Raw genomic sequence first — 57,438 nt, forward strand, 5'->3', positions numbered from 1 at the left:
AGGTCGCACTAAATTACTAAACGAGCGTCCGAACGGCCGCCCGTCTTCCCGACCTCTCATCGAGGTCAGTTCTTTGACAATGGCCAGACGGCGAAGCTGGGCGTGGCAACCATACAGCACGAACTCCGATAGCCGTCTGGCCATCCGGGGTCCCCGCCAGCGACGAGCGCAGCGAGCGAGCTTAAGGGCGGGGCAAAAACACCCAGGGCCGAAAAGGCAGCGTGGCAATGAATAAGCGCAACCATCTCTTCGTCATCCTAGGGCGGAGCAGGCCGAAGGCCGATGCGGAGACCCTAGGATCCATGCCATGACGGAGCGGCAGCGCGGTACGGTGCAGGACATCCCTCGTTCTGTTCCGCCGAACAACTCCCAAGCGTTACGGCATGGATCCTCGGGTCGCGCCTTTCGCTGCGCTCAGGCTTGCCCGAGGATGACGAAAGGAAAAAAGCGGGGCAAAGACACTCAGACGGCAATGCCGGGCGTGGCGATGAATACGTGCGAGGCCAAGGTGGAAGACCCGTCAGGGGCCGCTGCCGCTGTCGAGCAGAATCCTTTTTGCATTCCACAAGGGAAGGCGTATTTTTCTGTTACCGCGCTGGGGAGTGCGGAGGAGGAAGCCATGACAATACAAGGTGCATCACCGGACCTTTACAATGAAGACCTCGCGCCCGCGACAGTCCGAAACTGGGGGCCGTTTTCCATCTTCAACGTATGGACGTCGGACGTCCACAGCCTTTGGGGCTACTATCTGGCCGCCAGCCTGTTTCTGTTTTGCGGCGGCTTCGTCAATTTCATCGTCGCCATCGGCATCGGCTCGCTCATCATCTACGTGCTGATGAACATGGTCGGCTACGCGGGCGTCAAGACCGGCGTGCCCTACCCCGTTTTGGCGCGCGCTTCCTTCGGCATATGGGGGGCCAATTTGCCGGCGCTGGTACGCGCGGTCGTCGCCTGCTTCTGGTACGGCGCGCAGACCGCGCTCGCTTCCAGCGCTCTGGTCGCATTGCTGATCCGCACCGACTGGTTCTTGCAGTTCCACCAGAACACCCATTTCCTCGGCCACTCCGGGCTGGAAGTCATCTGCTTCCTCATCATGTGGGGGCTGCAGCTCCTGATCATCCAGCGCGGCATGGAAACGGTCCGGAAATTCCAGGATTGGGCCGGCCCCGCCGTCTGGATCATGATGCTGATCCTGGCCATCTATCTATGCGTAAAGGCCGGAACCTTCGCCATCACCAGCGATATTCCCATGGACGTGCTGCTGGAGAAAACCAAGGATGCGGGCGTGCCCGGCTTGCCCGGCTCATGGACCTCGCTGTTTGCGGTCGCCGCCATCTGGGTCACCTACTTCTCGGCGCTCTACCTGAACTTCTGCGACTTTTCCCGCTACGGCAAAAACAAGGATGCCGTTCGTATCGGCAATCTGTGGGGCCTGCCGATCAACCTCGTGCTGTTCTCGCTGGTCGCGGGCATCACCACCATCGCCGCCTATGACGTCTATGGCGAGGTGCTGATCCATCCCGAACACATCTCTGCCAAGTTCGACAGTTGGTTCCTGGCAACGCTTGCGGCGTTGACCTTCGCGGTGGCGACTCTGGGCATCAACGTGGTGGCCAACTTCGTCTCGCCGGCCTTCGACTTCTCCAACGTCTTTCCGCGCCATATCAGCTTCAAGAAGGGCGGCTATATCGCGGCGCTGATCGCGCTTGGGCTCTATCCCTTCGCGCCATGGGAAAGCGGTGCCGCCGTCTTCGTCAGCGCCATCGGAGCGACGATGGGCCCGATCTTCGGCGTGATGATGGTGGACTATTACCTGATCCGCAAAGGCGAAGTGGATGTCGAAGCGCTCTACCGTGAAGACGGCGAGTTCCGCTTCCAGAACGGCTGGCACGTCAACGCCCTGATCGCAGCGGGGATAGGCGCGATGTTCTCGTCGATCCTGCCGTCCTTCACCGACTGGCTGCCGTCCTGGTGGGGCGTCTATGGCTGGTTCTTCGGCGTCGCCATCGCCGGCGTCATCTACTACGTGCTGCGCTCGGCAGCTGTCGGGTCCGGTGTCAAAGTGGCCAAGGCCTAGCAGGCTGCTTTCCAACCGAGGCGGCTGACCGCAAGTCGGCCGCCTCGGCGGACCCCAACCAAAAGAATTACGGCCTGCATTCTCACCCACCAGAAATGCTCCGCTGCCCGCTGATTGGCGGGCTTGGCTTGCTCAAGCACTCTGTGGGATTCTGCACTGTTGCGGCGTTCGTCTTATACTCCAGGGGGAGAGAGATGCGATTTGTACGTGCAGCTTTTACGGCAATTCTTCTCGGCACATATGCGACGCTGGCCCAGGCGGTTCCGCCGTCGAGCTTCAAGGACTGTGAGAACTGCCCGGAAATGATAGCCCTTCCGTCTGGGAAATTCCTGATGGGGGCAAGCGAGAAAGAAGTTCGTGCCGTTAAATACGTAGATGCGTCACTTCCGCAGCACCAAGTCGACATTGCCTACCCCTTCGCGATCGGGCGCACAGAGGTAACTGTCGAAGAGTTCGGCGCCTATGTGAAGGAAACCGGTGCCCAGGTTGGCGGCAATTGCGGAATACGCTTGGCCGAGCAGGGCGACTTCGCATTCAAATATGTGGGAACGCTTCACCCCAACAGCGGCAAGGATGTCGAAAGCCCATACGTCATGTTTATTACGGACGGCTCCTATATCCAGCCCGGCCTGCCTGTCGGCGCCAAACAGCCAGCCGTGTGCATCTCGAGACATGAAATGAGCGGTTATCTGGATTGGCTTAGCCGGAAGACAGGCAAACATTACCGATTCCCGACGGAAGCGGAGTGGGAATATGCCTACCGCGCCAACACAAAAACCATCTCCTTTTGGGGAGACGGCTTTAAAAAGACCTGCGAATACGCCAATTTCGGCGACCGCAAATCCGGCTACCAGGCAGGCATGGCGGCACCCTGCGCGGAAAAGATCCGTCCGCTCTGGAGTGCCGATGCTGGCAGCTACAAGGCCAACCCCTGGGGCCTCTACGATATGGCGGGCAATGTCCAGGAATTGGTCGAGGACTGCACGCACGAAAACTACAACGGCGCCCCTTCGGACGGTTCGCCATGGACCGAGGAAGGCTGCCTGACATTCGTCACGCGCGGTGGCGACTACGAGTTGACGCAATACAACATGCGCGCCTCGGATCGCCTGTTCATGGGGCATGTCGAAGGCCCTGGAAACGACGATCTCATTTGGCCAAAGGAACAATCCCTGGATATCCGCGAAAACCTGGTCGGCTTTCGCGTCGCCGTATCCATGGACGATACTGCTTGGGATCGGAAGTGACCCTCGGCGCGCGACCCGGACTCAGACCAGGCGGCTCTGCTCCACCGCAGCCTCGATGAACGAAGCAAACAGCGGGTGCGGATCGAGCGGCCGGCTCTTCAGTTCGGGATGGTACTGGACGCCGATGAACCACGGATGATCCGCATACTCGACCGTCTCCGGCAGCACGCCGTCCGGCGACATGCCGGCAAACACCAGCCCGCAATCCTCAAGCCGCTGCTTGTAGTCGATATTGACCTCGTAGCGGTGGCGATGGCGTTCCGAAATCTCGGTCGTGCCATAGATGGCCGCGATCTTGGAACCCGCCGCAAGCCGGGCGTCGTAGGCGCCAAGGCGCATGGTGCCACCGAGATCCTCGGTTTCCCTGCGTTTTTCCAGCATGTTGCCCTTCAGCCATTCGGTCATCAGGCCGACGACCGGCTCCTTGGTCGGACCGAACTCGCTCGATGAGGCATGTTCGACACCGGCCAGCGAGCGCGCCGCCTCGATGCAGGCCATCTGCATGCCGAAGCAGATGCCGAAATACGGCACCTTGCGCTCCCGGGCGAACTTCGCCGCCATGATCTTGCCTTCCGAGCCGCGTTCGCCGAAGCCGCCCGGCACGAGGATGCCGTGCACCTTCTCCAGCCACGGCGACGGATCTTCCTTCTCGAAGATCTCGCTTTCGATCCAGTCCAGCTTGACCTTGACGCGGTTGGCCAGCCCGCCATGGGACAGTGCCTCGATCAGCGATTTATAGGCGTCCTTGAGGCCGGTGTATTTGCCGACGATGGCGATGGTGACTTCGCCTTCTGGATTGTGGATGCGCTCCGCCACGCCCTGCCAGGGTTCCATGCGCGGCTTCGGCGCCGGGTCGATGCCGAAGGCGGCCAGCACTTCGGAGTCGAGGCCTTCCTTGTGGTAGGCCATCGGCACGTCATAGATGTGCCCGACATCCAGCGCTTGGATGACAGCCGATTCGCGCACGTTGCAAAACAGCGACAGCTTGCGGCGTTCCTCCTTCGGGATCGGCCGATCGGCGCGCACAAGCAGGATGTCCGGCGCAATGCCGATGCCGCGCAGTTCCTTGACCGAATGCTGCGTCGGCTTGGTCTTCAACTCGCCGGCGGTCGGAATATAGGGCATCAGGGTCAGATGCACGTAGACCGCGTTGTTGCGCGGCAGGTCGTTGCCGAGTTGGCGGATGGCCTCGAGGAACGGCATCGCTTCGATGTCGCCTGCGGTGCCGCCGATCTCGCACAGCACGAAGTCGAAATCGTCATTGCCGTCGGTGATGAAATTCTTGATCTCGTCGGTGACGTGCGGAATGACCTGTACCGTCGCGCCGAGATAATCGCCGCGGCGTTCCTTCTCGATGATGTTCTTGTAGATGCGGCCGGTGGTTATGTTGTCCTGGCTGTTCGCGGAACGGCCGGTGAAGCGTTCGTAGTGGCCGAGGTCGAGGTCCGTCTCGGCCCCGTCGTCGGTCACGAACACCTCGCCGTGCTGATACGGCGACATCGTTCCGGGATCCACGTTGAGATACGGATCGAGCTTCTTGAGGCGTACGTGATACCCACGAGCCTGCAACAGCGCTCCTAAAGCTGCCGATGCAATGCCTTTTCCAAGTGAGGAGACCACGCCGCCGGTGATGAAAACATATCGCGCCATGGGAACCATCGCTTAGCGCGGCCGGATTGATTCCGCCAGAGGAAAAACCGCCGCGCGAGGTTTTTCCCGGCCAAGACTGCATTCAAAACAAAAGGGCCGGCTGGCTGCCGGCCCTCGAGCCATGAATTGTCAGGCGTCAGAGAACGACGACCTGAGTACCCATTTTCACGCGCCGGTAAAGGTCCATTACGTGATCGTTGATCATTCGGAAGCAACCATTCGAAGCGCTCGTCCCGATCGTCTGCGGCTGGTTGGTGCCGTGGATTCGCAGATGCGTATCCTTTTTGCCTTCATAAAGGTAGATGGCACGGGCGCCGAGCGGATTTTCGGGCCCTCCTGCCATGCCGTCCTTGTACTGGCCATATTTTCTGGGCTCCCGCTCCTGCATCTCCTTGGTAGGAATCCAGCGCGGCCACTCCTGCTTGTCACCGACAGTCGTCGATCCCTTGAACTGCAGCCCATCGCGGCCAACCGCGATCGCGTAGCGGCGGGCGGTGAAGGCGGACTCCACAAGGTAAAGCCGGCGCTCATTGGTATCGATGACGATGGTGCCCGGCTTGTAACCGGTGAAGCTCACTTCCTGCGGCTCAAACTCCGACTTGACCTTGAACTGCTTCTTGGCCTGCTGCTTGCGCAACACCGAATCCAGGGCGCGCGTCTCGGGGAGCATAGACATCGATGAGGTCGTGCCGCCAAACAGGCCGGCAAAGAGACCGCCACCGCTGCGTTCCTGCTTCTGCCCAGGCTTTGGCTCGCTGCGCAATTCGCCATTGTTGCCGTTGAGCGCAACATTCATCGCCTCGGCTGGTATCGCCTCTTCGGCGTCCTGGATCGGTTCGGCGGGCTGAACGGCCTTGAGCTGCTTCGCAGGCTTGGCCTCGGAAACCTTGGTCGCGGCCTTCTGGCCCTTGCTGTCGAGGAACGCCTGCCGCGAAGCCTCGGCCTTTGCCTTGGCAGCGTCGCGCAATGCCTGCTTCTTCGCCTCGACGGCCTTGACGCGCGCAGCAGCCTGGTCCGCCTTGATCTGGGCTTCAAGTTCCTTGATGCGGGCCAGATCTTCGTCTGTCGGTTTCTTTTTCTTCTTCAGCGCCCGCAACTCGGCAGTCGGGCTTTTGGCAGCGACATTGACGACATCGGTCGTCGCTACGGTCGGCGCTGCGGCGGTGGAAGCTGGGGTGGCGGCAAAGGCGGGAGCGCTTACGCAAAGCGCGGCGCACAGGCCAGCTAAAATGAAGCTGCGAAGCTGCATGGCGAAAATCCGATCAGAAAAGCTTGTTGCCCACGGCCCTGCTCGGTATCCCGCAGGCACCGAATTCGCCGCAGGCCACCTATAGTCGAAGCACCGAGACGTTCTCAAGCGGCAGGGGGCAGCCAGCCTTGGCGAATCTTCGCTGGAACGCGCATTTGCTGGGACTGTGTTCAAAGAACAACAGTTGCCGCAAACCTAATAAAGGGAAGTCGGTTTAGTTGTTCGGGACCTGCGGCGTCATCGGCTGAGCCGCGCCTTCCGGCGCAGGTGTCGTTGCCGAATCAGTTGCCGGTGCGGTCGCTGCACCATTCGCCGGAGCCGTCGGGGCCGCATCACTCGAGGACGGCGGAGCCACCGGGGCAGTCGTGCCCGGAAGCTGATCGAGAACGCCCTTGCCCGGAACGCTGCTTTCCGTTGCCGGAGCGCGGTCGAGGATATCGGTCGGCTTGTCGCCATAGCGGGCCAGGATCGAAAGGGCCAACGACGTCGCAAAGAAGGCCGCCGCCAGGATCGCCGTCGCCCGCGTCAAGGCATTTGCCGCGCCACGCGCCGTCATGAAACCGGAGCCACCGCCAATATCGAGTCCGCCACCTTCGGAGCGCTGCACAAGCACAACGCCGACAAGGGCGAGCACGATCATCAGATGGACGACAATAAGTACGGTTTCCATAATCTACCTTGGCAATGCCTGACAGCCGGGAGGAAGGCTATCGTCTGGAGGCGGCTCAATACAATGCTTTGACGGCATTTCCAAGCCCGCGCCCGCAATATGGTGGCTCACATCTGCTTTGCAACCAGCGGCGGTCCGATGGCGCGGCCCGGCTCACATTTCGTTATAGGCTTCCGCTATGCCAAGAAAGTCCGATGCCTTCAGGCTGGCGCCGCCAACCAGGGCTCCGTCGACATTCTCGACGCCCAAAAGCTCGACGGCGTTCGAGGGCTTGACCGAACCGCCATAGAGAATGCGTACGCCACTGGCGACCGTACCCAGCCTGTCGGCCAGCCTTGCACGGATATGCGCGTGCGCCTTGGCGACATCGGAGGCGGTTGGCGTGAGCCCTGTGCCGATCGCCCACACGGGCTCGTAGGCCACGATGGTGTTGGCCGCAGTGGCGCTCACCGGTACCGACCCTTCGATCTGACGCGAAAGCACATCGAGCGTAGCGCCGGCCTGTCGCTCGGCATGGGTTTCGCCAATGCAGATGACAGCCACAAGTCCGGCGCGCCAGACAGCCGCCGCCTTGGCATGAACCATGGCGTCGTCCTCGCCATGATCGGTGCGCCGCTCGGAGTGGCCGACGATCACGTGGCTTGCGCCCGCGTCCCTCAGCATCTCGGCGGAGATGTCGCCGGTATGGGCGCCATTCTCTTTCGCGTGGCAATCTTCCGCGCCGGTATGAACAGGTGTCCGGGACAGGATTTCGGCAGCACGCGTCAAAAGCGTCGCAGGCACGCAGACCAGAGCTTCCGTCTGCGCATCAAGGCCGCTCATGAAGCCGTTGCCGATCATCCTCAGTTCGTTGAGCGAGGCGCTTGTGCCGTTCATTTTCCAGTTGCCGGCGACAAGCGGGCGAATTCCTGGCGTCATGGCGTTTCATTCTCCGACGGGATCCGTGATGCGCACACTCAGTACCAAAATCAAACCACAAAGCAATCGACACTGGCGGCGAAGGACGCTATTGCCCTTCCCTTAGCTGAAACCGGACGTGATCATGCTCAGTAGCTTAAGAAATGCGGCGAACACCTGGGTCTCCAAGGCTCTACTTCTCGTATTGGTGCTGAGCTTCGCTGTTTGGGGTATCTCGGGCCAGATATCCGGCGTCATCGGCGGGCATGAATCCGTCGTCACCGTTGGCGGCACGACAGTTTCGGTCAACGACTATCGCCTCGCCTATGACCGGCAGCTCAACCTTCTGTCGCAGCAGTTCGGCCAGCGGCTGACGCAAGAACAGGTCAACGCCTTCGGTCTCGGCAACCAGGTGCTGGCACAGCTTGTCTCCGGTGCCCTCCTCGACGAACAGGCGCGCAAGATGGGTCTTGGCATTTCCAAGGACCGGCTGGCGGCGCTGACCCGCGAGGATCCGGCGTTCCAAGGAGCCGGCGGCCAGTTCGACCGCCAGACCTTCGATTATGTGCTGCGCCAGATCGGCATGCGGCCCGACGACTATCTCTTGAACCGGTCGCAAGTGGCCAAGCGCCAACAGATCGTGGAGGCTGTCTCGGACGGTCTCAAGACGCCGGACGCCTTCCTCAAGGCTGTCGCGCTTTATCAGGGCGAAGACCGCACGGTCGACTATATGGTGCTGCCCAAGTCGCTGGTCGAACCGGTGGAAGCCCCTTCCGACACCACGCTTTCGGCCTATTTCGAAGAAAACAAGCAGGCCTACGCCGCTCCGGAATACCGCAAGTTCTCCTATGTGCGGCTCGAACCGGAAGACATCCTGGATACGACATCCGTGACCGACCAGCAGGTCGAGGAGGACTACAAGAAGAACAGCGAGCGCTACACGACGCCGGAAACGCGCAAGATCGAACAGCTCGTGTTCAAGTCCGAGGACGCAGCCCGGGCAGCACATGATTCCCTCAACACCGGCGCCACCTTCGACAGGATCGCGGCAGCCGAGGGCAAGACCGAGGCGGACATGCTGCTTGGTACGCTCTCAAAGGATAAGATCGCCGACCAGGCGGTAGCGGACGCGGCCTTCGCGCTCGACGTCAACAAGGTCAGCCAGGTCGTCAAGGGAGCCTTCGGTCCCGTCCTGTTGCGCGTCACCGAAATCAATCCGGAAGTGGTGAAGCCGCTCGCCGAAGTGTCGGACCAGATCCGCAAGGATATCGCGCTCGGCGAAGCCAGCCGCGTCCTCCTGGACGTGCATGACTCTTACGAGGATTCGCGTGCCGGCGGCGACAGCATGCAAGAAGCCGCGGCCAAGCAGAAGCTGAAGGTCGTGACGGTCGAAGCGATCGACCGCGCCGGCCAGACGCCTGACGGTACGGTCGTCAAGGACCTGCCGGAATCGGCCAGCCTGATCAAAGCCGTCTACGAGGCGGAAACCGGCGTCGAAAACGAAAGCCTGACCACGGCGGACAACGGCTACCTGTTCTATGAGGTCAACGGCATCACCCAGGCCCGCGACCGCACGCTGGACGAAGTGCGCGAGAAGGTCGTGGCCGACTGGACGGCGGCGGAGACCACCAAGCGGCTCAGCGCCAAGGCGGCCGAGCTTGAGCAGCGCCTCAAGGCCGGCACGGATCTCGATGCCATCGCAAGCGAAATGTCCCTTGAAAAGCAGACCAAGCGCGGCCTCAAGCGGGCCGCCGACGATGCCGATTTCGGCAGGGCGGGCGCCGCGACGATGTTCGGCGTCGGTGAAGGCGGCGTTGGCGCCATCCCCTCGCCGACCGGCGACGGGCAAATCCTGTTCAAGGTCGTGGAAGTGTTCGAGCCGGCGGGCGCCGATGCAAGTTCGGTGGCCGAAGAAACCCGCAAATCGTTTGCTGCCGGCATGAGCGATGATCTGCTCGACCAACTCGTCGCCCAGTTGCAGACGCAATACAGCGTCGAAGTCGATCAGGTCGCGATCTCGCAGGCGCTTGCCAGATGAACGGCCTGAAGCCTCATATCGCCAAGGTGGCGGCAGGCGGCGCGCTGACTTTTGAGGAGGCCCGCGAGGCGTTCGACATCATCATGTCTGGCGACGCCACGCCCGGCCAGATCGGCGGCTTCCTGATGGCGCTGCGCGTGCGCGGCGAGACGGTCAGCGAGATTTCGGGCGCCGTTGCCACCATGCGCGACAAGATGCTGCGCGTCGATGCGCCAGCGAATGCCATCGACATTGTCGGCACCGGCGGCGACGGCTCGCACAGTGTCAACATCTCCAGCGCCTCCGCCTTTGTCATCGCCGCCTGCGGCGTGCCGGTGGCCAAGCACGGCAATCGCGGCCTGTCGTCGCAAACCGGCGCGGCCGATGTGCTGATGGGCCTCGGCATCAAGATCGACGTTACCCCCGAGGTCATTGCCCGCTGCATCGAGCAAAGCGGCGTCGGCTTCATGTTCGCGCCGGCCCACCATCCGGCGATGAAGCATGTCGGCCCGACGCGCGTGGAACTCGGCACGCGCACGATCTTCAATCTGCTCGGGCCGCTGTCCAACCCGGCGGGCGTCAAGCGCCAGATGGTTGGCGTATTCTCCCCTGAATGGATCGTGCCGGTGGCCGAAGCGCTGAAGAAGCTTGGCGCCGAACACGCTTGGGTCGCCCATGGCGACGGCTACGACGAAATCACCACCACCGGCGAGACCGAGGTGGCGGAACTCGTCGGCAGCGAAATCCGCACCTTTACGCTGACGCCGGAAAGCGTTGGCTTGAAGCGGCACACCAAGGTTTCGCTGCGCGGCGGCGACGCCGCATTCAACGCCAAGGCGCTTCGTGACATGCTGTCCGGCGCACCGGGCGCCTATCGCGATACGGTGCTGATGAACGCCGGTGCCGGACTGATCGTGGCCGGCAAGGTCACGACGCTTCAGGACGGTGTCGGCAAGGCGGCCGAGGCCATCGACAGCGGGCGGGCATTGCAGGTGCTGGACAAATTGGTCAAGGTTTCCAACGGTTAGCTCAATGGCCGATATCCTGCGCAAGATCGAAGCCTACAAGCGCGACGAGATCGCAATCGCCAAGGCGCGCCTGCCGCTTGCCGAACTGAAGGCGCGTTCGCGCGATGTCGATGCGCCCAGGGGCTTCCTCGCCGCACTGGAGGCCAGGACAAAAAAGGGCCAATACGCGCTGATAGCGGAAATCAAGAAGGCCAGCCCATCCAAGGGCTTGATCCGCGCCGACTTCGATCCTCCTGCCCTGGCGAAAGCCTATGCCGAGGGCGGAGCGGCGTGCCTGTCGGTGCTGACCGACGCGCCGTCGTTCCAGGGCGCGCCGGAATATCTGACGAACGCCCGCAAGGCAGTAACCCTGCCCGCATTGCGCAAGGATTTCCTGTTCGACCCCTACCAGGTCTACGAAGCGCGCGCCTGGGGCGCCGACGCCATACTGATCATTATGGCAAGCGTCGATGACGCGCTGGCGCGTGAACTGGAAGAGACCGCGTTTTCGCTGGGCATGGACGTGCTGGTCGAAGTGCATGACGAGCCGGAACTGGAGCGTGCGCTCGGCCTCTCCTCACGGCTCATCGGCATCAACAACCGTAATCTGCGCACCTTCGAGACCACGCTCGAAACCTCGGAACGTCTTGCCCCGCTGGTACCTGCCGACCGGCTTCTGGTCGGCGAAAGCGGCATCTTCACCAATGCCGACTGCAAGCGGCTTGCCCAAAGCGGCATCGGCACGTTCCTCGTCGGCGAAAGCCTGATGCGGCAGGACGACGTGGCGGGCGCGACGCGCGCGCTTCTTGGCTTGCCGGCGCCGGCGGAAGCGGTGCGGCTATGAGTGAACGCCCTGCCCTCACCCATATCGGCGCCTCCGGCGAGGCGCATATGGTCGATGTCGGCGGCAAGGCGGAAACGGTGCGCACGGCGATTGCGGAAGGCTTTGTTGCCATGCAGGCCGAGACGCTGGAGATGATCCTCGTCGGCAATGCCAAGAAAGGTGACGTTTTGGGCACGGCGCGCATCGCCGGCATCATGGCGGCGAAGAAGACGCATGAACTCATCCCGCTCTGCCATCCGCTGCTCTTGACCAAGGTATCGGTGGATATCGAACCGGACCATGCCCTGCCTGGCCTCAAGGTCACGGCCATGGCGCGCGTTACCGGCAAGACCGGCGTGGAGATGGAGGCGCTGACGGCGGCGTCCGTCGCATGCCTGACAATCTACGACATGGCCAAGGCGGTGGACCGCGCCATGACGATCTCCGGCATCCGGCTGATGGAGAAGTCCGGCGGCAAGTCCGGCGACTACAAGGCGCAGGTCTGAGATGGCTCTGCTGCCCGTCGACAAAGCACTCGAGCGCCTGCTGGACGGCGTCGAGCCACTGCCTTGCGAAACCGTGGCGCTGGCCGACGCCTATGACCGGGTGCTGGCAGAGCCGATCATAGCCATGCGCACCCAGCCGCCTTTCAACGCCTCGGCGATGGACGGTTACGCCGTGCGGGGCGCGGACGTCCAGAAGGCCCCTGCTCTGCTTAAGGTGATCGGCGAAGTAGCAGCCGGCCACAATTTCGCTGGCACGGTCGGTAGCAGCGAGGCAGTTCGTATCTTCACCGGCGCACCCTTGCCTGATGGAGCCGACACCGTCGTCATCCAGGAAAACGTCAGCGTTCTCGACGGCAACCGCATCGAGGTGTCATACGCCGCCCGCCACGGCGGCAATGTCAGGAGCGCCGGGCTTGATTTCGTGGCTGGCGACAGGCTGCTCGACGCGGGCCATGTGCTCGGTGCCAGCGCGCTGTCATTGGCCGCGTCCGCGAACTATCCGCAGCTGGACGTCGTCAAGCAGCCATTGGTCGCCACCATCGCAACGGGCGATGAGTTGCTACCGCCGGGAAGCACCCCTGGGCCGGGACAGATCATTTCTTCGAATGCCTATGGCGTCATGGGATCGGCACGGTCCGTCGGCGCCCGCGCCCTCCACCTTGGCATCGCGGCCGACCGCAAAGATGCAATCGCGGCGCTCGTAAGGCAGGCCGTGTCTGCTGGAGCAAACGTCATAGTGACCTTGGGCGGCGCTTCCGTGGGTGATCACGACCTCGTTCACAAAGTGCTGACCAGCGAAGGCATGGAGCTTGATTTCTGGAAGATCGCGATGCGCCCCGGCAAGCCGTTTATGTTCGGGCGCATGGGTGCCATCCGTTGCATAGGCCTGCCCGGAAACCCGGTGGCGAGCCTGGTGTGCTCGCAGCTTTTCGTGAAACCGCTGCTTGCCCGCCTTGGCGGTCGCCCCTTCCGCCAGGATATACGCGAAGCGCTGCTCGGTGCGCCGATAGCGGCGAACGATCGGCGGCAGGATTACGTCCGCGCCACACTTGCACAGCAAGGCAGCGCGCTGGTCGCCACGCCGTTCCAGGTTCAGGACTCTTCCATGCTGCGAACCATGGCCACGGCTGGCTGCCTCATCGTGCGCGAACCTTTCGCGCCGGCGGCCGAGGCAGGGGCACCCTGCCATGTCCTGTGCCTTAGCTGAACAAATCATCAACAAATTCATTAAACTTTAAACGGTTGCGGAACACAACTGGAACAGATAGTGTTTGTTCCGGGTTTGTTTTCCGATTCTGGATTCACCGCGACCGGGGGCCGCAATGCTGACGCGCAAGCAACATGAACTTCTGCTCTTCATCCACGAGAGATTGAAGGAGAGCGGCATTCCGCCTTCCTTCGACGAGATGAAGGAGGCGCTCGACCTTGCTTCGAAGTCCGGCATCCATCGGCTGATCACCGCACTCGAAGAGCGCGGTTTCATCCGCCGCCTGCCCAACCGGGCTCGGGCGCTTGAGGTGTTGCGGCTGCCGGATTCGATCGCCCCGGGATTGAATGCGGCAAGGAAGTTCTCGCCCAGCGTCATTCAGGGAAGCCTTGGACGGCAGACCAGGGAACCGGCCCGGCTACAGTCGGCCGGCAATGATGACGATGCGGTGGTTGCGATTTCCATTCCCGTCATGGGCCGTATCGCCGCCGGTGTTCCCATCGACGCCATCCAGCACAAGACGCATTCGATTTCGGTTCCGCCGGACATGATTGTCGGCGGCGAACACTACGCGCTTGAGGTCAAGGGCGATTCGATGATCGAGGCCGGCATTTTCGACGGCGATACCGTCATCATCCGCAATGCGAATTCCGCAACGCCTGGTGAGATCATTGTGGCGCTGGTGGACGAAGAGGAAGCCACATTGAAGCGCTTCCGCCGCAAAGGCGCTTCCATTGCGCTGGAGGCTGCCAATCCAGCCTATGAAACGCGCATTTTCGGCCCCGACCGCGTCAAGGTGCAGGGAAAGCTGGTCGGATTGATCAGGCGCTACTGAGGCAAAAGTTTCGGCACGAGGCGAGGCTGAGCGCTGAAACGCTTGGCCCGTTTCTGCTGGCCGGCTTCCTCGCCGGTCGTTCCACGATCGGTTTCGAAGTCGACCAGCATTCACTCCGGCGACCTGTTTTGGAATGAGGCATTTTGTCTTTCAAGACAAAGGTCTAGGGCCATAATTTCGTGACATTTCTTACCCAATTGACGGGTGGCTTTCACGCCAACCTCACTGTCACGAATGAACGCACCCTGAGATTTGAACGGGGTGGAAGGAGCTTACGATGTCCGCCTCTCGGTTCTGTCTATCCTGCGCAGGACCACGCCCACGTGCAGCAGTCCGATGTCCTTGGTGCCAGCGCAACTACGACGCAATGCGCGGCCACCCTGAACATCTTTTTGGAGCACTTCGCGGTGAGAGGGAACCTTCGAAAACATGGGTTGAAGCAGTCTAGGACACCGGACCGATAAATCGGATCCGGTTTTCGGAAAGCCCGACACTCAACAAAAGATAGATCGCCGCTATGCGTCCATCAGGACGCATAGCGATCTGATGCTTGTCACCCGAAAGCGGGAACCGGTTTCGGGACGATATGCGTGAGAACAAATACTTAAAGCGTGGCCGGCGAATCTGAAAATCGCGACGCTCTTTGGGCATGATCTGCCGACTGCTCGAAGCACTCCTGCTTCGCAGGGTACGAATTCCACATATCTCCAGCGCCGGGAAAGGCTTGCACTATCCTCCGGCCAGAGGTCCCGGCTCGGGACTTATCGGAATGCTGCGACCCTTGCGCTTGTACGGTTCCATTCCCCTCGCTTCACGTGAGAATTGCCGCTGGACATGCCAGGGGCGGTAATCCTTCTCGACGGCAAAGCGGACCTGCGGGACCGAACCGGCCGCGCCGGGAGCGAAGAAGACGGCGGCGCTACCCGATCTTGCCAGTTGGCGTTTGGTAATGACGACTATCGATGCCCTTCGGCAGGGGTCGGATGCCGTGGCGTCGTCGATCACCACGACATCCGCGAAGGCACAGGCGGGCCTTGCCGCGATTGCCGATTTCGCCTGTGCAACGACCTTGCCGGAGATATGTCTCGCCACGCAGAGATCGTCCGTGCACCGAAATGGCGTTCCGGGCGGGCCAACGACCTCAAGCCGCTCAGGTGCGGTCTTGAATGCCTTGGGATCGGGCTTGGCAATCGTTTCGGCGTCGAGCGCACGCAGCCAATTGTCGATGGTGAACGCGTTCGGGCGCGACCGGTTGACCGCCAGCCTGCCGCCCCCTACCGGCGTTGCGACCAGCCGCGCATCCTCCGAGATCAGGACATCGGGCGTCTGCACCTGCGCGACCGTCAGCAATCCCGCTGCCGCGACAGGTATGGCGGCGAGCCTCAACCATGTCGTCGTCATGGTCGCGATCACCAAGGCAATCGTCATCAGCACGACGGAAGAGGCCGAAACCAGGCCGACAGCGTCGAGCGGAGAAAGCGTTGCGATCCATGCCGACATGGCGATCATGGCGGAGAGCCCCTTGCCCATCACGTACAGGAACGGGCCATCGAGGCCGACCGGCATCAAGAGCGATGCAAAGACCGCAAACGGCATGACGAGGATCGAGACGATCGGCATCACCGCGAGATTGGCGAACAGGCTGAGCGGTGCGACGCGCTGGAAGTGCCATATGGCAAACAGCGCCGTCGCGCCGCCGGCAATGATCGAGGTCGCGGCAAGTCCCGCCATCATCACTGCAAACCGATGCAGAAGCGTTCCCGGCCACGACCGTCCACGGGTGTAAGCCGCGGCCTGCCGCGACGCGCGGTAGTCGCCCCAGCCGGCATAGGCGCCGATGAGCGCGGCCGTTGCCGCAAACGAAAGCTGGAAGCTTGGCCCGACCACTTCGTGCGGCGACAATGCAATGACCACGATGGCCGAGATGGCGAGGTTGCGCATGGTCAGCGCCGCGCGGTCGAACAGCACCGCCGCCAGCATCACCGCCAGCATGATGAAGCTGCGTTCGGCGGCAACGACCGCTCCCGAAATCAGGAGATAGGCGGCTATGGCAAACAGCGCCGCTGCCGCCGCATACTTCTTGGTCGGCCGCCGCGAGGCAAAGCCGGGAAACAGTGCGAACGCACCTCGCATCAGGGCCATGACAGTGCCGGCAACGAGCGCCATATGCAGTCCGGAGATCGATATGATGTGGTAGATTCCAGTCTTTCGCATCGCTTCGTTGATGGTTTCTGGAATGCCTGCGCGCACCCCGACGATCAAGGCCGCTGCGATCTCTCCTTCCGGCCCGCCAACCGTTTCACGAACGTGATCGGCGATGCCGTCGCGGGCGCGCTCGATTGCCGCCGTGATCCGCGATGCCAACGACATCGGCGCGGGCGCGCTCGCCTGCGGTCCGGAAAGAAAAAAACCACTCGCCCCGATACCGTCGAAATAACTCTCGAACGAGTAGTCATAGCTGTCCGGGCGCACCGGTCCGGTCGGCGGCAACAGCCGCACAAGGCCGGTTATCGTCGAGCCTGCCGTCAGCCCTTGCGGAACCTTGCGCGCCGAAAGGCGCACGCGTTCGGGTTGGTATCGCAGCGTCGGTCTCTCGGTGGAAACGACATCGAGCGTGAGCCGCACCCGGCCATTGGCCATATCGTCGATCGACACCACCTGGCCGGTCAGCCGCGTGGAGACTTCCGAACCCAGCATGGCTGTGCTCGCCCGCCAGGTTTCCACCTTTCCGGCGAGCATGCCGACACTGCAAAGCAGCATGGCCGCAACGCAAAGGAAGGCGGCATGCCGTGAACGCACGCCCCAGGTAAGCACCGCGAGCGCCACGGTCGCGGCAAGCAGGGCGCGCCAGTCCGGCTCTGCGTCCAGCGAGAAATAGACGATCGCGCCAACAGCCAGGAGCACCGGTACCAACAGGAAGGCCGCGCCTCTATCCAATTCGGTCGCGACGGCCTTTGTCGCATCCGCTCGCAAGCCTGACAGAGTGAGCGCGCGCAAGCGCCCGAAACGGCGTACCGGCTGCCGGTGCGCGTTGAGCTCGATCGACTCAGCGGGAACCGCGACCGGCTCGGAAGCCACTGGCGAACGTTCAACTGGAATTGAGGGAAGCCGAGCCAGCGGCGGCGAGGCAAAAAACGAGCGCTCGCTGACCTCGCTCAATGCACTTGCAACGTCTTTCTCGCCCCGAGCTGATCCAGCCATCGGGTCTGCCCCTTGCACCCAAGGCTCCTATGGTACATGAACGCGCCAACTGTAAAAGCCTGCGCTGCCAGGCCGCCTGTTGTTCGAGGTTACATGTCCGAAAAGGTCGTCACGCGCTTCGCCCCCTCGCCCACAGGCTTCCTGCATATTGGTGGCGCGCGCACGGCTTTGTTCAACTGGCTCTATTCCAAGCATACGGGCGGAACGATGCTGCTGCGCATCGAGGATACCGACCGCGAGCGCTCGACGGATGCGGCCACCGCCGCCATCCTCGAAGGCCTTTCATGGCTGGGCCTGGCCTGGGACGGCGAGCCGGTCTCGCAGTTCGAGCGCGCCCCGCGCCATCGCGAAGTCGCCGAAGAACTGGTGCGCCTCGGCAAGGCCTATTACTGCTACGCCACGCCGGCCGAACTCGACGACATGCGCGAGAAGGCCCGCGCCGAAGGCCGTCCACCCCGCTATGACGGCCGCTGGCGCGACCGCGATCCGTCCGAGGCGCCCAAGGGCGTCGCCGGCGCGATCCGCGTCAAGGCGCCCGCCGAAGGCGAAACCGTCGTTCACGATCTCGTGCAGGGCGAAGTGCGCTTCCTCAACAAGGATCTCGACGATTTCATCATCCTGCGCTCGGACGGCAACCCGACCTACATGCATGCCGTGGTGGTGGACGACCACGACATGGGCGTCACCAACATCATCCGCGGCGACGACCATCTCACCAATGCCGCGCGCCAGACGGTGATCTACAATGCAATGGGCTGGGCCGTGCCGAAGATGGCGCACATCCCGCTCATCCACGGCGCCGACGGCGCCAAGCTTTCCAAGCGCCACGGCGCGCTCGGCGTCGAAGCCTACCGGGCGTTGGGTTACCTGCCCGAAGCGCTGCTCAACTACCTGGCGCGGCTCGGCTGGAGCCACGGCGACGATGAAGTGATGTCGATAGCCGACATGATTTCCTGGTTTGACATCAAGGACGTCAACAAGGGTGCGGCCCGCTTCGATTTCGCCAAGTTGGAAGCGCTGAACGGCACGCATATGCGCGCCATGGACGATGCAAAGCTCACCGATATCTTCCTGGCGACGCTGCCCTATCTGCCGGGTGGCGAGGCGCTCGCCGCAAGGTTCGACGATGCCGCCAGGGCAAGGTTGCGCGCGGCCATGCCCGGCCTCAAGGAGCGGGCCAAGACCTTGGTCGAACTTGCCGACAGCACGTATTTCTTGATAGCGGATCGTCCGCTGCAACTGGACGAGAAGGCCGCTTCCATTCTCGACGCCGGCGCCAAAAAGGTCCTTGGGGATATCCTTGCCCGCTTCAAGGCGCTGACGGAATGGAGCGTGTCATCCACCGAGGGCGCGGTTCGCGACTATGCGGAAACAACAGGGTTGAAACTGGGCAAGGTGGCACAACCCTTGCGCGCCGCCCTGACCGGCAGGAGTACCTCACCGGGCGTATTCGACGTGCTGGTGGTGCTTGGACGGGAAGAGAGTTTGGCGCGTATCGCTAATCAAATCGATTAGGGAATCTGGACCAAGAAGAATGGCATTGAAACCGTCCTATTGCGGTGCAACATTAGCAACTGGACCAACCGGCCTGGCACCCCGCCGAGGCTGCGATTTCGAACATTTCAATGTTTTCGGATTTTGCGTCGCAGAATGAATTTTGCCTTGCGGGCATGAGGAAATAATAAGGAGTTTGCAATGACCGGATCGACCGCAAAACTGGAGCTTGGTGGCAAAACTCACGAACTCAAGGTGCGAAGTGGCTCGGTCGGCCCGGATGTCGTGGATATAGGCGCACTCTACGCCACCACCGGCGCATTCACATACGACCCGGGCTTCACCTCGACGGCAAGCTGCGAATCGCAAATCACCTTCATCGACGGCGACGCGGGCATTCTCCTGCATCGCGGCTATCCCATCGACCAGCTCGCCGAGCACGGCGACTTCCTCGAAGCCTGCTACCTGCTGCTTTACGGCGAATTGCCGACCAAGGCGCAGAAGGACGACTTCGACTACCGCATCACGCGCCACACCATGGTGCACGAGCAGATGTCGAAGTTCTTCTCAGGCTTCCGCCGCGACGCCCACCCGATGGCGGTGATGTGCGGCGTGGTCGGAGCATTGTCTGCCTTCTACCACGACTCGACCGACATCTCCGATCCTTACCAGCGCATGGTCGCCTCGATGCGCCTGATCGCCAAGATGCCGACGCTTGCCGCGATGGCGTTCAAGTATCACATCGGCCAGCCGTTCATTTACCCGAAGAACGACCTCAATTTCGCGGCCAACTTCCTGCACATGTGCTTTGCCGTGCCGTGCGAGGAGTACAAGGTCAATCCGGTGCTGGCCCGCGCCATGGAGCGCATCTTCATCCTGCACGCCGATCACGAGCAGAACGCTTCGACCTCCACGGTCCGTCTGGCGGGTTCGTCGGGCGCCAACCCGTTCGCCTGCATCGCGGCGGGCATTGCCTGCCTTTGGGGTCCGGCCCATGGCGGCGCCAACGAGGCGGCGCTCAACATGCTGAGCGAGATCGGCCATGTCGACCATATTCCCGAGTTCATCGCCCGTGCCAAGGACAAGAACGACCCCTTCCGCCTGATGGGCTTCGGTCACCGCGTCTACAAGAACTACGATCCGCGCGCCAAGATCATGCAGAAAACCGCCCATGAGGTGTTGGGCGAACTCGGCATCAAGGACGATCCGCTGCTCGACATCGCCATGGAACTGGAAAAGATCGCGCTGACCGACGAATACTTCATCGAAAAGAAGCTCTACCCGAACGTCGATTTCTATTCGGGCATCACGCTCAAGGCCCTGGGCTTCCCCACCACCATGTTCACCGTGCTGTTCGCCGTCGCGCGCACCGTCGGCTGGATCGCCCAGTGGAAGGAAATGATCGAAGACCCGCACCAGAAGATCGGCCGTCCGCGCCAGCTCTATACCGGTGCGACCGAGCGCGACTACGTGCCGATCGCCAAGCGGTAAGCATCAGGCGGGCGCTGACACCAGATACTGACAAGGGCGCCAACCGGCGCCCTTCTATTTTTGACGATCGAAAAATATCATTTTTTTGGAACCATTCCTCCGGCACCGCATTATTCCGGTGTCGAAGCAAGTCGACGGAGCAATCCGAAGAAGGGCTGACGACAACAAGGACGCCTCCCACACATCAAACGGTGCGGGAGGCGTTCTTTTGTGATCCAGCACCAGCTCTCACTTTAAAGCCGCATGCTTAGAGCGCAGCGCGATCTTTCAGATTCGCTGGCGCGCTCTAAGTACTTGTTTCTATGCATGTCGTTATCCCGAAACCGGGGCCCCTTTCGGGCGTCATGCATGAGAAATCTGCGGAACCGAAACCCCGCCTCCCCGTTTCCCTTGGCACGTTCAATCCAGGAGATGCGAAATGGTGAACAAGGATCAGGTCGCCGGCGTGGCCAAGCAGGTCAAGGGCTCGGTCAAGGAAACGGCCGGCAAGGCCACCGGCAACAAGCAGACGCAGGCCGAAGGAACGGCAGAGAAGATCGCCGGCAAGGTCCAGAAAGCCTATGGCGACGTCAAGCAGAAAGTGAAGAACGCGCTGTAGCCCGAGATTTAAAAAGGCGGCTTCGGCCGCCTTTTTCATCGCAAGTCGGGATTGTGGCCCGTCATCCCGACAGCGTCTTGCTGAAGGCGTTGGTGAAAACCGAGCCGCCTCTATCGTCGCTCGCCTCGCCGAGCACGACATCCATGGCATCGTTGGTTATCCGGGCCAAGGCGAAGCCGCCCATATAGGCGGCCTTCGGCTTGAACAGATCGAGTTTGCCTTGGCGATAGATTATCGGCGTTTCATGCTGATGGCCGTGGAATATCCCGATCACAGTGTAGCTGGCCAGCACCTCGACGAGGGCATTCCGTTCCACCTCGCTCCACCAGTGCGGCGCACCGCTGCCCTCGTCATCGAAGGTCTTTTTGGTAGCGTCCCAGGTCTCGGTCGAAAAGGCATCCCAGCCATAATGCTGGAAAAGCACGACCGGCCTTCCGTCACCGGCAAAAGTTGCCAGATCCTACTTCAGCCACGGTAGTCCGCTTACCGCGCCATGGCCGGTATCGCCGGCAAAGCGATGGGTCTGGACGAGGTGAACTCCGCCCCAATCCCATGAATAGCAGTCGGAATCGGCGTCATAGCTGGTGGCTGGCACCGCCGGCTTGAAGAAGACGCCGGGGCGGTGGTTGACCTCGATATAGTCGCGCAATTCGCGGCGATACCAATCGACATGGGGCGGCGGGCCATTCTGGTCCAGATCGTGGTTGCCGAGCCCGGCATAGACCGGCACATGCACACGATCCGGTCCGACGCCTTGCTGGTAGCGCTGGCTGAACTGCAGCAATTGCGTGCCTTCGCTGGGTTGCGTTACCTGTCCGCCGCCATCGTCGGTCATGTCGCCGCCAACGACGAGCCCAAGCGGGGTTCCGATCCGCTTGCCCGCCGAATGCAGGCCTGTTGCAACGCCGCCGATCTCAGCCGGCCACTCGATCTCGGCGATCCCGTTCAAAGCCGCAATGTTGCGCAACAGATTGGCGTCCGTCTTTCCCTCCGTTTTGCAATCAGGTCTCAGTCCGCTCGCCATGCGGCAGGCGTGGACATCGCAAACAAAAAGAAAAGTCGCATCGATCGGCGGGATTTTTGCCGCCTGCTGGGCGCTTGCGCGTCCGGACAGGCCAGCCGCCCCCAGGCCCGCCATGCCGGCCAGCACCGCGCGCCGCGTCGGCAACCGGGAACTCACGCGATCCATCATGGCCGGCAGTTCACCACACAGGCGGCCAATTCGTCTAGGGCATCGGCCGGAAAGTGGAATCCGGTTTCGGAAAATCCGATGCTCAACAAACAGATAGGTCGCCACTACGCATCGGTCAGGATGCACGGCGATCTAGGATCAGGATCTGTTGATTTGACTGGAATGGCATTCGAATGGCGAAAGATGCAAGGAAAAGCCCGCTGAGCGGGGGGTCCCCCGGTCGAGGGTTTTAACGAAGCAGGTCGACGCCAGTTCGAGCATCCATCGGATCGGGCGGATTTGTGCGGACTACTTTGTCGCAATGTCTTGAAAGCGCACCGGCGGTCCAATTACCCCTCTGGGAGGTAGAGTTGTGGATCGACCTCTCCCCTTCACCCCGCCAACCCGTTGATCCCGCTCGCTTCGACAAGAAACCGTCGACATTCTTTTCCACACCCCTCGCCACCGCCTGCATACTCACCCCATCGCTTCTACGGGAAACTCGGTGCGCACCGGGTATCGAGGGGAAGCGTCGGTCCGGGCTGGTCGTCCACGGTGGGCGGCTGGGTGATGAACCCCCAAGTCCGGCCCTCGAACCGGGCATCGTGTGCCGGTGGGCAACCGCATGGCCGGTGTGCCGGTTGAGGGAAGCCACCGGACGGGCGGCCGCAAGGTCGCATTACTTACCTAAACGAGCGTCCGAACGGCCGCCCAAAAGGCAGCGTGGCGATGATGGAACGCGCCCATCTCTTCGTCATCCTAGGGCGAAGCAGGCCGAAGGCCGTCGTGAAGACCCTGGGATCCATGCCGTGACCAAGCGGCAGCGCAATACGGTGCAGAAGGCCCCATTCTGAACCGCCGTATGCCTTGCAGCCACCGTCACGGCATGGATCCTCGGGTCGCGCCCCTCGCTGTGCTCGGGCTTGCCCGAGGATGACGAAGTGGAAAGGAGTGCGCTTCCCTTCCGCCGCCGGACGTACCCCGCCAGCGACGAGCGCAGCGAGCGGGCTTAAGAGCGAGGCAAAGCACCCGAACTGCAAAAGGACGTGGCAACAATTCCTATTGAACCGATTTGCATCGGGCCCGAAGCAATCTCTCCTTGAAGCGCATGATGCAACGCGATAGGCCCGTCGCGACTGTTGGACATGTGCAGGAGACCGGCACCGTGAGCGCTGAAAAGACCAGAACCGAAACCGATACGTTCGGACCGATTGAAGTTGCCGCCGACCGCTATTGGGGCGCGCAGGCGCAGCGTTCTCTGGGCAACTTCAAGATCGGCTGGGAAAAACAGCCCACCTCCATCGTGCGTGCGCTTGGCATCGTCAAGCGCGCTGCCGCCGAAGCCAATACGGCGCTCGGCCGGCTGGACCCGAAGCTTGGCGCGGCAATCGTCGAGGCGGCTCAGGAAGTCATCAACGGCAAGCTCGATGACCACTTTCCGCTGGTGGTGTGGCAGACGGGGTCCGGAACCCAGTCCAACATGAACGCCAATGAGGTCATCTCCAACCGCGCCATCGAACGGCTCGGCGGGGTCATGGGCTCGAAGAAGCCCGTGCATCCCAACGATCACGTCAATATGAGCCAGTCGTCGAACGACACCTATCCGACGGCAATGCACGTCGCCGCCGCCGAGCGCATCGTCCACGATCTCTTGCCGGCCTTGAAGCATCTCCATGCCGCGCTCGACGCCAAGGCGAAGGCCTTCGATCACATCGTCAAGATTGGCCGCACCCACACGCAGGATGCCACCCCGCTTACCCTTGGCCAGGAATTCTCCGGCTATGCCGCTCAGGTCGCATCCTCGATCAAGCGCATCGAGTTGACGCTGCCCGGTCTGTGCGAACTGGCGCAGGGCGGTACCGCCGTCGGCACCGGCCTCAATGCACCGATCGGCTTTGCCGAAAAGGTCGCCGACCGCATCGCCGAAATCACCGGCATCGACTTCAAGACGGCCCCAAACAAGTTCGAGGCACTGGCCGCGCACGATTCCATGGTGTTCTCGCACGGCGCCATCAACGCCACCGCAGCGGCGCTGTTCAAGATCGCCAACGACATCCGCTTTCTGGGTTCCGGTCCCCGCTCCGGTCTTGGCGAACTCTCCTTGCCGGAGAACGAACCGGGTTCATCGATCATGCCGGGCAAGGTCAACCCGACCCAGTGCGAGGCGCTCACTCAGGTCTGCATACAGGTGTTCGGCAACCAGGCCGCACTCACCTTCGCCGGCAGCCAGGGCCATTTCGAACTCAACGTCTACAACCCGCTGATGGCCTACAACTTCCTGCAATCGGTGAAGTTGCTCTCCGACGCTTCCGTCTCGTTCACCGACAACTGCGTCGTCGGCATCGAGGCCCGCGAAGACAACATCAAGGCAGCGCTTGAACGCTCGCTGATGCTGGTGACGGCGCTGGCACCGACCATCGGCTACGACAACGCCGCCAAGATCGCCAAGACGGCGCACAAGAACGGCACGACGTTGCGCGAGGAAGCGCTTGCCACCGGTCTGGTCAGCGAAGCCGACTACGACCGGCTGGTGCGCCCCGAGGACATGACACATCCGGGCTGACCGCCTTCGGCGACAGTGAACAATGTGTCGCCGGATCAGCATCTTTGGTGAACGATCGATTGCGTCTATGTAGGCGGCATCGTTCACCCCCCGGAGACTTTTGCCATGTCCATCAACACTTCCACCGTAGCAGCCCCCGCCTCTTCGAATGCCTCGGTCGCCATTCTGGTCGGCCGCGTTCTCTTGTCCGCTCTGTTCGTTCTGTCCGGCTTTGCCAAGCTGACCGCAATTTCCGGCACCGCCGGATGGTTCGAAAGCATCGGCCTGCCGCTGCCCACCCTCACCGCCGTGGTTGTCGGCCTCGTTGAATTTTTGGGCGGCCTTGCCATCCTCGTCGGCTTCAAGACCCGCATCGCCGCCATCCTGCTGGCGGTCTTCACTCTTGGTGCCACGGCGATCGCTCACCTCGATTTCGCAGACCAGATGCAGGTGCTGATGCTACAGAAGAACCTCGGCCTTGTCGGCGGCTTCCTGCTGCTCGCTGCGGTCGGTGCCGGTTCGATCTCCATCGACGGCCGCCGCGGCTGATAGTCTCTTCCACCCAACCCATAAGAATCAGGGGCGCGGAAGTTTCCGCGCCTCATTTTCGTTGCCTTTTTTGTCCCCACATGCAGGACTGCCGCTAGAATGAACCTGTAGTCGTCGGGTGCTGTCCTGCGACCTGTGGAGAGGCAAGGATATGTCCCGAGACGTAGCTCTTTTGTTGTCGCGCGTCCTTCTCGCCGCCCTTTTCATTCCTGCCGGATTCCACACCATCAGCGACATCGCCGGTTCCACCTCCTACTTTGCAGGGCTGGGCTTTCCGGCGCCACAGACCACCGCATGGGGTGTAGGCTTGTTCGAGCTTGTTGCCGGGATGTTCACCCTCATCGGCTTCCAGACCCGCCTTGTATCGCTGGCCATGGCGCTTTTCTGCATCGCCGCAGCGTTTTTGGGCCATTACGGCCAAAGCGCTGGTGACCCTGTGTTGGCCTTCATGCACCAGCAGATGTTGATGAAGGACATGGCGATAGCGGGTGGTTTCCTCGCCTTGGCTATGGCCGGCCCTGGATCTTTTTCGGCCGATGCGCGGCGCGTGTAAGGCCGCTATTTGACGGCCGCGCTCGGACCGTCTTCAACGGCCAGGATCAGCCGGCGGCCAAGGATCTTTGCCAGTTGCGCCAATCGCCCGATGGGACGCTCCCCGTAAAGCCCTCCAAGCGAGGCAGGAATGACCAGAGCCAGGACGCCATTGCCGCGGTTTTCCCATTTCAGGCGCGGGATGGCGCCAGGCATGGCAGCAGAGAGCAAATAGACCACCCGCATCGTCGCGGCCAGGATGCGGGCCCGCTCAAGATATCGAGGCGTCGCCAGCGCGCGAAGTTCGGGCGAGGATTCCTTGAACAGCCCTTCGTGGCGAAACAGGCTGGTGAACGCCAGATAGGCTCGCCCCGGATGGTCGACGCCAATGAAGGCCGCATGCGCGATGATGTTCAGCGATTGCGCACCGCGATATTCGGGATGCGCACGCCAGCCAATATCCGCCAGCAAACACGCAGCTTGCCGATAACGCGCTTCATCTTCAGTCTCGTCGACCCCGAACGCTTCGAACGCCTTGCCCGTCCATTCGGCAAGCTCCTGGGCATGGGTGAACGAGCGAGACCGCAGCCGGGCCAATTCTTCGCAAGCCGAGAGCAGCGGATCGGCCTTCTGCTCGGCCTCTTTCAGCAGCGAAAAAAGGAACCCTTCGCGCACACCTGCCGCCGACACGACAATTTTGGCAGGCTTCATCGCCGCCAAGATTTCCTGCTGTACGATTGCGCCGTAAGGCAAGAGAGCGCGGCGGGCCTTGGAAACCCCTTCGATGCCCTTGAACTTATCGATGTCGCCCTTCACTACCTGCTTGAGAAATGCGGCGGCGCTGTCGATGCCGATCTCGTAATCATGCATGACGCCGAGCGGGTAGTTCGTCGTCTCCATATGCAGGCGGGCCAGGTTTCTCCAGGTTCCCCCAACCGCATAGAAGACCCTGCCCTGCCCGGCCTTGAGAAGTTTTGCTCGCGCCATCTCCAGCCGAGCAACCTTGGATGCCTGCGTCAGCGAATTCCTGGCCATATCCTGCAAGCGCAAACCGCCCAGCGGCAAGCTTATGTTGTCCCCCGGGGTTTTCCCGTTCACGTCGATCAATTCAAGACTGCCGCCACCAAGGTCGCCAGCGATGCCGTTGGCCGGATGAAAGCTGGAAATCACTCCCAATGCGGAATAGTAGGCTTCCTGCCTGCCGCTCAAAACCCGGATATCCGTTCCCAACACATCTTGCGCCCGGCGGATGAAATCGGGACCGTTCTCCGCTTCGCGCGCTGCGGCGGTGGCCAGAACGTGTATCCGCTCGGCGCCGGCCTGATCGGACAGGGTGCGAAAACGCCTGAACTCTTCCATCGCCCGCGTCACCGCTTCGGGGTCGAGCTTGCCGGTGGAAACGATGCCACGGCCGAGGCCCGCCAGCATCTTTTCATTGAACAGAACGGTCGGCGAACGCGCCAACCCCTCATAAACCACCAGACGAATCGAGTTCGACCCGATGTCGATGATCGAAACCGGTGTCCTGTCCTGCAACCGGCCTTGGGATGCTGAAATCATCCGCCCGTCGCTACGTCGAGTTTCTTGCGGCGCTTGAACTGCGCTATGCGCTTGGGCGCGTGCGATTTCAGTGCATCGCCGCGTCCCGAAAGGCTCGGATTGGTCATGAAGTATTCCTGCGCGTTGAACGGCTCCTCGCCTTCCTCCAGCGCCACGCGCCTGGAAGTTCCGTCTGCCAATACTTCGAAACTTTGCTGGTTGTCCACCAGGTTGCCGAGCATGATCTGGCCAAGAACCTGTTCATGCACAGTCGGGTTGGTGATTGGGACCATGCACTCGACACGCCGATCGAGATTGCGCGGCATGAGGTCGGCGGAACTGATGTAGACGATGGCTTCGTCGGATGGCAGGCCGTGACCGTTGCCGAAGCAGTAGATGCGGCTGTGTTCAAGAAAGCGCCCGACGATGGACTTGACGCGGATGTTTTCGGACAGGCCAGGCACTTGCGGCCTGAGGCAGCAAATGCCCCGCACCACGAGGTCGATTTCCACTCCTGCCCGGCTTGCCTCGTAAAGCGCATCGATGACAGTCGGGTCGACCAGCGAATTCATCTTCATCCAGATGCGGCCGGGGCGGCCGTTGCTGGCATGATCCACCTCGCCTGCGATATGGCCGAGGATGCGGCTGCGCAATGTGTAGGGCGACAGCGCAATGGTCATTTCGTCCGCCGGCTCTGCATAGCCGGTGATGAAATTAAAGATCTGCGCGACGTCACGCGCGATCTGCGGATCAGTCGTGAAGAACGACAGATCGGTATAGATGCGTGCGGTGATGGGATGATAGTTGCCCGTTCCCAGATGCACGTAGTTGCGCAATCGGCCGTCCTCGCGCCGGACTACCAGCGACATCTTGGCATGGGTTTTGAGCTCCAGGAACCCGAACACGACCTGCACGCCGGCGCGCTCCAGATCGCGCGCCCAGCGGATATTCGCCTCCTCGTCGAAGCGCGCCTTGAGTTCTACCAGTGCCGTCACCGACTTGCCGGCCTCGGCTGCGTCGATCAGCGCACGCACGATGGGGCTGTCGTTCGAGGTTCGATAAAGCGTCTGCTTGATGGCGACCACTTCAGGGTCGGCGGCTGCCTGCCGCAGGAACTGCACCACCACGTCGAAGGACTCGTAAGGGTGATGGACGACGATATCCTTTTCCCGAATGGCCGCGAAACAATCGCCGCCATGTTCGCGGATACGTTCGGGAAAGCGCGGATTGTAGGGAATGAATTTGAGGTCATCACGCGCAACCGCAACGATCTCGGCGATCTGGCTGAGCGCCAGCGGCCCATTGAGGACGCTGATGCGATTGGCTGCAACGCCCAGTTCGCCGGCTACGAACTCACGCAACTCTTCCGGCATCTTCCTGTCGAACTCGATGCGAATCACCGAACCGCGTCGCCGGCGCTTGAGCGCGGTCTCAAAGAGGCGGACCAGATCCTCCGATTCTTCCTCGACCTCGATATCGCTGTCACGAATGATCTGGAACGTGCCCGAACCCTTCACCTCGTAGCCTGGGAACAGCTTGCCGATAAAGATCGCAACCACCTCTTCCAGAGGAATGAAGCGAACGTGCGCCTTGCGATCAGGCAAGCGAACGTAGCGTTTCAGCGCGGGCGGCAACCTCAAAAGTGCGCTCATCTCTTCGCCATCCCTACGGTGGCGCAGTTGCAAAGCCATCGAGAAGCCGAGATTGGGAATGAATGGAAACGGATGAGCCGGGTCGATCGACAACGGCGTCAGGACCGGAAACACCTGCTCGCGGAAATGGTCCTCCAGCCAGATGCGCTCATCCTTGGTGAGGGCATCGCTGGTGACGGTCTCGATCCCTTCCCGGTTGAGGAGTTCCATCAGTGCCGAAAGGCTTTTCTGCTGGTCTTCCTGCAGACGCTCGACCTCACGCAGGATCTGCTCGAGCTGCTGTTCGGGTGTGCGGCCGTCCGGACTCTTCAGCACGATCTTCTCGCGCACCTGGCCGGCCAGGCCGGCTACGCGCACCATGAAAAATTCGTCCAGATTTGCCGCCGAAATCGACAGGAAGCGAATTCGTTCCAGCAAAGGGTGGCTTGGGTTCTGCGATTCCTCCAGCACACGCCGGTTGAACTGCAGCCACGAAAACTCCCGGTTGACGAAACGATCCGGGTTCCCGCCCTGAACCGGGGGGGCTTCCATCGTCACGAACTCCGCCTGAACCGGCTTCAACTCACTCATTTCCCTGGTTTCTCCAGCCCCACACTGCCGGTTATCCGGCTCAATTTATCCTGTGACAGGGTTTTACGACAGTTTCATTTCATCGATCTTGCAAAGAGCGGGGTTATGCTCCAAACGCAAGAGGCACGAGCCCGAAGGAGACGATCATGGCCGGCGGTTCCATACCCCATTTCCAAAACGATCAAGGTCATGCGGCAATCGAGATCGGCGTGAAGGAGTTCATGTGCGTAGGTGCCAACCCGCCTTTTGACCATCCGCATGTGTTCCTCGACCTGGGTGCGGACAATGAAAAGGTATGCCCCTACTGCTCGACGCTGTATCGCTACAACGCCCATCTCGGGCCAACCGAAACACTGCCGCCAAATTGCGTCTACACTGATCGCGCTGCCTGATTGCCACTCTCATGGACGACGTACGGTCTCGACCGATCGTCATAGCAGGAGCCGGCATCGCGGGACTGACCGCGGCAATCGCCTTCGCCGAACGCGGCTTTGCAGTTCAGGTCTACGAACAGGCGCCACAGATCGAAGCATTCGGAGCTGGACTCCAGCTCTCTCCCAACGCGACGCACATCCTGCGCCAGTTCGACGTCCTCCCCGGCTTGCTGGCGACCGCGGTTCAGCCCCGCGCAGTCGAGTTGAAGGACGCGGCCACGCTTCGAAAACTCGCCACTGTCCCGCTGGGCGAAACAGCTGAACGGCGCTGGAATGCGCCCTATCTCGTCGTACATCGCGCCGACTTGCAGAGCGCCCTACTGGCTACAACATCCCGAAACGACCGTATCCAACTCAACACGGGAGCGCGCATTACTGGTGTGAAGCGGCGGACAGACGGGATCGTCGCTTCGGTCGATATGAACGGGCAAAACTTGAGTGTCGGTACAGCGATGTTAATCGGGGCCGATGGTGTCTGGTCGGTGGTCCGAAAGTCGGTGCGAACAACGGATGGAAGCCGGTTTACCGGCGAATTGGCTTGGCGAACGACGATTGCGCTGGAAGATCATGCCGGCAAGCTTTTCTCTGCCGTTGGCAGGTCCGATTGCGTCACTACGTTCCTGCACGACCGCTTTCACTTGGTAGCATATCCGGTCAGCAAGGGAGCGCGGATCAACCTCGTCGCCTTCACCAAGGGCGAACAGATAGCAGAGAGCTGGTCGGGAAATGCCGATCTTGCCACTCTCAAACGAGCCATGCGCAGCACCTCACGTGGTCTCGTCGACCTAGTGGATGCATCCGGCCCGTGGACCGCATGGCCACTCCATAGCGTCGATCCACACGGAGCATGGACGGCACCGAATATCGCCCTCATTGGCGATGCCGCGCATGCAATGACGCCATTTGCGGCTCAGGGTGCCGCCATGGCAATCGAGGACGCAGCCTTGTTGGTCGAATTTGTTGCCGCTGGCGACAACCCGACGGCGTCGCTTGCCCAGTGGGAGCAGCAGCGCAAGGTGCGCGTCAGCAAGGTCGTTCGACGCGGCGCGCTCAACCACTTGGCATGGCATGCAGCCGGACCTGTTGCGCTGGCCCGCAACCTGTTCCTGAAACTGCGTTCGCCAGAAAGTCTCGCAACCGACCTGGACTGGCTCTATGGTTGGAAATTGCCGAGCACGAAGTCTACCCGCTTGGGCTGATGTCCCACTTGACCATCCGAAAGTACTCTTTCGATCCGGCGCTCTCATTCACAAACAACAAAAAGCCCGGCCGCAGCGCGACCGGGTCATCTTGTCGGTATCGATCCGTCAGTGAAGGATCTGCGACAGGAACAGCTTCGTCCGCTCATGCCGCGGATGATCGAAGAATTCAGCCGGCGTGTTCTGCTCAACGATTTGGCCGGCGTCCATGAAAATCACCCGGTTGGCGACCTTGCGCGCGAAGCCCATCTCATGCGTCACGCACAGCATAGTCATGCCCTCTTCCGCGAGACCGACCATGGTTTCCAGAACCTCCTTGATCATCTCCGGGTCGAGCGCCGAGGTCGGCTCGTCGAACAGCATGATGCGCGGGTTCATGCACAGCGAGCGGGCGATCGCCACGCGCTGTTGCTGGCCGCCCGATAGCTGACCAGGATATTTGTGCGCCTGTTCTGGAATCTTGACGCGCTCGAGGAAGTGCATGGCGGCTTCCTCGGCCTGCTTCTTCGGAATTTTGCGCACCCAGATCGGCGCCAGCGTGCAATTTTCCAAAATGGTCAGATGCGGAAACAGGTTGAAGTGCTGGAACACCATGCCGACCTCGCGGCGCACCTCATCGATCTTTTTAAGATCGTTGGTCAGTTCCTTGCCATCAACGATGATCTTGCCCTTCTGGTGCTCCTCCAGTCGGTTGATGCAGCGGATCATGGTCGACTTGCCGGAGCCCGAAGGCCCGCAGATAACGATCCGTTCGCCGCGCATGACCTTCAGGTTGATGTCCTTCAGCACATGGAATTCGCCGTACCATTTGTGCATGCCGATGATCTCGATGGCCACATCGGTCGTGGACACCTGCATCTTGTTGGTGTTGACTTTGATTTCTTCCGCGCTGACCGCATTGTCGGTGGCCATAAGCCAATCCCCTTTGTCTAGCGTTTATGGCCGGTATCGAGCCGGCGTTCCATGTATTGGGAGTAACGCGACATTCCAAAACAAAACACCCAGAAGATCGCCGCGGCAAAGATATAGCCCGTCTTGGCGGTCTGCGGCGTTGCCCAGGTCGGGTCGCCCGAGATGTTCTGCTTGACCACTCCCAGCAAGTCGAACATCGAGATGATGAGGACGAGAGTGGTGTCCTTGAACATGCCGATGAAGGTGTTGACGATACCCGGGATCACGAGCCGCAGAGCCTGCGGCATGATAATGAACCCCATCTTCTGCCAATAGCCCAGCCCGAGCGAATCCGCTCCCTCATACTGCCCCTTGGGAATGGCTTGCAACCCGCCTCGGACAACCTCGGCCATATAGGCGGAAGCAAACAGCGCCACACCGATGAGCGCTCGCAGCAGCTTATCGAAACTCATGCCTGGCGGCACGAACAGCGGCAGCATAAAACTGGCCATGAACAGCACCGTAACCAGCGGCACTCCGCGCACCGCTTCGATGAAAATCACCGAAAGCAGTTTGACGATCGGCATTTTTGAACGTCGTCCAAGCGCCAGCAATATGCCAAGGGGCAAAGACACGATGATGCCGACGTAAGAGATGACCAACGTGACCATGAGGCCGCCCCACAGCGGGGTTTCGACATAGCGTAGCCCGAACCCTCCACCCACCAGCAGGAAGAAGGCCACGAACGGAAACACGCCGAAGAACAGGATGGCGTTGAGGCCCTTGTAAGGAGCACGAGGAATAAGAAGAGGCGCCAACAGGGCGATGAAGAGGATGCCAGTCAGGATAACCCGCCAGCGTTCATCAAGCGGGTAGCGGCCAAACATGAACTGGCCAAACCGTCCGCTCACGAAAGGCCAGCAGGCGCCAGACCAGCCTGCAGGAAGTTGGCCGCCCTGCTCCGTAGTCAGACATGCGGTCCGATCTGCACCTGTCCATATCGCATCGAAAAAAAGCCAGTTCAGTATTTGAGGCACTGCCCAGGCAAGCGCGAGCAGAGCCAACAGAGAAAATGCAGCGTCGACGGGCGTGGCGAACAAATTCTTGCGAAGCCACGCGCCTGCGCCGACTTGAGAGCGCGGCGCCGTCTCAGCCAAGGCCATTTCGGTGCGCACCCAGGACATATCATGCTCGTCCATGGATCACCTCTCCTTCAAGGCCATCTTGGTGTTGAACCAATTCATGAAGAGCGAAGTGACGATGCTGATACCAAGATACACCACCATGAAGATGACGACCACTTCGATCGCCTGTCCGGTCTGGTTCAAGACAGTTCCCCCGATTGCATACAGGTCGGGGTAGCCGATAGCGACAGCGAGTGAGGAGTTCTTGGTCAGGTTGAGATACTGACTGGTCAGCGGCGGGATAATGATGCGCATGGCCTGCGGAATGACGACCAGGCGTAAACCCAAATTCGAGCGCAAGCCAAGGGCGGAATAGGCTTCGGTCTGCCCCTTCGGTACGCCCATGATGCCGGCCCGCACGATCTCGGCGATGAAGGCAGCCGTGTAGAACGACAGCGCCAGATAGAGCGACAGAAACTCGGGTTTGACGTTCGTCCCGCCCGTCAGGTTGAAGGTGCCCTTCTGCGGATAGTCGATCGAAACCGGGAGACCTGCCAGCAGGAATGCCAGCAGCGGGAGTCCGATGATCAGCAGAAGGCTTGTCAACAAGACCGGAAACTGTTGGCCGGTTGCCATCTGCCGAGCCTTGGCGCGGCGGGCCACATACCAACTCAGCACAATCCCCGCGATGAAGCCGGCAAGCACCAGCCCGGCTCCCGGCTCCCAAACAAAGCGCGGGAAATAAAAGCCGCGGTTGTTCAGATATGACCCCAATGGCAGCGAGAGGCTGTCGCGAACGTTGGGCAAAAGCGCCAGCACGCCTTGGTACCAGAACAGGATGACGAGCAGCGGCGGAATGTTGCGGAACAATTCCACATAAAAGGTTGCCAGCTTGCGTATCAGCCAGTTGTTCGACAAGCGCCCGACACCCACGAGGAACCCGAGAATCGTAGCCGTTACGATACCGGCTGCGGCGACCGCAGCCGTATTCAGCACGCCGACCAAGAGCGCCCTACCGTAGGACGAATCTGAACTGTACTCGATCAGGCGATCGGAAATATCGAACCCAGCCCGTCCTCTCAGGAACGCAAAGCCCGTCGAAATGTTGGAGCGGCGCAGGTTCTCGATCGTATTGTCTACGATCCACCACACTCCCATAACCAGCAACGCGACCAGAACCACCTGGAAGACGATGCCGCGGACCTTGGGGTCGTAGATCAGAGATGCCCTGGCAGGCGCATCATGGATAGCCTCTTGTGCCACATAGCTCCCCTTACCGTCATTTCAGCCCGTGGCCGGTTTTTATTATGGCCCGACAGGCAAGAAAGGCCGGAGAGCGAACTCTCCGGCCCAGCTTGGGATCAACGAATTGGCATTCCGTATTGCAGGCCGCCCTTGGTCCACAAGGCATTGATACCGCGGGCAATCTTGAGCGGGCTTCCCGCGCCGACATTGCGCTCGAAGATTTCACCGTAGTTGCCCGTCGCCTTGACGATATTGACAACCCAGTCATTGCTCAGACCAAGGTCGGTACCAATCTTGGTTTCAGCCTCGGTACCCAGAAGGCGCTTGGTGTCGGGATTGTCGCTGCCCTTCATCTCCTCGACATTGGCCTGCGTTACGCCTGCCTCTTCGGTGTTCAGAAGCGCGTAGTAGGTCCACTTGACGATGTCGAACCACTTGTCATCGCCTTGGCGCACAGAAGGCCCAAGCGGCTCTTTGGAGATGATCTCCGGCAGAACCACGTGATCGTCGGGGGCCGACATTTGCAGACGCACGGCATAAAGGCCGGACTGGTCGGTGGTGTAGGCGTCGCAACGGCCTGCGTCATAAGCGGCGTTGGCTTCCTCGAACTTTTCGAACACGACCGGGTTGTACTCCATCTTGTTCGCCTTGAAGTAGTCGGCGAGATTGAGTTCGGTCGTCGTGCCGGCCTGCACGCAGATCGCGGCGCCCGAGAGCTGGAGGGCGGAATTCACGCCGGGCAGCTTCTTCGCGTTGATCATGAAGCCCTGACCGTCATAGTAGGTCACGCCGGCAAAATTCAGACCGAGCGCCGTATCGCGATTGATGGTCCAGGTCGTGTTGCGGGACAGAATGTCGATTTCACCCGACTGAAGCGCGGTGAAGCGATCCTTCGCGCTCAGGCCGGTGAACTTGACCTTGGTGCCATCGCCAAAAACAGCCGCTGCGACCGCGCGACAGAAATCGACGTCGAGACCCGTCCATTCGCCTTTGTCGTTGGGCGCGGAGAATCCGGCAAGACCCGAGTTGACACCGCACTGAACGAAACCCTTCGCCTTGACATCGTCGAGTGTATCAGCGGACGCCGCAGTGGCGACAAAGCCGAAGGCGGCCGCGCTCAAGATACCCATTGCCAGTTGTTTCATAACCCACAAACCCTTTTCTGTTATTCGGGACACTGCCCTATTTTTCGTGCGAACGAGGCTCCCTGTCCCGGCCCACTTCCGGTACATGGCATCAAGCAAGATTGACGCGTAGCCTTTCTCCCATTCACAAACTGCATCGAAGGCGATTATTTCTGTGAGGTCAAGAAAAATGACGGAAAGCCGACGGGTTTCGACCTCTAATATGACAAGTCATTGAAATACCGGGACATCCGACTGACGAATATAGTTTTGCTCGACCGTATCTCTACCCACCACGGGTTGATCGGACCGGCCTCAAGCAACCTTCCCATACGGAATACAATTCGGGCCAAAGGCCGCGCCGACCAGATTTGGCCCATCAAATCCGACGCCCTGTCAGCCCGGTGTCGGTTGCACCCTTGGCGCCCGCACTCTATGCGTTGAGCTTTCCCTCAGGTGGTTGAGACAATGGCAAAAAACGACAAGACGTTGGGTATCAACACGCGGCTTGCCCATTGCGGCACTGACCCGCGCGACTATCATGGTTTTGTCAACCCGCCCGTTGTCCACGCCTCGACGGTGCTCTTCCCCGACGCCGCGACGCTGGCAGGCCGGGCGCAAAAATACACCTATGGCACCCGCGGCACACCAACAACGGACGCGCTCGCCCTGGCCATCGACGATCTCGAAGGTTCGGCAGGCACCGTTCTGGTGCCATCCGGCCTCGCAGCCGTGACTGTCCCGCTGCTGGCCTTTGCCGAAGCGGGCCGGCACATCTTGATCGTCGATTCGGTCTATCATCCGACGCGCCACTTTGCCGACACCATGCTCAAACGACTCGGCATGGAAGTCGACTACTATAATCCCCACATCGGCGCCGGAATTGCCGCATTGATCAAGCCGAACACCAGCATCGTGTTCACCGAATCACCTGCTTCCAACACATTCGAGGTGCAGGACATTCCCGCGATCGCTAAGGCAGCGCACGCTGCCGGCGCGATCGTCATGATGGACAACACCTGGGCGACACCGCTCTATTTCAAGCCGTTGGACTACGGCGTCGACATCTCCATCCACGCGGCAACGAAATATCCGGGAGGTCATTCCGACGTCCTGCTCGGAACCGTTTCGGCAAACGAGGCCTGCTGGCCTCGGCTTCACGACGCTTTCATCACGCTCGGCTGTTGCGCCGGGCCCGACGACGTTTACCAGGTGCTGCGCGGCTTGCGCACAATGGGCGTACGGCTGGACCATCATCAGCGAAGCGCGTTGGCCATAGCGCAGTGGCTTGAAGAGCAGAGCGGCGTATCTCGCGTTCTGCATCCGGCGCTGGCAAGCCATCCGGACCACAACTTGTGGAAACGCGATTTCTGCGGCTCGAGCGGCATCTTTTCCGTTGTGCTTGCCAATGGCGGCCAACGCCAATCGCACGCTTTCCTCGACTCCTTGCAGATTTTCGGCCTCGGCTATTCCTGGGGCGGTTATGAAAGCCTTGCCGTACCGGTCTTCCTTGGTGACCGGGTCGTCGCCAAAGGCCCTTATGAAGGGCCTGTAATCCGCCTGCAGATCGGTCTTGAGGACATCGAAGACCTGAAGACAGACATCCTTCGTGGCCTCAAGGCAGCAGCCGCGGCCTGACATTGGTCTCCTCACGGGTGACCACTGCCCATTTGTTTGCGCCAACGCAAAGAACAGTCCTCCGCCGGCGGTATCAGGAAGGAGCGATACCGATTCCGGGCGTCGAAGGACAGGAACATGGCCGATCGTAAGGCAAAGACACCGTCAGTGATCACCACAGCCGAAGCCGCCAGCGGCGCCGAATCTGGGAACACGCTTCTGCCAATGCTGATCAGTGGCCTTATCCTGATCGTTATCGGTGCCATCGTGCTGATGGCCTTCGTCTGAGCCACAAGACGGGCGACAAAAGCCAGGCAGACGCACAGGCCGGACAGACCGGCGAAGATCATCGGGGGAACGGGCAGGATGCCGTCGAGAAGCGGCAACGCCACTTCAAGCCCGGACAGGATGCCGGCAAGGATCATTAGGCGGATGCACCACATATAGCGGAGCACCCGGCACCAGTCAGGTATCAGTTTCATGGGTTTCCTCGTGCAAAGCCGTCATGAGCGGCAGGGTGCAGCCCAACTTTGGAATAGATTGTCCGGGTCTATCGGCAGGTCTACGCTTTTTGGGCGGTCAGACAGGGGCCGTGCAGGGCGCGACGTTACTAGCCCCCCATGTGCGCCGAATCCTGTCTCAGATGCGATTGCCTATCGAAGGCTCGACGTGCTATCGGCGCGGCTCGTGAAGAAGCACGTCAATCCGTCCTTTGTTTGAGAGTGCTGTAGCGCGCAAATCGTCGCCAGAGACGATCCAGTGCCAGTCGTAAGGGCGCGCCCGGTTGCATATCGAGGGCGTCACGTTCCACGACTTGCGAGGGACCTTCATCACCGAGCGAGCGCGGGAAGATTGAGCGTAGAGAATATCGCGAAGATATCCGGCCACTCGATTTCCGAGATCAAATCAATTCTGGAAAAACACTACCTGGCTGACGATCAGGGCGCCAGCGATGCGGTCATTATCCGCATGGAAAAGAATTCATGAGGAACAAAAAATGTAAACCACACTGTAAACGGCCGAAAATGATGGCTTTTCGCCGTCGGATATGATAGCTAAGCTATTGAAAGATTTGGCGATCCCGGCAGGATTCGAACCTGCGACCATCGGCTTAGAAGGCCGGTGCTCTATCCAACTGAGCTACGGGACCGCTAGCCACTGCCGTAACGGCAAGCGGCGATTCTCAGTTTCCCCTCAATGGGTCCAAGGTGTGTGGCGGTCATAGCGGAAATTGTCGGAATAGGAAATCTGCCGACGTTTCGGTTCCTTCGGCTCTTCAACCCGATAGGACAGTCCCTGTCCTTCCGCATAGGCAACTGCCTCTTCCCGCGTTTCGAATGAAAGCCTGATCTGGCTTTTCATGTCGCCGGACGTCGTATAGCCCATCAAGGGATCAATTTTGCGCGGCTGCTCCGGATCGAATTCCAACACCCAGTAACCGGTTTTGCTTTTCCCGGACTGCATGGCGGTCTTTGCGGGGCTGAAAATGCGCGCGGACATGAAAACCCTCGTTGCTGCTTCGGCGCTTGCCGTTCTTGCGATTTGCTTACTGTGCAATACGCATCACGGCAAGGGGATCTGCTTTTTTGCACTTGCCATGCCACGCCTAAATCAATAGGCAACACACGGCCTCGGAGTGTAGCGCAGCCTGGTAGCGCACCTGATTTGGGATCAGGGGGTCGCAGGTTCGAGTCCTGCCACTCCGACCAAGACTTCTCGAAAGTCGCATGTGCCGTTTGCCGATTTTCTATCGAGAGACAGCATCGAAATCCAAATCTTACAGCGCTTGTCGTCCAACCGATCCTAGAGATCGAATTCACCCTGCCCTTCGTCCATTGCGCTGACCGCTTCGGCAGCCAAGACACGTGTGATGCGGCTTTGCTGTTGCAGCGCCACCCGATCAAGCCGGTCCACGACACGCATGGCAGTCGCCAGCGAGCGCTCTATGCGGCGGACCAGATATTGCACGACATGCGGCTCAACCTCGACCTGGCGGTCGGCGAAGAGCTTCGTGATGACACCTGCCAGCAACGGATCATCCGGTTCGTGAATCTCGACCGTTGCTGCTGCTCTCAGCCGCGATGCCAAGTCAGGCAAGGTGACGTTCCAGGCGGAGGGAAATCGGCGTGCGGTCAACAAGAGATGCGAGCCCGCGCCCCGCACTGCATTGATGAGATGGAAGAGCCCCTGCTGGTCGATGGAAGCAGCATCGGCATTGTCGATCACGGCCGGCCGGCTGCCAAGGTCTGCGATCGCTTCGCTGATGCGTGCGGGCTCAACGGCCAGGGCGTTGGCCGAATTGCGCCAGATCTCGGCTAGATGCGTCTTGCCCGATCCTGCCGGCCCGGCGAGCACGACGACGGGGGATGACCAGTCGGGCCAGCAATCGACCAAGGCAACCGCCTGCGCATTTGATGGCGATACGACGAGATCGTCGCGTGAATAAGCCGTCCCATGGCTGAGATCGAGCGGCAGTTGACGAGGCTTCTCCATGGACGGAGCCATAGGGCTTCAGTGGCTCGCGCCGGGAGTACGGCGTCGGCGGGTCGAAATAGGCGCAACGGGATCAGCCCTGTGCCCGTTGTAGAGCGGTGATTCGAGGTAGCGGGCGATCACGAAACGCACGAGCACGGCGATGGCAGCCGAGGCCGGCACAGCAATCAGCAAGCCGACGAAGCCGAACAGGGCGCCGAACGCAAACAAGGAAAACATCAGCCAGACCGGGTGCAGGCCGACGCTTTTGCCGACCAGCTTCGGCTGCAGGATGTTGCCTTCGATGAACTGACCTACGAAGAAGACAGCCGCAACGGCGACGACCATCAGCCAGTCCGGCCAGAACTGTACGAAAGCCACGCCGACGGCGAGCACCAGCCCGGTCAGCGATCCGACATAGGGAATGAAGCTGATCAACCCGGCGAAAAGGCCGATAAGGATGCCGAAATTCAGACCGGTAATGGTCAGGCCGACGGCATAGATCGCACCAAGCACCAGGCACAATGTGCCCTGACCGCGCACGAAGCCGGCAGTGGCCGTGTTGATATCGGCGGAGATGGCGCGAACAGTTTCGACATGGTCGCGCGGCACCCAACTATCCACCGTCGCGACCATTCGATCCCAGTCGAGCAACATGTAAAACGCGACCACCGGGGTAACGACGAACAGGCTGATCACTGACACCAGCGCGATACCGGAACTCCAGATCGACTGGAATACGGTCGTCAGCAAGCCGAAACCGGAAGTCAGCAGCGAATTCAGGCCTTCCTTAAGACCGGCTGCATCAACCCCGAACCGCCGCTCAAGCCACTGCGGGTCGAAACTGGTGACCAGCGATTGCAGGCGCGTCATGTAGTCGGGCAACTTGCCGGCGAAATCCGCCATCTGCGAAGCCAGGATGGGGATAAGCAGGACCAGCGCAAGAACCAGAACGACGAGGAAGGCAAACAGGATGACGACAGTTGCCATTACACGCGAAAGGCCGAGCCGCTGAAGTCGGTCGGCTACCGGATCGAGGAAATAAGCGAGCACCAGGCCCGCTACGAACGGCAACAGGATGCTACTGAAAAGATAGAGAAAAATGGCGAGCCCGATGGCTGCCACCAACCAGAATCGGAGCTGCCGCCGGAACGCCGCAGACGCTGCAGCTTCGGCAGCGTCGTCGTCAGTTGTCTGATGTACTGCCTTTGCCATAGCCGTTCATGTGCCTCAGCCAAGCCACGAGATAGGCCGCGGCTGAAGCCACGGTCAAGAGGCCGGACAGGAATATCAGGGACGTGCGAAGCGGTCCGAAAATGGTCGAAAACGTCAATTCCGCCAGAACGACAGCTGCCAGAACGATCTGGATTGCAGTGTTGGCCTTTGAAACCATCAACGGCTTCATTTCAACGGGATTGCCGATCACGGTGGACATAATCACCGCGCAAATGATCAAGCCATCGCGCGTCACCGCCGCAATGACCAGCCACAGCGGCAGTTCGCCGATGAAGCCAAGCACGACGAAGACGCTTACCAGCAGGATCTTGTCGGCCATCGGATCCAGATAGGCGCCAAGTTCCGATCGCTGATTGAACTGCCGTGCAATGAAGCCGTCGACGCCATCAGAGACACCGGCGATAACGAAGCCGGCAAAGGCCCAGTCCCAGCGCGACTGCAGCATTGCCCACACCACGGCCGGCACGAGCAGGAAGCGTAGAATCGTGATCTGGTTGGGAATGGTCACGTTGTTCTCATCGGTTCACCACGACGATAAATGGTCGAGACGCAGCCGAACTGCAAGGCACTCAGGAAGCTGGACCAACCACTCACTCTTTCCCCATGCTGGTGATAGTGTGAGTGACCACTTGCCTTGCGGGAAAAAGCCGTTCATGCGATGAGCCCGCGTTGTTAAGGGAAAAGCGATGGCCGAGCACAAGAGTGGGCTGACCTACGCCGAGGCTGGCGTCGACATTGACGCCGGCAATCTCATGGTCGAGAAGATCAAACCGCTTGTGCGCGCCACACGCCGGCCTGGCGCTGACGGCGAGATCGGCGGCTTTGGCGGCTTGTTCGATCTCAAGGCCGCCGGTTTCGTGGACCCGGTGCTGGTAGCGGCCAATGACGGCGTCGGCACCAAGCTGAAGATTGCGATCGATGCCGGCAAGCATGACACGATCGGCATCGACCTGGTCGCCATGTGCGTCAACGATCTCGTCGTGCAGGGCGCCGAGCCGCTGTTCTTCCTCGACTATTTTGCCACCGGCAAACTCGATCCCGAACAGGGCGCGGCAATCGTAGACGGCATCGCAAGGGGTTGCCGTCAAGCCGGTTGCGCCCTCATCGGCGGCGAGACGGCCGAAATGCCGGGCATGTATCACGGCAACGACTACGACCTCGCAGGTTTCGCCGTCGGCGCCGCCGAGCGCGGCCAGCTTCTTCCGACCGACGATATTGCCGAAGGCGACGTGTTGCTTGGCCTTGCCTCGTCGGGCGTGCATTCCAACGGCTTTTCGCTGGTGCGGCGCATCGTTGCGACGAGCGGCCTCGAATGGCCCGACAAGGCTCCCTTTGCTCACGGCGAAACCCTTGCCGAAACCCTGCTGGAGCCCACCCGGATATACGTCAAGTCGGTCTTGAAGGCGATCCGCGGCACCCACGGCATCAAGGCGTTGGCCCACATTACCGGCGGCGGCTTCCCCGACAATATCCCACGCGCCCTGCCAAAGGATTTTTCGGCCGAACTCGACCTCAACGCCATCGATGTGCCGCCGGTGTTCAAATGGCTGGCCAAGACCGGCAATGTCGCACCCGATGAAATGATGCGCACCTTCAACTGCGGCATCGGCATGGCCATCGTCGTGGCGTCAGGCCAGGCGGCGCAAGTGGCGGCCGTGCTGCAGGAGGCGGGCGAAACAGTCACGCCGGTCGGCCGCATCGTCCCGCGCCGTGACGCTGGTGTCATCTATCGCGGATCCCTTGACCTATGAGCCTCGTGCGCAAACGTACCGTCATCATGATCTCGGGGCGCGGCTCCAACATGGCGGCATTGATCGAGGCGGCGGCAGACCCTGCCTATCCGGCCGAGATCGTGGGCGTGATTTCCGACAAGCCGGATGCGGCGGGCCTTGGCATTGCGGCATCGCGAGGTATCGCCACGCGCGCTGTTGCGCGCGCCGACCATGCCAGCAAGGACGCCCATGACGGCGCAATCGACGCGGCGCTGTCTTCCTTTGGCGCAGAGATCGTCGCCCTAGCAGGCTATATGCGGCTTCTCACGACCCCGTTCGTGGAGAAATGGGCAGGCCGCATGATCAACATCCACCCTGCCCTGTTGCCGGCTTTCAAAGGGCTGGACACGCACCAGCGCGCGCTGGCGGCCGGGATGCGGGTGCATGGCTGCACGGTCCATTTCGTGACGCCGGAGACGGACGACGGGCCAATCATCGCACAGGCGGCAGTTCCGGTGCTTGTCGGCGACGACGAATCGTCGCTTGCAACGCGCGTGCTCAAGGCGGAACATGGCCTCTACGTGCTTGCGCTGAAACTGGTGGCGGAAGGCAAGGTCAGCATGGTCGACGGCAGGTCGGTGTTTTCCGCCACGAGCCGCCTTGTCGAGAACGGCGACCAGTCTGTCCTGTCGCCCGCTGCATTGCGCGACGATGTCGACCTCGAAGCGCTGGCACGCTTCACCCCCTGAATGGCGGCGAAATGAGGCAACTGTTCCTGCTCCGCCATGGCAAGTCGAGTTGGGACAATCCTGCCCTGCCGGATTTTTCCCGGCCACTGGCCGAACGCGGCAGGAAGGCTGCACGACTTGTCGGCAAGGAAATGGCCAGCCGTGGCTGGATGCCGGATCTGGCCATCGTTTCGGCGGCGATACGCACGCGCCAGACCTGGGAACGGATCGTGGCGCAATGGCCGAAAAATGCCTGCGTGTTCGAATTTTCCGATGCCATCTATGAGGCTCAGCCCGAGCGGATACTTGCGGAAATCCGCAAGGTAAACGGATCGATCCAGTCTCTGCTGGTGATCGGCCACAATCCGGGCCTGGAAACGCTGGCCTGGCAACTGGCCTCGACCACATCGGACGCCAATGCGTTGCAGACGATGTCGCGGAAATTTCCCACCGGCGCGGTCGTTCGTTTCCAGACCATGGAAAGATGGGCGAACCTGCACCCCGCTTCTGCCGACCTGACGGATTTCCTGCGTCCAAAGGACCTCGCGTGGTCTATTCTCCCGTCTTCCTAAGCTGCCGCCCTGATCCACACCTTGTTGTCGTGAACCGGATCGCCGCCATAGGGTGCCGGCGCGTCCGACCCGGTCAGAACGTTGATGCCTTCGCCACGTTCATGCGCGCCGTTCGGCCATATGCCTTCGGCTATAACGACACCACGCCTGACGCCATCGAACAGCTTGGCGTGAAGGACAACTTCGCCGCGCCTGTTGCCGATCTCGACGCGATCGCCGTCCGACAGGCCGAACATGGCCGCGTCCTGTGAGTGGATGAGCAGTTGCGGCCGCCCTTCCCTGGCTTTCGACACCGGCGTTTCGGTAAAGCTCGAATTGAGGAAATTGCGGGCCGGCGAAGTGGCGAGCCGGAACGGATGCTCCTCGTCCGCGACCTCGATCAGGTCGACATGGTCAGGAAATTCAGGCAGCCGCTGATACGGGCCAAGCACCCCCATGGAACGTGGCGGCCTGTTGGGTGCGGATTGCCCCGTCCAGTCCGGCTTGAACCGGAATTTCCTGTCCGCATGCCCGAAGCCATTGAGGAAGTGCGCCTCTTCGAACGCCGGCTGCAGATCGGTCCACTTCTCTTCCTTGAAGGTAGCGAACGTCCCCAGCCCGCGCTTTGAAAGGATTACGTCGATATGTTCGCGCTCGGTCATGCCGAAGCCCGGCCGATCCGCGACACCCAGACGCTTGGCCAGTTCCTCGATGACGAAATGGTTGGTGCGCGGCCCAGGCGGCGGATCGACCAGCTTGGGGCCGAGCGTGAGATGCTGGTTGCCGCCGCCCTTGTAGATGTCGTCGTGTTCCAGGAACATCGTGGCAGGCAAGACCACATCGGCCAGTTGGGCCGTATCGGTCATGAACTGCTCGTGCACGCACATGAACAGGTCGTCGCGCAGCATGCCCCGCTTCACCAGCCGCTGCTCCGGCGCGACATTGGCCGGATTGGTGTTCTGGATCAGCATCGCCGTGACCGGCGGCCCGCCGTAGAGCGCGTCCTCCGCACCGGTCAGCACCGGGCCGATGCGCGAATGGTCGAGGTAACGGATGCTGCGGTCGCGTAGCCGCGTGCCCTCAAGCAGCTCCGTGTTGAGCTTGTAGATGCCCGAATTGGAGTGGAATGCCCCACCGCCTTCATATTGCCAGTTGCCGGCGACCGCCGCGATGCAGGAAGCGGCATGCATGTTGACCGAGCCGTTGCGCTGACGCGAAAAGCCGTAGCCGAGACGGAAATAGGTGCGTTTGGTGGTGCCGACCAGCCGGGCGAAAGCGACGATCTCTTCAACCGGCAGACCGGTGACGGCTGACGCCCATTCCGGCGTGCGGGTGGCCAGATGCGCCTCGAGGCCCTTTGGGTCGTCGGTGTATTTTTCGAGATACGGCCAGTCGGCCATGCCTTCCTTGAACAGGACATGCATGACGGCGCAGGCAAGTGCCGCATCGGTTCCGGGCTTGACGATCAGACCGATGTCGGCCTGCTTCATGGTGGCATTTTCGTAAACGTCGATGACGACGATTTTGGCGCCGCGCTCCTTGCGGGCCTTGATGGCGTGCGTCATCACATTGACCTGCGTGACCACGGCATTGGTGCCCCAGATCACCACGCAGTCCGATTTCGCCATTTCGCGCGGATCCGGGCCGCGGAGCGCGCCAGCGCCCATCATCCAGCCGGTCCATGCCAGGTTGGTGCAGATCGAACCGAAGAAACCCGAATATTTCTTGGCGTGGCGCAGCCGCTCGATGCCGTCGCGCTGCACCAGGCCCATCGTGCCGGCGTAGAAATACGGCCATACCGTTTCCGAGCCGTATTTCGCCTCCGCCGCGTCAAACTTCTGGGCAACGAGATCGAGCGCCGCTTCCCAGCTTGCTTCCTTCCAGTTTCCGTCGCCCTTGGCACCGGCGCGCACCAGCGGCTTCAAGAGGCGGTCGGGATGATGGATGCGGTCGGCGTAGCGGGCGACCTTGGCGCAGACGACGCCGGCGGTGTAGCTGTTCTCCTTCGAGCCGTGGATACGGCCAATGCGGTCCGGGCCCAGCAATTCCACATCGAGCGCACAGGTGGACGGGCAGTCATGCGGACATGCCGAATGGCCGAGGCGGAGCTTGATATGCGAGTTCATGCGCCATCGTATAGCGCCGATCAGGCAGGCCTTGTAGGGGCAATAAGTTGAAGCCCTTGATCCTATGACGCCTCGACCGGTTCGCAGCCGAGGGCTTCGCTGCTCAAAACATCGTGGAACGCCATCATGCCGACGAAGACCAAGGCCTGGCGGCTGTCCATCCCAACCGGGCAAAAGCCGCCCTCGCACCAGGCCTGACAAGAACCGGCGGCACGGCAATCACGAAGCGCGCAGGTTTGGTAGTGAGCGAACATATCGGCCACCAGCGCCCGAGCCATGCAGGCGATGAGTGGCCTGTAGGTCGTGGCGTCAGGCTCCGGTCCTGAACTTTCGGTGGCGGCTTTATATTGCCTCGTTGTCGACTTTCTACGCATGGTGGTGCCTCCAGTCACGGTTGCTCATTCCCGCGGCGTGAAAACGTCCGGGTCGATGAAGGGTGGGAAGACGGGCGGCCGTTCGGACGCTCGTTTGGTAAGTAATGCGACCTTGCGGCCGCCCGTCCGGCGTCTTCCCTCAACCGACGCACCGGCCATTCAGCAGGCCGGCCACAAGGGCCGGTATGCGCTGGCACACGGCGCCCGGTTCGAGGGCCGGACTTGGGGGTTCATCACCCAGCCGCCTACCGAAGACGGCCAGCCCGGCGCCGCCGCCCTCTCCTGATCCCCGGTCCGGACCAGGTCTCCCGCGAAGGCGGTGAGCGAATTATGAAGGCGACGCGAAGGGAGTGGACGAACAGGGTAGTGAATTTTTGCGGGAAGTTAGCGGGATCAATGGGTTGCGGGAGGACGTGTTACGGAACCGGATCGGTCGATCCACATTCGGTGACACCCGATCAGAACCGCAAATGGATTCACCAAGTCATTCCGACAGGTGAAGGAGCCCCTACTCGGCGATGCCTTCTTCATATTCGGCAGACATTTCCAGCCATTTTTCCTCATGGCGGGCAAGTTGGCCGGACAATTCGGACCGCTCCTTGGCAAGGCGCGTCGCCTTGATCGGGTCCTTTTCATAAAGCGCCGGATTGGCCAGTTCGTCCTCGATGCCGTCCATGCGCTTGCGCAGCCGATCCATCAGCGCCTCGGTGGCGCGGATTTCCTTGGCCAGCGGCTCCAGCGCGGCGCGACGGGCGGCAGCTTCCCGACGTTTGTCGGCCTTCGAAGCCTTTTCGGCCTCACGCCGCTCGCGGCTGTTGGCGGAAACACCCGTCACCAGCGTCTTGTAGTCGTCCAGATCGCCGTCATAGGCATTGACCGCGCCATCCTTGACCAGCCACAGCCGATCGACGGTCGCCTCCAAGAGGTGACGGTCGTGCGAAATCACGATCACCGCGCCCGGAAAATCATTGAGCGCATGGACCAGCGCCTCGCGCGAATCGATGTCGAGGTGGTTGGTCGGCTCGTCGAGGATGAACAGGTTCGGCCCGTCGAAAGCGGCAAGCCCCATCAGAAGCCGCGCCTTTTCGCCGCCCGACAAATCCTTGGCGACGGTGTTCATCTTCTCGGTTGCCAGGCCAAATTGTGCAACGCGCGCCCTCACCTTCGATTCCGGCGCATCCGGCATCAGGCGGCGCACATGCTCGTAGGCATTCTCGTCCGGACGCAAATCGCCGAGCTGGTGCTGGGCGAAGATCGCGGTCTTGAGGCCCGGCGCCACCGTCATCGTGCCGGTCTCCGCCTTCAAGCGCCCGGAGAGCAGCTTGGCGAAGGTCGACTTGCCGTTGCCGTTGGCGCCGAGCAGGGCGATGCGGTCGTCGGCATCGATACGCAGCGTCATTCTCTTCAGCACGGGGGAACCCGGCTGATAGCCGACATCGACACCCGACAGGGCTACGATCGGCGAGGCAACCGTCTTGACCGGTTCCGGGAAGCTGAACGGACGCACAGAATCGTCCACCAGGGCACCAATCGGCTTCATCTTTTCCAGCGCCTTGATGCGCGACTGGGCCTGCCTTGCCTTGGAGGCCTTGGCGCGGAAACGGTCGACGAAAGATTGCAGATGCTTGCGGGCGGCTTCCTGCTTGACCCTGCCCTTTTCCTGCAATTCGCGCTGCTCGGTCCATTGCCGCTCGAACTGGTCATAGCCGCCGCGCCAGAAGGTGAGCTTCTTCTGGTCGAGATGGACGATGGAGTTGACGGCGCGGTTCAAGAGATCGCGGTCATGCGAGATCAACAGCACGGTGTGCGGATATTTCGCGACATAGTTCTCCAGCCAGAGCGTGCCTTCAAGGTCGAGGTAGTTGGTCGGCTCGTCGAGCAGCAGAAGATCAGGTTCGGAAAACAGCACCGCCGCCAGCGCCACGCGCATGCGCCAACCGCCGGAAAAGGACGACGCCGGCCGCCTCTGGGCCTCGTCGTCGAAGCCGAGCCCGGCAAGGATGGTCGCTGCCCGCGATTCAGCCGAATGCGCATCTATGTCGGCGAGCCGGATGTGGATTTCGGCAATGCGGTGCGGGTCGGTCGCGGTCTTTTCTTCCTCGAGAAGGGCGGCCCGCTCCTTGTCGGCCTTCAGCACGATCTCGATCAGCGGCTCCTCGGTGCCGGGCGCTTCCTGCGCAACCTGGCCGATGCGCGTGCTGCGCGGCAGGTCGATGGACCCGGTCTCGGAGGGGAAGTCGCCCGTGATCGCCTTGAACAGCGTCGTCTTGCCAGTTCCGTTGCGCCCGACAAGCCCGGCCTTTGCGCCGGCTGGCAGGGCCAGCGAGGCGTGGTCGAGAAGGAGACGCCCGGCGATGCGCAGCGATAGATTGTTTATGGTCAGCATTGCGGGCTTTTGACTGAGCCGGGGGCGAAGTGCAAGCCCCGGTCGGATTCAGCCTCGACGCGTACCCGGTCAGGCAAACGCCCTGCCCTCTTCCGTACGCTGGAAATAGACCAGATCGAGCGGCACCGAAGGACGGCCAAGAACCGTCAGGATCATGTGAGCCTGGCCCCGATGATGGGTCTGGTGGTTGAAGAAATGGGCGAGCGCCGGCGCCAGACGCTGCGAGATGGTGCGCATGTCGGTGACGGTCATGTATGAAAACCGCCCGGCGAGCGCCTTGTCCGACAGGCTGTCCACCCACGCCACGATGCGCTTGTCCTCGGCCTGGCGCGCCACCCGCAATGCCGGAAGCGCGCGGTGGATGATCGCATCCAGCGTGGCCGGCGCATCGCCTTCGCCGGTGAAGCGCTTCATCCAGACGCGGTCGGCGGTCAGCATGTGGTTGAGGGTTCCCAGCATCGAGCCGAAAAAGGCGCCGGTGTCGCGGCCGAACTCGTCTTCGGACAGGTCTGCGCAAGCATCGTAGATACGACTGTTGGCCCATTGATTGTAGGCCGCAAACATCATGAAATGTCGTTTCATCAACTGCCCCGCCGCGCATTTCGCACCGCTTACCTACCCGTCAGAAAGACCAACGCCAATGACCATTCTCGTCTATGACCTCGTCGGCCGCGATGAGGCGCGCCCGTTCAGTCCGCATTGCTGGAAAGCCAAGATGGCGCTGGCGCACAAGGGCCTCGACTTCAAGGCGGTGCCGACGCGCTTTCTCGAGGTTCCAAAAGTGGAAGGCGGAGTGTCCAAAACCATCCCGGTCATTCGCGATGGCGACAATACCGTAGCAGATTCCTTCGCCATCGCCGTCTATCTCGAAGAGACATATCCGGCTCGGCCATCCTTGTTTTCAGGCGAAGGCGGCAAGGCTGCCGCGCGCTTTGTCGAGCGCTGGGCGCAGACCCAGCTTCACCCGTTCCTCGGCTCGGCTGCGCTTATGGAAATCCACCACGCCCAGGATGACGCGAACGCGGCCTATTTCCGCGAGAGCCGCGAGGCGCGCTATGGCAAGAAGCTGGAAGACGTCGGCGCGGAACGCGACGCGCATCTGCCGGCCTTCCGCAAGAAGCTGGAACCGTTGCGCGCGATGCTGGAATACCAGCCTTTCATCGGCGGCCAGTCACCGCTGTTTGCAGACTACATCGTCTTCGGCGCCCTGCAGTGGGTGCGGGTGTCGTCGGCCTACGCGTTCGTTGGCGACGACGACAGGCTGATCCGCGACTGGTTCGAGCGCTGCCTCGATCTCCACGGCGGCCTTGGCCGCAAATCGGCGGCGGCGTGAAGCCGGACCAGGTTCGTTCCCCTTGGCAAGGATGCGGGCGGCTTGTATAGAGCCGCCACCAATCAATCCTGAAATCTGAAGAAGGACGACCAAATGGCGCTCGAACGCACGTTTTCGATGATCAAGCCGGATGCCACCCGGCGCAACCTGACCGGCGCCATCACCAAGATGCTGGAAGATGCCGGCCTGCGCGTCGTCGCGTCGCGCCGCGTGTGGATGAGCCGCCGCGAGGCGGAAGGCTTCTACGCCGTCCACAAGGAACGTCCCTTCTTCGGCGAACTGGTGGAGTTCATGTCGTCGGCTCCGACGATCGTGCAGGTGCTGGAGGGCGAAAACGCCATCGCCAAGAACCGCGAAGTGATGGGCGCGACCAACCCGGCCCAGGCCGCCGAAGGCACCATCCGCAAGGTTCATGCCCTGTCGATCGGCGAAAACTCCGTGCATGGCTCGGATGCGCCGGAAACCGCCGCGCAGGAAATCCGCTACTGGTTCTCGGATACCGAAGTCGTCGGCTGAGCCTCGACCAGGCTTCCAACCAATGTAAAAAACCCCCGGCCTGCGCCGGGGGTTTTTATTTGTGATGCCGCCAAAGGCGACAGAATTGCCAGGGCTGGAAGCTTACTCCGCCGCCTCCTGAAGCGGCTGGGTCTCGCTCGATGCGCCGTGCAGCCTTGCGGCGATCTCGGCGACGCGCTTGCCCTGGAAGTGGGCACCTTCCAGTTCCTGCGCGGATGGCTGGCGCGAGCCGTCGCCGTCGCTGGTGGTGGTCATGCCATAGGGCGAACCGCCGCGCACGACGTCATTGCCCATCTGGCCCTGATAGGCATAGGACAGCGGCACGATGATCATGCCGTGGTGCTGCAGCGACGCCTGCGTGCTGAGCAGGGCCAGTTCGGCGCCGCCATGCTGGGTGGCGGTCGAGACCATGACCGAGCCTACCTTGTCGAGCAGCGCGCCCCTGGCCCACAGCGGACCGGTCTGGTCGAGGAAATTCTTCATCTGCGAGGCGATCGCACCATAGCGAGTGGCGGCGCCGATGATGATGGCGTCGTAGTTTTCCAGTTCGGCAGGCGTAGCGACTTCCGCTTCCTGGTCAAGCTTGTAGTGAGACGCCTTGGCCACTTCCAGCGGCACCAATTCGGGAACACGCTTGATCGACACGTCTGCGCCGGCGGCGCGCGCGCCTTCGGCTGCCGCCTTGGCCATTTGCTCCATGTGACCGAAGCTCGAATAATAAAGAACAAGTACCTTCGCCATTTCCATCTCCAGAATGTTGCACTGCGGAAGCCAGCCCCGCGAGCACCGTATCTAAGTCCTGGATCGTTCACCGGAAGATACCCATATGCAGACAGTTCGTTCACTAAATTAATATCTTTGCGACCTTTGCCCGCTCGGGCTATGTGACAGGCGCCCCCTGTTCTGCCCGGAGCCCCCTCCATGCCCGAAATCGTAACTGCCGCGATGCTTGTCATCGGCGACGAGATTCTCTCGGGCCGGACCAAGGACAAGAACATCGGCCACCTCGCCGACATCATGACGGCGGTCGGCATCGATCTGAAGGAGGTGCGGATCGTTCCCGACGAGGAAGACGAGATCGCCGCCGCCGTGAATGCCGTTCGTGCCCGCTACACCTACGTCTTCACCACCGGAGGCATCGGCCCGACGCATGACGACATCACCGCCGATTCGATTTCAAAGGCGTTCGGCGTGCCGTGCGAATACGATGCAAAGGCCTATGCCATGCTGGAAGACAGCTATGCCAAGCGCGGCATCGAATTCACCGAGGCGCGCAAGCGCATGGCGCGCATGCCGCGCGGCGCTGCCCACATCGACAATCCGGTTTCACTGGCGCCCGGATTCCGCATCGGCAATGTCCATGTCATGGCGGGCGTGCCGTCGATCTTCCAGGCCATGCTCGATAATGTCGTGCCGACCTTGAAGACCGGGACCAAAATGCTGTCGGCAACTGTTCCATGCCCACATGGCGAGGGCCTGATCGGCGGACCGCTGGGAGATATCCAGAAAAGGCATCCCGACACCATCATCGGTTCATATCCGAAATTTGGCGAAGGTAAGTTCTGGACCGAACTGGTCGTGCGTGCCCGCTCGCAAGAATCGCTGGACGCGGCGCGCTCCGAGGTTGAAACTATGGTCGCGAGTTTTGCCACGACCGGCTGACAAGTACGTTTCAATGAGGCACCACTCGATCCGGAACCGGGCCGACCTCGACTGCGTTTCTTAATCGCGGCACCGCCGCGGAAGCCAGATGAGGATACGAGCATGCGTTTCGAAACGATCGTTGCCATCCTTCAAAGCGAGCATGACGCCACTCGCGTGCTCGATTGCGCCATCCCGCTGGCAAGCCGGTTTGAAGGCCATCTCGTCGGCATTCATGCGGAAGCGATTCCGGCCGCATACACGTCAGCTACAGGCTTTCCCGACACCGAGTTCCTTCAGGTTTCCGCCGAAATCAACAAGGAGCGCACCGACAAACTCCGCGCTGCATTTCTCAAACGCACCGAAGACGCCGGTCTGTCCTATGAATGGCGCAGCCTTGAAAGCTTTTCCGGCGACAGCGCGCTTACCGGCATTTCAAGCGTACGCGCCGCAGACCTGGTGATCGCCGCCCAGCGCGACATCGGCGGCGACGAAGGCGCCGATGTCGATAGCCTCGTCTACGAGGCCGGGCGCCCGGTTCTGGTGGTGCCGCATTCGGGAGCCATCATCACCAGCTTCAAGCACATTCTTCTGGCCTGGAACGGCAGCAAGGAAGCCGCCCGCGCCGCTTTCGACGCCATTCCCTTCATGGCCGAGGCGGAGAGGACGGATGTTCTGGTGATCGACCCGCCCGACGTGCCCGAACACAGCGCCCACGCTGCTGGCGCCGAAATTGCCGCAGCCCTTTCGCGCCATGGGGTTTCCGTTCGCGTCTCGATCCAGAAATCCGACGGCGTGCCCATCGAAGAGATTCTCCAGGATCGCATCGCCGCGAGCGGCGCCGATCTTCTCGTGCTTGGGGCCTACAGCCACTCATGGCTGCGCGAATTGCTCTTCGGCGGGGTGACGAGGACCGTGCTCCGCTCGATCCCCGTGGCGGCCTTCCTGTCGCGCTGACAAATGTCGTCCGGCCGCACTGCGGCCTTGCCAAGTGTATCGATTTCCGGCTAATTCCGCCCGCATCCCTTATGATCTGCGCGCTCAGGCGCGGCTGCGGAGTGCGCCACGAATGTCCCTTCCCGAAAAAGCCTTCCCGGTATCCTGGGACCAGTTCCACCGCGACTCCCGCGCGCTTGCATGGCGGCTGGCGGGCGTTAACTCGCAGTGGAAGGCGATCGTGTGCATAACGCGCGGCGGATTGGTGCCGGCCGCCGTCATCTCACGCGAACTCGGCATCCGCGTCATCGAAACCGTTTGCGTCGCCTCTTACCACGACTACACCTCGCAGGGGCAGTTGCAGGTGCTCAAGCAGATCAGCCCACCGCTTCTGGCAAACGACGGCGAAAACGTCCTTATCATCGATGACCTGACCGACACTGGAAAGACCGCCGCGGTGGTGCGCGCCATGCTGCCGAAAGCGCATTTCGCAACCATCTACGCCAAGCCGAAAGGCAGGCCGCTGGTCGACACCTTCGTTACCGAGGTCAGCCAGGACACGTGGATCTATTTTCCATGGGATATGGGCTTCACCTACCAAAAGCCCATAGCGGACGATCACGCCGGCTAATTCGAAACTCATCGCACTGCAATCGCGCATACTTCGAAAGGCGGCCTTGGCCGCCTTTTTGCTGTTGGGGGCACGGGTTTCCCCACCGTGGTAAAATTTTTACTTTTGTTACACGTAATTAGCCGTACTGTTTATGAGACGGCAAACGATTCCTGAATTCTGGCGCTGCTTTCGCATGTTGATGGGGCCTCAAGCACACGAGCATCTGGCCGAAAGGGTTCGCAAACTCTTCGGCACCGTGCCGTTGCGCCTGCAGGTTGCCGCGTTGCCCTGGCGGGAGCAGGACGGCAGCGTCGAGATCATGCTGATCACAAGCCGCGATACGGGCCGCTGGGTGCTGCCGAAAGGCTGGCCCGAGGCACGGGAACCTTTGTGCGACGCAGCAGCACGCGAAGCCGGAGAAGAGGCCGGATTGAGCGGGCGGATTTCCCCGATCGAAGCCGGGCGCTATTTCTACGCCAAGGCCCTTCCCTCAGGCGAGGAAGTGCCGTGCGAGGTGCTGGTGTTCCCATTGAAGGTCGGCGCCATCGCAGAGCGCTGGAAAGAGAAGCGCGCCCGTACGCGTCGCTGGGTTGCATGCGCCGAGGCCGAGCACATGGTCGCCGAGCCGGACCTGTCTCAGATCATCGCCTATTTCTGTGCGAACAGGCATCAATTCGCAGCATAGCCAGCGGCATCCTTTATGCCGCCGCGAGCAGGCTGGCATTGCCGCCGGCGGCGGTGGTGTCGACGCAGACGGCGCGCTCATGCGCGTAAGCAGCCGGATAGAGCACTTCGCTGACCAGCGGCACGATCGGCCCTTCGCGATTTGCAACAGCCGCGCGTAGAGGTTTCATGTCGGTGGCAGCGCCGGAGAAGGCGACCACGTCGATCTTCAGCGCCGCAATATCGGCTGGCTCGATGCGGCCATCGATGGCGGCGAGCGGCAGACCCTTGCCGGTGAGCGGCGAAAGGACAGACGACGCACCGGGGGCAACGGCCAGCACCGCGTTGCCGGCGGCAAGCGCCTGGATGACCTGCGCCAGCAAGGTGTCGGCATCCGGTCCCAGCGCCAGCACACGCCCGCGCGGCACCAGCGACAGCGAATTGGCCTCGCCGGTCGGACCGGGCAGATCGACCTGGCCGAAATCGAGCGAAGCCGCAGCCGCGATGGCCGCAGTTCCCTTGCCGCGCAGATGCTTGCGCAGGATGGCGACGCGGTCGGGCCGCGTGGCCCATTCACCCAGTGCCGGATCGGGCAGATTATCCTTAAGTTCGGCCGCCGCGATCGCGCGGCCTTCGGCCTCTACCGAACCGGCCTCGGGACCCTTGCGGAAGCGGCGCAGATAATGCGGACCGCCGGCCTTCGGGCCGGTGCCGGACAGGCCCTCGCCGCCGAATGGCTGCGAGCCGACGACGGCGCCGATCTGGTTGCGGTTGACGTAGATGTTGCCGGCATGGATGCCGTCGACGAAATGCTGGGCGCGGCCTTCGATGCGGGTGTGCAAGCCGAAAGTCAGGCCATAACCCTTGCGGTTGATGGCGGCGATGACGGCATCGATCTTCTCGGCCTCGAAGCTGGCGACATGCAGGACAGGGCCGAACACCTCGCGCTGCATGTCCTCGATGCCCTTGACCGACAGGACATGCGGGGCGACGAAGCGGCCGCCATGCGGCGCATCGAGCTTGGCGATCAACCTGCCCTTCTCTTCCATGTCCTTGCAGTAGGCGGCGATGGAGCCTTGCGCCTCGTCATCGATGACCGGGCCGACATCTGTCGCAAGCTGCCAGGGATCGCCGACGGTCAGCGCCTTCATCGCCCCGGTCAGCATTTCCAGCATCTTCTTTTCCACGTCCTTCTGGACGTAGAGAACGCGCAAAGCCGAACAGCGCTGGCCGGCGCTCTGGAAGGACGAGGCAAGGATATCGCGCACCGCCTGCTCGGGCAGCGCGGTGGAATCGACGATCATGGCGTTGAGACCACCAGTTTCGGCGATAAGCATCGCATCGGGCGCGGCGGTCTTGGCGAGCTGCTTTTCGATCAGCTTGGCGACCTCGGTGGAGCCGGTGAAACAGACGCCGGCGATACGCGGATCGGCGGTGAGCGGCGCGCCGACGCTGGGGCCGTCACCCGGCAGAAGCTGGATGATGTCTTCCGGTACGCCGGCTTCGCGCAGCAGCTCCACGGCGCGGAAGGCGATGAGCGGCGTCTGTTCGGCCGGTTTGGCGAGGACCGAGTTGCCAGTGACAAGGGCGGCCGCGATCTGGCCGGTGAAGATGGCAAGCGGGAAGTTCCACGGCGAGATGCAGACGATGGCGCCACGCGCCATGGTGCCGGCTTCCGCATTGGCGGCTTCGGCGGCGTAATAGCGCAGGAAATCGACCGCCTCGCGCACTTCGGCGACGCCATCGGCCAGCGTCTTGCCGGCCTCGCGCGTGGCCAGCGCGAAGAACTCCACCGCATTGGCTTCGTAAAGATCGGCGGCGCGGCGCAGGATTGCCGCGCGCTCGGCGACCGGGCACGCGGCCCAGGCCGGCTGCGCTTCGACGGCGATCTTGACGGCAGCGGTTACCTGCTTTGCGCTCGATTCCGTCACCGTTCCGACACTGTCGGCCGGGTTGGCGGGATTGGAGATCGGGCGCGCCTTGCCCGCACCCCCGGCGCGGGTGAGCGGCTTGGCCTGCCAGCGGTTCCGGCTCAGGAACGGCTTCCTGCCCTTTTCGATCTCGGCAAGCGTGACGACATCGGTGATGTCCCAGCCCTTGGCGTTGCGGCGGCCGCTGCCGAAAATGTCGAGCGGGCGGGCGATGTTGGGGTTGGCGGCGGCCCCCTGATGCTCGGCCGCTTCAAGCGGATCGCGGGCGATTTCCTCCGGCGGCACGTCCTCGTCGGTCAACTGATGGACGAAGGAAGAGTTGGCGCCGTTTTCCAGCAGGCGGCGGACCAGATAGGCGAGCAGGTCGGAATGCGCGCCGACCGGGGCGTAGATGCGGCAGCGCGTGCCCTCGGCCTTGCGCACGGCCTCGTGCAACTGCTCGCCCATGCCGTGCAGGCGCTGGAATTCGAAGCTGTCGCGATCCGAAGCCATCGACAGGATGGCGGCGACGGTATGCGCATTGTGGGTGGCGAATTGCGGGTAGATGCGGTCGGTCATCGAGAGCAGCTTGCGGGCGCAAGCGATGTAGGAAACGTCGGTGTTCACCTTGCGGGTGAAGACCGGATAGCCGGACAGGCCCATGGTCTGGGCGCGCTTGATCTCGGTGTCCCAATAGGCGCCCTTGACCAGGCGCACCATGATGTTGCGGTTGTATTTCTTCGCCAGTGCATGGAGCCAGTCGATGACGAAGGCGGCGCGCGGACCATAGGCCTGCACGACGACGCCGAAGCCGTTCCAGTCGGAAAGACGGTCATCGGCCAGAACTCGCTCAATGACGTCGAGCGACAGGTCGAGGCGGTCGGCTTCCTCGGCGTCGATGTTGAGGCCCATGCGGGCGTTGCGCGCCGCGAGTGCCAGCGACAAAAGCCGCTCGGCCATTACCGGCAGCATGGTATCCTTCTGTGCCACTTCATAGCGTGGATGCAGCGCCGACAGCTTGACCGAGATGCCGTGATTCTTGCGGATGTCGGGGCCGTTGGTGCCGGAATTCAACGAAGAGATG

49 protein-coding genes, 2 tRNA genes and 1 pseudogene (1 of these 52 only partly in view) are annotated in these 57,438 nt (G+C 61.5%); 28 read left to right on the top strand and 24 right to left on the bottom strand.

Translation table 11 applies throughout. The features are described from left to right. The first annotated feature begins 619 nt into the window (after window positions 1–619). On the top strand, window positions 620–2,077 hold the full coding sequence (locus tag ASD64_RS04200; protein ID WP_056101558.1) for an NCS1 family nucleobase:cation symporter-1: 1,458 nt from the start codon (window positions 620–622) through the stop codon (window positions 2,075–2,077). A gap of 128 nt (window positions 2,078–2,205) precedes the next feature. Next, window positions 2,206–3,324: a formylglycine-generating enzyme family protein gene (locus ASD64_RS04205; protein ID WP_162249052.1), complete on the top strand. Its 1,119-nt coding sequence runs from the start codon at window positions 2,206–2,208 to the stop codon at window positions 3,322–3,324. 21 nt (window positions 3,325–3,345) lie between these two features. On the opposite strand, the gene ASD64_RS04210 is transcribed toward ASD64_RS04205, so the two are convergent. The 4 genes from ASD64_RS04210 to tpiA form a co-directional block, all read right to left on the bottom strand. Continuing rightward, entirely contained in the window at window positions 3,346–4,974 is a 1,629-nt protein-coding gene (locus ASD64_RS04210; RefSeq protein ID WP_056101562.1) for a CTP synthase, read from the bottom strand. A 136-nt stretch (window positions 4,975–5,110) separates the two neighbouring features. Beyond that, window positions 5,111–6,223: a L,D-transpeptidase gene (locus ASD64_RS04215; protein WP_056101135.1), complete on the bottom strand. Its 1,113-nt coding sequence runs from the start codon at window positions 6,221–6,223 to the stop codon at window positions 5,111–5,113. A 214-nt stretch (window positions 6,224–6,437) separates the two neighbouring features. Next, on the bottom strand, window positions 6,438–6,893 hold the full coding sequence (secG, locus tag ASD64_RS04220) for a preprotein translocase subunit SecG (RefSeq protein WP_056101139.1): 456 nt from the start codon (window positions 6,891–6,893) through the stop codon (window positions 6,438–6,440). A 153-nt stretch (window positions 6,894–7,046) separates the two neighbouring features. Beyond that, window positions 7,047–7,811: a triose-phosphate isomerase gene (gene tpiA / locus ASD64_RS04225; protein ID WP_056101140.1), complete on the bottom strand. Its 765-nt coding sequence runs from the start codon at window positions 7,809–7,811 to the stop codon at window positions 7,047–7,049. Window positions 7,812–7,935: 124 nt separating this feature from the next. On the opposite strand from tpiA, the gene ASD64_RS04230 reads away from it, so the two are divergent. The 6 genes from ASD64_RS04230 (at window position 7,936) to lexA (ending at window position 14,185) form a co-directional block, all read left to right on the top strand. After that, a complete protein-coding gene (locus tag ASD64_RS04230; RefSeq protein ID WP_056101565.1) occupies window positions 7,936–9,828 on the top strand; it encodes a SurA N-terminal domain-containing protein in 1,893 nt (630 codons plus the stop codon). After that, window positions 9,825–10,835: an anthranilate phosphoribosyltransferase gene (trpD, locus tag ASD64_RS04235; protein WP_056101143.1), complete on the top strand. Its 1,011-nt coding sequence runs from the start codon at window positions 9,825–9,827 to the stop codon at window positions 10,833–10,835. The genes ASD64_RS04230 and trpD overlap by 4 nt, the downstream gene beginning before the upstream one ends. Before the next feature lie 4 nt (window positions 10,836–10,839). Further along, the gene (gene trpC / locus ASD64_RS04240) at window positions 10,840–11,658 is read left to right on the top strand and encodes an indole-3-glycerol phosphate synthase TrpC (protein WP_056101145.1); all 819 of its coding nucleotides are present in this window, start codon (window positions 10,840–10,842) and stop codon (window positions 11,656–11,658) included. Continuing rightward, window positions 11,655–12,143, top strand: coding sequence for a cyclic pyranopterin monophosphate synthase MoaC (gene moaC / locus ASD64_RS04245; protein WP_056101148.1), 489 nt, complete (start codon window positions 11,655–11,657; stop codon window positions 12,141–12,143). The genes trpC and moaC overlap by 4 nt, the downstream gene beginning before the upstream one ends. A gap of 1 nt (window position 12,144) precedes the next feature. Next, the gene (gene glp, locus ASD64_RS04250) at window positions 12,145–13,350 is read left to right on the top strand and encodes a gephyrin-like molybdotransferase Glp (protein WP_056101151.1); all 1,206 of its coding nucleotides are present in this window, start codon (window positions 12,145–12,147) and stop codon (window positions 13,348–13,350) included. A 115-nt stretch (window positions 13,351–13,465) separates the two neighbouring features. Continuing rightward, the gene (gene lexA / locus ASD64_RS04255) at window positions 13,466–14,185 is read left to right on the top strand and encodes a transcriptional repressor LexA (RefSeq protein ID WP_056101154.1); all 720 of its coding nucleotides are present in this window, start codon (window positions 13,466–13,468) and stop codon (window positions 14,183–14,185) included. Window positions 14,186–14,914: 729 nt separating this feature from the next. Here lexA and ASD64_RS04260 read toward each other — a convergent pair. Beyond that, window positions 14,915–17,386, bottom strand: a complete 2,472-nt coding sequence (locus ASD64_RS04260) for a ComEC/Rec2 family competence protein (RefSeq protein WP_056101156.1) — start codon at window positions 17,384–17,386, stop codon at window positions 14,915–14,917. Between the two features lie 93 nt (window positions 17,387–17,479). On the opposite strand from ASD64_RS04260, the gene gltX reads away from it, so the two are divergent. The 3 genes from gltX to ASD64_RS04275 all read left to right on the top strand — a co-directional run bounded on the left by gltX (window position 17,480) and on the right by ASD64_RS04275 (window position 20,969). Further along, a complete protein-coding gene (gene gltX / locus ASD64_RS04265) occupies window positions 17,480–18,901 on the top strand; it encodes a glutamate--tRNA ligase (RefSeq protein WP_056101158.1) in 1,422 nt (473 codons plus the stop codon). Window positions 18,902–19,081: 180 nt separating this feature from the next. Continuing rightward, window positions 19,082–20,371, top strand: coding sequence for a citrate synthase (gltA, locus tag ASD64_RS04270; RefSeq protein WP_056101161.1), 1,290 nt, complete (start codon window positions 19,082–19,084; stop codon window positions 20,369–20,371). A gap of 418 nt (window positions 20,372–20,789) precedes the next feature. Beyond that, window positions 20,790–20,969 carry a CsbD family protein gene (locus ASD64_RS04275; protein WP_056101165.1) on the top strand — a complete coding sequence of 60 codons (180 nt, stop codon included), beginning with the start codon at window positions 20,790–20,792 and terminating at the stop codon, window positions 20,967–20,969. 61 nt (window positions 20,970–21,030) lie between these two features. On the opposite strand, the pseudogene ASD64_RS04280 reads toward ASD64_RS04275, so the two are convergent. After that, window positions 21,031–22,161 (bottom strand): annotated as a pseudogene (locus tag ASD64_RS04280) (metallophosphoesterase). A 1,144-nt stretch (window positions 22,162–23,305) separates the two neighbouring features. Between ASD64_RS04280 and fumC the strand changes: the two are divergent. The 3 genes from fumC (at window position 23,306) to ASD64_RS04295 (ending at window position 25,784) form a co-directional block, all read left to right on the top strand. Next, complete coding sequence (gene fumC / locus ASD64_RS04285) at window positions 23,306–24,703, top strand: class II fumarate hydratase (protein ID WP_056101568.1); 1,398 nt, start codon at window positions 23,306–23,308, stop codon at window positions 24,701–24,703. A gap of 105 nt (window positions 24,704–24,808) precedes the next feature. Next, window positions 24,809–25,231: a DoxX family protein gene (locus ASD64_RS04290; protein WP_056101169.1), complete on the top strand. Its 423-nt coding sequence runs from the start codon at window positions 24,809–24,811 to the stop codon at window positions 25,229–25,231. A 151-nt stretch (window positions 25,232–25,382) separates the two neighbouring features. Further along, complete coding sequence (locus tag ASD64_RS04295; RefSeq protein ID WP_056101571.1) at window positions 25,383–25,784, top strand: DoxX family protein; 402 nt, start codon at window positions 25,383–25,385, stop codon at window positions 25,782–25,784. Window positions 25,785–25,789: 5 nt separating this feature from the next. Here ASD64_RS04295 and ppx read toward each other — a convergent pair whose 3' ends face one another. Together ppx and ASD64_RS04305 are read right to left on the bottom strand one after the other, a co-directional pair. Continuing rightward, window positions 25,790–27,322 carry an exopolyphosphatase gene (gene ppx, locus ASD64_RS04300; protein WP_056101172.1) on the bottom strand — a complete coding sequence of 511 codons (1,533 nt, stop codon included), beginning with the start codon at window positions 27,320–27,322 and terminating at the stop codon, window positions 25,790–25,792. Beyond that, entirely contained in the window at window positions 27,319–29,523 is a 2,205-nt protein-coding gene (locus tag ASD64_RS04305) for an RNA degradosome polyphosphate kinase (RefSeq protein ID WP_056101175.1), read from the bottom strand. The genes ppx and ASD64_RS04305 overlap by 4 nt, the downstream gene beginning before the upstream one ends. Before the next feature lie 146 nt (window positions 29,524–29,669). On the opposite strand from ASD64_RS04305, the gene ASD64_RS04310 reads away from it, so the two are divergent. After that, window positions 29,670–29,915, top strand: coding sequence for a zinc-finger domain-containing protein (locus ASD64_RS04310; protein WP_056101179.1), 246 nt, complete (start codon window positions 29,670–29,672; stop codon window positions 29,913–29,915). 11 nt (window positions 29,916–29,926) lie between these two features. Continuing rightward, on the top strand, window positions 29,927–31,156 hold the full coding sequence (locus ASD64_RS04315) for an FAD-dependent monooxygenase (protein WP_056101180.1): 1,230 nt from the start codon (window positions 29,927–29,929) through the stop codon (window positions 31,154–31,156). Window positions 31,157–31,264: 108 nt separating this feature from the next. Here the strand turns inward: ASD64_RS04315 and ASD64_RS04320 are convergent, their stop codons facing one another. The 4 genes from ASD64_RS04320 to ASD64_RS04335 all read right to left on the bottom strand — a co-directional run bounded on the left by ASD64_RS04320 (window position 31,265) and on the right by ASD64_RS04335 (window position 35,561). Continuing rightward, entirely contained in the window at window positions 31,265–32,068 is an 804-nt protein-coding gene (locus tag ASD64_RS04320) for an amino acid ABC transporter ATP-binding protein (protein ID WP_056101183.1), read from the bottom strand. 17 nt (window positions 32,069–32,085) lie between these two features. Further along, a complete protein-coding gene (locus ASD64_RS04325) occupies window positions 32,086–33,246 on the bottom strand; it encodes an amino acid ABC transporter permease (RefSeq protein WP_056101187.1) in 1,161 nt (386 codons plus the stop codon). A 3-nt stretch (window positions 33,247–33,249) separates the two neighbouring features. Next, window positions 33,250–34,434: an amino acid ABC transporter permease gene (locus tag ASD64_RS04330; RefSeq protein ID WP_056101190.1), complete on the bottom strand. Its 1,185-nt coding sequence runs from the start codon at window positions 34,432–34,434 to the stop codon at window positions 33,250–33,252. Window positions 34,435–34,532: 98 nt separating this feature from the next. After that, window positions 34,533–35,561 carry an amino acid ABC transporter substrate-binding protein gene (locus ASD64_RS04335; protein WP_056101193.1) on the bottom strand — a complete coding sequence of 343 codons (1,029 nt, stop codon included), beginning with the start codon at window positions 35,559–35,561 and terminating at the stop codon, window positions 34,533–34,535. A 447-nt stretch (window positions 35,562–36,008) separates the two neighbouring features. Here ASD64_RS04335 and ASD64_RS04340 point away from each other — a divergent pair, with 447 nt between their 5' ends. Further along, a complete protein-coding gene (locus tag ASD64_RS04340) occupies window positions 36,009–37,178 on the top strand; it encodes a cystathionine beta-lyase (protein WP_056101196.1) in 1,170 nt (389 codons plus the stop codon). A gap of 11 nt (window positions 37,179–37,189) precedes the next feature. Here ASD64_RS04340 and ASD64_RS21345 read toward each other — a convergent pair whose 3' ends face one another. Then, a complete protein-coding gene (locus ASD64_RS21345; protein WP_200957795.1) occupies window positions 37,190–37,582 on the bottom strand; it encodes a hypothetical protein in 393 nt (130 codons plus the stop codon). 427 nt (window positions 37,583–38,009) lie between these two features. On the opposite strand from ASD64_RS21345, the gene ASD64_RS21785 reads away from it, so the two are divergent. Beyond that, window positions 38,010–38,144, top strand: a complete 135-nt coding sequence (locus tag ASD64_RS21785) for a hypothetical protein (protein WP_274533350.1) — start codon at window positions 38,010–38,012, stop codon at window positions 38,142–38,144. A gap of 86 nt (window positions 38,145–38,230) precedes the next feature. Here ASD64_RS21785 and ASD64_RS04350 read toward each other — a convergent pair. Then, window positions 38,231–38,307: transfer RNA gene (locus ASD64_RS04350), tRNA-Arg, on the bottom strand. Window positions 38,308–38,351: 44 nt separating this feature from the next. Further along, entirely contained in the window at window positions 38,352–38,657 is a 306-nt protein-coding gene (locus ASD64_RS04355; protein ID WP_056101199.1) for an ETC complex I subunit, read from the bottom strand. Between the two features lie 132 nt (window positions 38,658–38,789). Here ASD64_RS04355 and ASD64_RS04360 point away from each other — a divergent pair. Beyond that, window positions 38,790–38,866 (top strand) — tRNA-Pro (locus ASD64_RS04360). Window positions 38,867–38,960: 94 nt separating this feature from the next. Here ASD64_RS04360 and hdaA read toward each other — a convergent pair. The 3 genes from hdaA to ASD64_RS04375 are packed head-to-tail and all read right to left on the bottom strand — an operon-like array spanning window position 38,961 to window position 41,373. Then, entirely contained in the window at window positions 38,961–39,650 is a 690-nt protein-coding gene (hdaA, locus tag ASD64_RS04365; protein WP_413813572.1) for a DnaA regulatory inactivator HdaA, read from the bottom strand. 18 nt (window positions 39,651–39,668) lie between these two features. Next, a complete protein-coding gene (locus ASD64_RS04370; protein ID WP_056101205.1) occupies window positions 39,669–40,844 on the bottom strand; it encodes an AI-2E family transporter in 1,176 nt (391 codons plus the stop codon). Next, entirely contained in the window at window positions 40,816–41,373 is a 558-nt protein-coding gene (locus ASD64_RS04375) for a CDP-alcohol phosphatidyltransferase family protein (protein WP_056101207.1), read from the bottom strand. Before ASD64_RS04375 ends, ASD64_RS04370 begins: the two co-directional genes overlap by 29 nt. A gap of 178 nt (window positions 41,374–41,551) precedes the next feature. Between ASD64_RS04375 and purM the strand changes: the two genes are divergently transcribed. From purM to ASD64_RS04390, 3 genes are read left to right on the top strand one after another with little or no spacing between them, the layout of a single operon-like run. Next, window positions 41,552–42,616 carry a phosphoribosylformylglycinamidine cyclo-ligase gene (purM, locus tag ASD64_RS04380; RefSeq protein ID WP_056101209.1) on the top strand — a complete coding sequence of 355 codons (1,065 nt, stop codon included), beginning with the start codon at window positions 41,552–41,554 and terminating at the stop codon, window positions 42,614–42,616. Next, window positions 42,613–43,326, top strand: a complete 714-nt coding sequence (purN, locus tag ASD64_RS04385; RefSeq protein ID WP_056101212.1) for a phosphoribosylglycinamide formyltransferase — start codon at window positions 42,613–42,615, stop codon at window positions 43,324–43,326. Before purM ends, purN begins: the two co-directional genes overlap by 4 nt. A gap of 11 nt (window positions 43,327–43,337) precedes the next feature. Continuing rightward, entirely contained in the window at window positions 43,338–43,877 is a 540-nt protein-coding gene (locus ASD64_RS04390) for a SixA phosphatase family protein (protein ID WP_056101215.1), read from the top strand. Here the strand turns inward: ASD64_RS04390 and ASD64_RS04395 are convergent. From ASD64_RS04395 to ASD64_RS04410, 4 genes are all read right to left on the bottom strand, one after another. After that, on the bottom strand, window positions 43,874–45,982 hold the full coding sequence (locus ASD64_RS04395) for a molybdopterin oxidoreductase family protein (protein WP_056101218.1): 2,109 nt from the start codon (window positions 45,980–45,982) through the stop codon (window positions 43,874–43,876). The two genes, ASD64_RS04390 and ASD64_RS04395, sit on opposite strands and share 4 nt — an antisense overlap. A gap of 62 nt (window positions 45,983–46,044) precedes the next feature. Then, window positions 46,045–46,260 carry a hypothetical protein gene (locus ASD64_RS21465; protein WP_156460005.1) on the bottom strand — a complete coding sequence of 72 codons (216 nt, stop codon included), beginning with the start codon at window positions 46,258–46,260 and terminating at the stop codon, window positions 46,045–46,047. Between the two features lie 604 nt (window positions 46,261–46,864). After that, window positions 46,865–48,742 (bottom strand): ABC-F family ATP-binding cassette domain-containing protein, encoded by a 1,878-nt coding sequence (locus ASD64_RS04405; RefSeq protein ID WP_056101224.1) that lies wholly within the window; start codon window positions 48,740–48,742, stop codon window positions 46,865–46,867. Between the two features lie 69 nt (window positions 48,743–48,811). Beyond that, the gene (locus tag ASD64_RS04410) at window positions 48,812–49,324 is read right to left on the bottom strand and encodes a DinB family protein (RefSeq protein ID WP_056101227.1); all 513 of its coding nucleotides are present in this window, start codon (window positions 49,322–49,324) and stop codon (window positions 48,812–48,814) included. 58 nt (window positions 49,325–49,382) lie between these two features. Here ASD64_RS04410 and ASD64_RS04415 point away from each other — a divergent pair, with 58 nt between their 5' ends. Next, window positions 49,383–50,075: a glutathione S-transferase family protein gene (locus ASD64_RS04415; protein ID WP_056101231.1), complete on the top strand. Its 693-nt coding sequence runs from the start codon at window positions 49,383–49,385 to the stop codon at window positions 50,073–50,075. Window positions 50,076–50,168: 93 nt separating this feature from the next. Further along, window positions 50,169–50,591: a nucleoside-diphosphate kinase gene (gene ndk, locus ASD64_RS04420; RefSeq protein ID WP_056101234.1), complete on the top strand. Its 423-nt coding sequence runs from the start codon at window positions 50,169–50,171 to the stop codon at window positions 50,589–50,591. 102 nt (window positions 50,592–50,693) lie between these two features. Here ndk and wrbA read toward each other — a convergent pair whose 3' ends face one another. After that, complete coding sequence (gene wrbA / locus ASD64_RS04425) at window positions 50,694–51,332, bottom strand: NAD(P)H:quinone oxidoreductase type IV (protein WP_056101573.1); 639 nt, start codon at window positions 51,330–51,332, stop codon at window positions 50,694–50,696. A 180-nt stretch (window positions 51,333–51,512) separates the two neighbouring features. On the opposite strand from wrbA, the gene ASD64_RS04430 reads away from it, so the two are divergent. The 4 genes from ASD64_RS04430 to ASD64_RS04445 all read left to right on the top strand — a co-directional run bounded on the left by ASD64_RS04430 (window position 51,513) and on the right by ASD64_RS04445 (window position 54,466). Continuing rightward, a complete protein-coding gene (locus ASD64_RS04430) occupies window positions 51,513–52,253 on the top strand; it encodes a competence/damage-inducible protein A (protein WP_056101237.1) in 741 nt (246 codons plus the stop codon). A gap of 102 nt (window positions 52,254–52,355) precedes the next feature. Next, entirely contained in the window at window positions 52,356–53,189 is an 834-nt protein-coding gene (locus ASD64_RS04435; RefSeq protein WP_056101240.1) for a universal stress protein, read from the top strand. Window positions 53,190–53,301: 112 nt separating this feature from the next. After that, on the top strand, window positions 53,302–53,799 hold the full coding sequence (gpt, locus tag ASD64_RS04440; protein WP_056101244.1) for a xanthine phosphoribosyltransferase: 498 nt from the start codon (window positions 53,302–53,304) through the stop codon (window positions 53,797–53,799). 175 nt (window positions 53,800–53,974) lie between these two features. Further along, complete coding sequence (locus tag ASD64_RS04445; RefSeq protein WP_056101247.1) at window positions 53,975–54,466, top strand: NUDIX hydrolase; 492 nt, start codon at window positions 53,975–53,977, stop codon at window positions 54,464–54,466. Window positions 54,467–54,479: 13 nt separating this feature from the next. Here the strand turns inward: ASD64_RS04445 and putA are convergent, their stop codons facing one another. Beyond that, window positions 54,480–57,438, bottom strand: the 3' portion of a protein-coding gene (gene putA, locus ASD64_RS04450; protein ID WP_056101250.1) for a bifunctional proline dehydrogenase/L-glutamate gamma-semialdehyde dehydrogenase PutA. 653 nt of this gene lie beyond the right edge of the window; the window shows 2,959 of its 3,612 coding nt (coding positions 654–3,612); the start codon falls outside the window, past its right edge; the stop codon is at window positions 54,480–54,482.

Origin of the sequence: Mesorhizobium sp. Root157, assembly GCF_001427385.1 — a bacterium.
GTDB lineage: Bacteria > Pseudomonadota > Alphaproteobacteria > Rhizobiales > Rhizobiaceae > Mesorhizobium.

What these genes read in the sequence shown, in the direction of transcription:
- ASD64_RS04200 (WP_056101558.1), top strand. Translation starts at nt 620, where the DNA reads ATGACAATACAAGGTGCATCACCGGACCTTTACAATGAAGACCTCGCG.
- ASD64_RS04210 (WP_056101562.1), bottom strand. Translation starts at nt 4,974, where the DNA reads ATGGCGCGATATGTTTTCATCACCGGCGGCGTGGTCTCCTCACTTGGA.
- ASD64_RS04215 (WP_056101135.1), bottom strand. Translation starts at nt 6,223, where the DNA reads ATGCAGCTTCGCAGCTTCATTTTAGCTGGCCTGTGCGCCGCGCTTTGC.
- secG (WP_056101139.1), bottom strand. Translation starts at nt 6,893, where the DNA reads ATGGAAACCGTACTTATTGTCGTCCATCTGATGATCGTGCTCGCCCTT.
- tpiA (WP_056101140.1), bottom strand. Translation starts at nt 7,811, where the DNA reads ATGACGCCAGGAATTCGCCCGCTTGTCGCCGGCAACTGGAAAATGAAC.
- ASD64_RS04230 (WP_056101565.1), top strand. Translation starts at nt 7,936, where the DNA reads ATGCTCAGTAGCTTAAGAAATGCGGCGAACACCTGGGTCTCCAAGGCT.
- trpD (WP_056101143.1), top strand. Translation starts at nt 9,825, where the DNA reads ATGAACGGCCTGAAGCCTCATATCGCCAAGGTGGCGGCAGGCGGCGCG.
- trpC (WP_056101145.1), top strand. Translation starts at nt 10,840, where the DNA reads ATGGCCGATATCCTGCGCAAGATCGAAGCCTACAAGCGCGACGAGATC.
- moaC (WP_056101148.1), top strand. Translation starts at nt 11,655, where the DNA reads ATGAGTGAACGCCCTGCCCTCACCCATATCGGCGCCTCCGGCGAGGCG.
- glp (WP_056101151.1), top strand. Translation starts at nt 12,145, where the DNA reads ATGGCTCTGCTGCCCGTCGACAAAGCACTCGAGCGCCTGCTGGACGGC.
- lexA (WP_056101154.1), top strand. Translation starts at nt 13,466, where the DNA reads ATGCTGACGCGCAAGCAACATGAACTTCTGCTCTTCATCCACGAGAGA.
- ASD64_RS04260 (WP_056101156.1), bottom strand. Translation starts at nt 17,386, where the DNA reads ATGGCTGGATCAGCTCGGGGCGAGAAAGACGTTGCAAGTGCATTGAGC.
- gltX (WP_056101158.1), top strand. Translation starts at nt 17,480, where the DNA reads ATGTCCGAAAAGGTCGTCACGCGCTTCGCCCCCTCGCCCACAGGCTTC.
- gltA (WP_056101161.1), top strand. Translation starts at nt 19,082, where the DNA reads ATGACCGGATCGACCGCAAAACTGGAGCTTGGTGGCAAAACTCACGAA.
- ASD64_RS04275 (WP_056101165.1), top strand. Translation starts at nt 20,790, where the DNA reads ATGGTGAACAAGGATCAGGTCGCCGGCGTGGCCAAGCAGGTCAAGGGC.
- ASD64_RS04290 (WP_056101169.1), top strand. Translation starts at nt 24,809, where the DNA reads ATGTCCATCAACACTTCCACCGTAGCAGCCCCCGCCTCTTCGAATGCC.
- ASD64_RS04295 (WP_056101571.1), top strand. Translation starts at nt 25,383, where the DNA reads ATGTCCCGAGACGTAGCTCTTTTGTTGTCGCGCGTCCTTCTCGCCGCC.
- ppx (WP_056101172.1), bottom strand. Translation starts at nt 27,322, where the DNA reads ATGATTTCAGCATCCCAAGGCCGGTTGCAGGACAGGACACCGGTTTCG.
- ASD64_RS04305 (WP_056101175.1), bottom strand. Translation starts at nt 29,523, where the DNA reads ATGAGTGAGTTGAAGCCGGTTCAGGCGGAGTTCGTGACGATGGAAGCC.
- ASD64_RS04310 (WP_056101179.1), top strand. Translation starts at nt 29,670, where the DNA reads ATGGCCGGCGGTTCCATACCCCATTTCCAAAACGATCAAGGTCATGCG.
- ASD64_RS04315 (WP_056101180.1), top strand. Translation starts at nt 29,927, where the DNA reads ATGGACGACGTACGGTCTCGACCGATCGTCATAGCAGGAGCCGGCATC.
- ASD64_RS04320 (WP_056101183.1), bottom strand. Translation starts at nt 32,068, where the DNA reads ATGGCCACCGACAATGCGGTCAGCGCGGAAGAAATCAAAGTCAACACC.
- ASD64_RS04325 (WP_056101187.1), bottom strand. Translation starts at nt 33,246, where the DNA reads ATGGACGAGCATGATATGTCCTGGGTGCGCACCGAAATGGCCTTGGCT.
- ASD64_RS04335 (WP_056101193.1), bottom strand. Translation starts at nt 35,561, where the DNA reads ATGAAACAACTGGCAATGGGTATCTTGAGCGCGGCCGCCTTCGGCTTT.
- ASD64_RS04340 (WP_056101196.1), top strand. Translation starts at nt 36,009, where the DNA reads ATGGCAAAAAACGACAAGACGTTGGGTATCAACACGCGGCTTGCCCAT.
- ASD64_RS21345 (WP_200957795.1), bottom strand. Translation starts at nt 37,582, where the DNA reads ATGATCCTTGCCGGCATCCTGTCCGGGCTTGAAGTGGCGTTGCCGCTT.
- ASD64_RS04355 (WP_056101199.1), bottom strand. Translation starts at nt 38,657, where the DNA reads ATGTCCGCGCGCATTTTCAGCCCCGCAAAGACCGCCATGCAGTCCGGG.
- hdaA (WP_413813572.1), bottom strand. Translation starts at nt 39,650, where the DNA reads ATGGAGAAGCCTCGTCAACTGCCGCTCGATCTCAGCCATGGGACGGCT.
- ASD64_RS04370 (WP_056101205.1), bottom strand. Translation starts at nt 40,844, where the DNA reads ATGGCAAAGGCAGTACATCAGACAACTGACGACGACGCTGCCGAAGCT.
- purM (WP_056101209.1), top strand. Translation starts at nt 41,552, where the DNA reads ATGGCCGAGCACAAGAGTGGGCTGACCTACGCCGAGGCTGGCGTCGAC.
- purN (WP_056101212.1), top strand. Translation starts at nt 42,613, where the DNA reads ATGAGCCTCGTGCGCAAACGTACCGTCATCATGATCTCGGGGCGCGGC.
- ASD64_RS04390 (WP_056101215.1), top strand. Translation starts at nt 43,338, where the DNA reads ATGAGGCAACTGTTCCTGCTCCGCCATGGCAAGTCGAGTTGGGACAAT.
- ASD64_RS04395 (WP_056101218.1), bottom strand. Translation starts at nt 45,982, where the DNA reads ATGAACTCGCATATCAAGCTCCGCCTCGGCCATTCGGCATGTCCGCAT.
- ASD64_RS21465 (WP_156460005.1), bottom strand. Translation starts at nt 46,260, where the DNA reads ATGGCTCGGGCGCTGGTGGCCGATATGTTCGCTCACTACCAAACCTGC.
- ASD64_RS04405 (WP_056101224.1), bottom strand. Translation starts at nt 48,742, where the DNA reads ATGCTGACCATAAACAATCTATCGCTGCGCATCGCCGGGCGTCTCCTT.
- ASD64_RS04410 (WP_056101227.1), bottom strand. Translation starts at nt 49,324, where the DNA reads ATGAAACGACATTTCATGATGTTTGCGGCCTACAATCAATGGGCCAAC.
- ASD64_RS04415 (WP_056101231.1), top strand. Translation starts at nt 49,383, where the DNA reads ATGACCATTCTCGTCTATGACCTCGTCGGCCGCGATGAGGCGCGCCCG.
- ndk (WP_056101234.1), top strand. Translation starts at nt 50,169, where the DNA reads ATGGCGCTCGAACGCACGTTTTCGATGATCAAGCCGGATGCCACCCGG.
- wrbA (WP_056101573.1), bottom strand. Translation starts at nt 51,332, where the DNA reads ATGGCGAAGGTACTTGTTCTTTATTATTCGAGCTTCGGTCACATGGAG.
- ASD64_RS04430 (WP_056101237.1), top strand. Translation starts at nt 51,513, where the DNA reads ATGCCCGAAATCGTAACTGCCGCGATGCTTGTCATCGGCGACGAGATT.
- ASD64_RS04435 (WP_056101240.1), top strand. Translation starts at nt 52,356, where the DNA reads ATGCGTTTCGAAACGATCGTTGCCATCCTTCAAAGCGAGCATGACGCC.
- gpt (WP_056101244.1), top strand. Translation starts at nt 53,302, where the DNA reads ATGTCCCTTCCCGAAAAAGCCTTCCCGGTATCCTGGGACCAGTTCCAC.
- ASD64_RS04445 (WP_056101247.1), top strand. Translation starts at nt 53,975, where the DNA reads ATGTTGATGGGGCCTCAAGCACACGAGCATCTGGCCGAAAGGGTTCGC.